Source organism: Nocardia sp. NPDC058114 (genome assembly GCF_042884695.1).
Classification (GTDB): Bacteria; Actinomycetota; Actinomycetes; order Mycobacteriales; family Mycobacteriaceae; genus Nocardia.
Window position 1 is genome coordinate 172333 of the sequence record NZ_JBHVTK010000010.1, and the last position, 57523, is coordinate 229855.

The 57523-nt window shown below is 66.1% G+C and carries 53 protein-coding genes (1 of these 53 cut by a window edge); 26 read left to right on the forward strand and 27 right to left on the reverse strand.

Annotated elements, in window-relative coordinates; genetic code table 11:
- Positions 1 to 128: 128 nt before the first annotated feature.
- On the forward strand, positions 129 to 842 hold the full coding sequence (locus ACFVVI_RS29570; protein WP_378636506.1) for an MBL fold metallo-hydrolase: 714 nt from the start codon (positions 129 to 131) through the stop codon (positions 840 to 842).
- 61 nt (positions 843 to 903) lie between these two features.
- Here ACFVVI_RS29570 and ACFVVI_RS29575 read toward each other — a convergent pair whose 3' ends face one another.
- Both ACFVVI_RS29575 and gcvT read right to left on the reverse strand, forming a co-directional pair.
- Positions 904 to 2001, reverse strand: a complete 1098-nt coding sequence (locus ACFVVI_RS29575) for a branched-chain amino acid aminotransferase (protein WP_378992497.1) — start codon at positions 1999 to 2001, stop codon at positions 904 to 906.
- 55 nt (positions 2002 to 2056) lie between these two features.
- Positions 2057 to 3157 carry a glycine cleavage system aminomethyltransferase GcvT gene (gene gcvT, locus ACFVVI_RS29580; protein WP_378992496.1) on the reverse strand — a complete coding sequence of 367 codons (1101 nt, stop codon included), beginning with the start codon at positions 3155 to 3157 and terminating at the stop codon, positions 2057 to 2059.
- 257 nt (positions 3158 to 3414) lie between these two features.
- Between gcvT and ACFVVI_RS29585 the strand changes: the two genes are divergently transcribed.
- Together ACFVVI_RS29585 and ACFVVI_RS29590 are read left to right on the forward strand one after the other, a co-directional pair.
- Positions 3415 to 5016, forward strand: coding sequence for a phosphatase PAP2 family protein (locus ACFVVI_RS29585; protein ID WP_387447646.1), 1602 nt, complete (start codon positions 3415 to 3417; stop codon positions 5014 to 5016).
- Positions 5017 to 5099: 83 nt separating this feature from the next.
- Positions 5100 to 5756, forward strand: coding sequence for a nucleotidyltransferase domain-containing protein (locus ACFVVI_RS29590; protein ID WP_387447647.1), 657 nt, complete (start codon positions 5100 to 5102; stop codon positions 5754 to 5756).
- Between the two features lie 72 nt (positions 5757 to 5828).
- On the opposite strand, the gene ACFVVI_RS29595 is transcribed toward ACFVVI_RS29590, so the two are convergent.
- Positions 5829 to 6863: a hypothetical protein gene (locus ACFVVI_RS29595; protein ID WP_387447648.1), complete on the reverse strand. Its 1035-nt coding sequence runs from the start codon at positions 6861 to 6863 to the stop codon at positions 5829 to 5831.
- 114 nt (positions 6864 to 6977) lie between these two features.
- On the opposite strand from ACFVVI_RS29595, the gene ACFVVI_RS29600 reads away from it, so the two are divergent.
- Positions 6978 to 7226: a hypothetical protein gene (locus ACFVVI_RS29600; protein WP_378992491.1), complete on the forward strand. Its 249-nt coding sequence runs from the start codon at positions 6978 to 6980 to the stop codon at positions 7224 to 7226.
- A 54-nt stretch (positions 7227 to 7280) separates the two neighbouring features.
- On the opposite strand, the gene ACFVVI_RS29605 is transcribed toward ACFVVI_RS29600, so the two are convergent.
- Positions 7281 to 8387, reverse strand: a complete 1107-nt coding sequence (locus tag ACFVVI_RS29605; RefSeq protein WP_387447649.1) for a hypothetical protein — start codon at positions 8385 to 8387, stop codon at positions 7281 to 7283.
- A gap of 108 nt (positions 8388 to 8495) precedes the next feature.
- Entirely contained in the window at positions 8496 to 9011 is a 516-nt protein-coding gene (gene msrA, locus ACFVVI_RS29610; RefSeq protein ID WP_387447650.1) for a peptide-methionine (S)-S-oxide reductase MsrA, read from the reverse strand.
- A gap of 172 nt (positions 9012 to 9183) precedes the next feature.
- Between msrA and ACFVVI_RS29615 the strand changes: the two genes are divergently transcribed.
- The 4 genes from ACFVVI_RS29615 (at position 9184) to ACFVVI_RS29630 (ending at position 13877) form a co-directional block, all read left to right on the forward strand.
- Positions 9184 to 9648, forward strand: coding sequence for a carboxypeptidase-like regulatory domain-containing protein (locus tag ACFVVI_RS29615; RefSeq protein WP_387447651.1), 465 nt, complete (start codon positions 9184 to 9186; stop codon positions 9646 to 9648).
- A 114-nt stretch (positions 9649 to 9762) separates the two neighbouring features.
- Positions 9763 to 11718, forward strand: coding sequence for a GMC family oxidoreductase (locus ACFVVI_RS29620; RefSeq protein ID WP_387447652.1), 1956 nt, complete (start codon positions 9763 to 9765; stop codon positions 11716 to 11718).
- A 95-nt stretch (positions 11719 to 11813) separates the two neighbouring features.
- A complete protein-coding gene (locus ACFVVI_RS29625; protein WP_378992484.1) occupies positions 11814 to 12281 on the forward strand; it encodes a MarR family winged helix-turn-helix transcriptional regulator in 468 nt (155 codons plus the stop codon).
- A gap of 132 nt (positions 12282 to 12413) precedes the next feature.
- The gene (locus tag ACFVVI_RS29630) at positions 12414 to 13877 is read left to right on the forward strand and encodes an MFS transporter (protein ID WP_387447653.1); all 1464 of its coding nucleotides are present in this window, start codon (positions 12414 to 12416) and stop codon (positions 13875 to 13877) included.
- A 9-nt stretch (positions 13878 to 13886) separates the two neighbouring features.
- On the opposite strand, the gene ACFVVI_RS29635 is transcribed toward ACFVVI_RS29630, so the two are convergent.
- The 6 genes from ACFVVI_RS29635 to ACFVVI_RS29660 all read right to left on the reverse strand — a co-directional run bounded on the left by ACFVVI_RS29635 (position 13887) and on the right by ACFVVI_RS29660 (position 21072).
- Positions 13887 to 14261 (reverse strand): DUF742 domain-containing protein, encoded by a 375-nt coding sequence (locus ACFVVI_RS29635; RefSeq protein WP_379312956.1) that lies wholly within the window; start codon positions 14259 to 14261, stop codon positions 13887 to 13889.
- A complete protein-coding gene (locus ACFVVI_RS29640) occupies positions 14258 to 16237 on the reverse strand; it encodes a nitrate- and nitrite sensing domain-containing protein (RefSeq protein ID WP_378992477.1) in 1980 nt (659 codons plus the stop codon). Before ACFVVI_RS29640 ends, ACFVVI_RS29635 begins: the two co-directional genes overlap by 4 nt.
- Before the next feature lie 188 nt (positions 16238 to 16425).
- The gene (locus ACFVVI_RS29645; protein WP_387447654.1) at positions 16426 to 17730 is read right to left on the reverse strand and encodes an AAA domain-containing protein; all 1305 of its coding nucleotides are present in this window, start codon (positions 17728 to 17730) and stop codon (positions 16426 to 16428) included.
- Entirely contained in the window at positions 17727 to 19208 is a 1482-nt protein-coding gene (locus tag ACFVVI_RS29650) for a hypothetical protein (protein ID WP_387447655.1), read from the reverse strand. The genes ACFVVI_RS29645 and ACFVVI_RS29650 overlap by 4 nt, the downstream gene beginning before the upstream one ends.
- Entirely contained in the window at positions 19205 to 20290 is a 1086-nt protein-coding gene (locus ACFVVI_RS29655) for a hypothetical protein (RefSeq protein ID WP_387447656.1), read from the reverse strand. Before ACFVVI_RS29655 ends, ACFVVI_RS29650 begins: the two co-directional genes overlap by 4 nt.
- A complete protein-coding gene (locus tag ACFVVI_RS29660) occupies positions 20287 to 21072 on the reverse strand; it encodes a hypothetical protein (protein WP_387447657.1) in 786 nt (261 codons plus the stop codon). Before ACFVVI_RS29660 ends, ACFVVI_RS29655 begins: the two co-directional genes overlap by 4 nt.
- Before the next feature lie 137 nt (positions 21073 to 21209).
- On the opposite strand from ACFVVI_RS29660, the gene ACFVVI_RS29665 reads away from it, so the two are divergent.
- Positions 21210 to 22718: a leucyl aminopeptidase gene (locus tag ACFVVI_RS29665; RefSeq protein ID WP_387447658.1), complete on the forward strand. Its 1509-nt coding sequence runs from the start codon at positions 21210 to 21212 to the stop codon at positions 22716 to 22718.
- On the opposite strand, the gene ACFVVI_RS29670 is transcribed toward ACFVVI_RS29665, so the two are convergent.
- Positions 22719 to 23069: an oxidoreductase gene (locus tag ACFVVI_RS29670; RefSeq protein WP_378992467.1), complete on the reverse strand. Its 351-nt coding sequence runs from the start codon at positions 23067 to 23069 to the stop codon at positions 22719 to 22721.
- 232 nt (positions 23070 to 23301) lie between these two features.
- Between ACFVVI_RS29670 and sucB the strand changes: the two genes are divergently transcribed.
- The 6 genes from sucB to ACFVVI_RS29700 are packed head-to-tail and all read left to right on the forward strand — an operon-like array spanning position 23302 to position 28629.
- Complete coding sequence (gene sucB, locus ACFVVI_RS29675; RefSeq protein ID WP_387447659.1) at positions 23302 to 25053, forward strand: 2-oxoglutarate dehydrogenase, E2 component, dihydrolipoamide succinyltransferase; 1752 nt, start codon at positions 23302 to 23304, stop codon at positions 25051 to 25053.
- Between the two features lie 11 nt (positions 25054 to 25064).
- On the forward strand, positions 25065 to 25958 hold the full coding sequence (locus ACFVVI_RS29680; RefSeq protein ID WP_378992464.1) for a TIGR01777 family oxidoreductase: 894 nt from the start codon (positions 25065 to 25067) through the stop codon (positions 25956 to 25958).
- Positions 25959 to 25962: 4 nt separating this feature from the next.
- Entirely contained in the window at positions 25963 to 26466 is a 504-nt protein-coding gene (locus tag ACFVVI_RS29685) for a GNAT family N-acetyltransferase (protein ID WP_378992463.1), read from the forward strand.
- A 44-nt stretch (positions 26467 to 26510) separates the two neighbouring features.
- A complete protein-coding gene (gene lipB, locus ACFVVI_RS29690) occupies positions 26511 to 27260 on the forward strand; it encodes a lipoyl(octanoyl) transferase LipB (RefSeq protein ID WP_378992462.1) in 750 nt (249 codons plus the stop codon).
- Positions 27257 to 28279 carry a lipoyl synthase gene (gene lipA / locus ACFVVI_RS29695; protein WP_358127197.1) on the forward strand — a complete coding sequence of 341 codons (1023 nt, stop codon included), beginning with the start codon at positions 27257 to 27259 and terminating at the stop codon, positions 28277 to 28279. The genes lipB and lipA overlap by 4 nt, the downstream gene beginning before the upstream one ends.
- Before the next feature lie 38 nt (positions 28280 to 28317).
- A complete protein-coding gene (locus ACFVVI_RS29700; protein ID WP_378897864.1) occupies positions 28318 to 28629 on the forward strand; it encodes a pyrimidine/purine nucleoside phosphorylase in 312 nt (103 codons plus the stop codon).
- A 47-nt stretch (positions 28630 to 28676) separates the two neighbouring features.
- On the opposite strand, the gene ACFVVI_RS29705 is transcribed toward ACFVVI_RS29700, so the two are convergent.
- The 3 genes from ACFVVI_RS29705 to ACFVVI_RS29715 all read right to left on the reverse strand — a co-directional run bounded on the left by ACFVVI_RS29705 (position 28677) and on the right by ACFVVI_RS29715 (position 30466).
- Positions 28677 to 29210, reverse strand: coding sequence for a hypothetical protein (locus ACFVVI_RS29705; RefSeq protein ID WP_378992460.1), 534 nt, complete (start codon positions 29208 to 29210; stop codon positions 28677 to 28679).
- 80 nt (positions 29211 to 29290) lie between these two features.
- Positions 29291 to 30031, reverse strand: coding sequence for a glucose 1-dehydrogenase (locus ACFVVI_RS29710; protein WP_358117638.1), 741 nt, complete (start codon positions 30029 to 30031; stop codon positions 29291 to 29293).
- A 33-nt stretch (positions 30032 to 30064) separates the two neighbouring features.
- Positions 30065 to 30466, reverse strand: a complete 402-nt coding sequence (locus tag ACFVVI_RS29715) for a DUF5360 family protein (protein WP_387447660.1) — start codon at positions 30464 to 30466, stop codon at positions 30065 to 30067.
- Between the two features lie 72 nt (positions 30467 to 30538).
- Between ACFVVI_RS29715 and ACFVVI_RS29720 the strand changes: the two genes are divergently transcribed.
- Positions 30539 to 31126, forward strand: coding sequence for a TetR/AcrR family transcriptional regulator (locus ACFVVI_RS29720; protein WP_387447661.1), 588 nt, complete (start codon positions 30539 to 30541; stop codon positions 31124 to 31126).
- Positions 31127 to 31136: 10 nt separating this feature from the next.
- Here ACFVVI_RS29720 and ACFVVI_RS29725 read toward each other — a convergent pair whose 3' ends face one another.
- On the reverse strand, positions 31137 to 31763 hold the full coding sequence (locus ACFVVI_RS29725) for a hypothetical protein (RefSeq protein ID WP_379315913.1): 627 nt from the start codon (positions 31761 to 31763) through the stop codon (positions 31137 to 31139).
- A gap of 475 nt (positions 31764 to 32238) precedes the next feature.
- On the opposite strand from ACFVVI_RS29725, the gene ACFVVI_RS29730 reads away from it, so the two are divergent.
- The 4 genes from ACFVVI_RS29730 to ACFVVI_RS29745 all read left to right on the forward strand — a co-directional run bounded on the left by ACFVVI_RS29730 (position 32239) and on the right by ACFVVI_RS29745 (position 37748).
- On the forward strand, positions 32239 to 33657 hold the full coding sequence (locus tag ACFVVI_RS29730; protein WP_378992456.1) for a WGR domain-containing protein: 1419 nt from the start codon (positions 32239 to 32241) through the stop codon (positions 33655 to 33657).
- A gap of 245 nt (positions 33658 to 33902) precedes the next feature.
- On the forward strand, positions 33903 to 34118 hold the full coding sequence (locus ACFVVI_RS29735; protein ID WP_387447662.1) for a hypothetical protein: 216 nt from the start codon (positions 33903 to 33905) through the stop codon (positions 34116 to 34118).
- Positions 34115 to 35623, forward strand: coding sequence for a hypothetical protein (locus tag ACFVVI_RS29740; protein ID WP_387447663.1), 1509 nt, complete (start codon positions 34115 to 34117; stop codon positions 35621 to 35623). The genes ACFVVI_RS29735 and ACFVVI_RS29740 overlap by 4 nt, the downstream gene beginning before the upstream one ends.
- 166 nt (positions 35624 to 35789) lie before the next feature.
- Positions 35790 to 37748, forward strand: a complete 1959-nt coding sequence (locus tag ACFVVI_RS29745; RefSeq protein WP_387447664.1) for a UvrD-helicase domain-containing protein — start codon at positions 35790 to 35792, stop codon at positions 37746 to 37748.
- A gap of 58 nt (positions 37749 to 37806) precedes the next feature.
- Here ACFVVI_RS29745 and ACFVVI_RS29750 read toward each other — a convergent pair whose 3' ends face one another.
- The 4 genes from ACFVVI_RS29750 to ACFVVI_RS29765 all read right to left on the reverse strand — a co-directional run bounded on the left by ACFVVI_RS29750 (position 37807) and on the right by ACFVVI_RS29765 (position 41007).
- On the reverse strand, positions 37807 to 38088 hold the full coding sequence (locus tag ACFVVI_RS29750; RefSeq protein WP_387447665.1) for an ATP-grasp domain-containing protein: 282 nt from the start codon (positions 38086 to 38088) through the stop codon (positions 37807 to 37809).
- Between the two features lie 202 nt (positions 38089 to 38290).
- Positions 38291 to 38506 (reverse strand): hypothetical protein, encoded by a 216-nt coding sequence (locus tag ACFVVI_RS29755; RefSeq protein ID WP_387447666.1) that lies wholly within the window; start codon positions 38504 to 38506, stop codon positions 38291 to 38293.
- Between the two features lie 131 nt (positions 38507 to 38637).
- Positions 38638 to 40227: a DUF2075 domain-containing protein gene (locus ACFVVI_RS29760; RefSeq protein WP_387447667.1), complete on the reverse strand. Its 1590-nt coding sequence runs from the start codon at positions 40225 to 40227 to the stop codon at positions 38638 to 38640.
- 483 nt (positions 40228 to 40710) lie between these two features.
- Entirely contained in the window at positions 40711 to 41007 is a 297-nt protein-coding gene (locus ACFVVI_RS29765) for a YqcI/YcgG family protein (protein WP_387447690.1), read from the reverse strand.
- Between the two features lie 521 nt (positions 41008 to 41528).
- On the opposite strand from ACFVVI_RS29765, the gene ACFVVI_RS29770 reads away from it, so the two are divergent.
- A complete protein-coding gene (locus ACFVVI_RS29770) occupies positions 41529 to 41711 on the forward strand; it encodes a hypothetical protein (protein WP_387447668.1) in 183 nt (60 codons plus the stop codon).
- 1169 nt (positions 41712 to 42880) lie between these two features.
- On the opposite strand, the gene ACFVVI_RS29775 is transcribed toward ACFVVI_RS29770, so the two are convergent.
- Positions 42881 to 47440 (reverse strand): RHS repeat-associated core domain-containing protein, encoded by a 4560-nt coding sequence (locus tag ACFVVI_RS29775; protein WP_387447669.1) that lies wholly within the window; start codon positions 47438 to 47440, stop codon positions 42881 to 42883.
- Positions 47440 to 47865 (reverse strand): type VII secretion target, encoded by a 426-nt coding sequence (locus tag ACFVVI_RS29780; RefSeq protein WP_387447670.1) that lies wholly within the window; start codon positions 47863 to 47865, stop codon positions 47440 to 47442. Before ACFVVI_RS29780 ends, ACFVVI_RS29775 begins: the two co-directional genes overlap by 1 nt.
- Before the next feature lie 356 nt (positions 47866 to 48221).
- Here ACFVVI_RS29780 and ACFVVI_RS29785 point away from each other — a divergent pair, with 356 nt between their 5' ends.
- The gene (locus ACFVVI_RS29785; RefSeq protein WP_387447671.1) at positions 48222 to 48752 is read left to right on the forward strand and encodes a DUF3558 domain-containing protein; all 531 of its coding nucleotides are present in this window, start codon (positions 48222 to 48224) and stop codon (positions 48750 to 48752) included.
- A gap of 25 nt (positions 48753 to 48777) precedes the next feature.
- A complete protein-coding gene (locus ACFVVI_RS29790) occupies positions 48778 to 49158 on the forward strand; it encodes a hypothetical protein (RefSeq protein WP_387447672.1) in 381 nt (126 codons plus the stop codon).
- Positions 49159 to 49196: 38 nt separating this feature from the next.
- Here the strand turns inward: ACFVVI_RS29790 and argS are convergent, their stop codons facing one another.
- On the reverse strand, positions 49197 to 50963 hold the full coding sequence (gene argS, locus ACFVVI_RS29795; protein WP_387447673.1) for an arginine--tRNA ligase: 1767 nt from the start codon (positions 50961 to 50963) through the stop codon (positions 49197 to 49199).
- Between the two features lie 173 nt (positions 50964 to 51136).
- On the reverse strand, positions 51137 to 51448 hold the full coding sequence (locus ACFVVI_RS29800) for a hypothetical protein (protein WP_387447674.1): 312 nt from the start codon (positions 51446 to 51448) through the stop codon (positions 51137 to 51139).
- A gap of 425 nt (positions 51449 to 51873) precedes the next feature.
- Here ACFVVI_RS29800 and ACFVVI_RS29805 point away from each other — a divergent pair, with 425 nt between their 5' ends.
- Positions 51874 to 52581, forward strand: a complete 708-nt coding sequence (locus ACFVVI_RS29805; protein WP_301905715.1) for a phosphoribosylanthranilate isomerase — start codon at positions 51874 to 51876, stop codon at positions 52579 to 52581.
- Here the strand turns inward: ACFVVI_RS29805 and ACFVVI_RS29810 are convergent.
- Positions 52526 to 53365 (reverse strand): EamA family transporter, encoded by an 840-nt coding sequence (locus tag ACFVVI_RS29810; RefSeq protein WP_379313726.1) that lies wholly within the window; start codon positions 53363 to 53365, stop codon positions 52526 to 52528. The genes ACFVVI_RS29805 and ACFVVI_RS29810 overlap by 56 nt on opposite strands.
- Positions 53366 to 53406: 41 nt before the next feature.
- Complete coding sequence (locus ACFVVI_RS29815) at positions 53407 to 54741, reverse strand: hypothetical protein (protein ID WP_387447675.1); 1335 nt, start codon at positions 54739 to 54741, stop codon at positions 53407 to 53409.
- Between the two features lie 186 nt (positions 54742 to 54927).
- On the opposite strand from ACFVVI_RS29815, the gene ACFVVI_RS29820 reads away from it, so the two are divergent.
- The gene (locus ACFVVI_RS29820) at positions 54928 to 56025 is read left to right on the forward strand and encodes a WD40/YVTN/BNR-like repeat-containing protein (RefSeq protein ID WP_387447676.1); all 1098 of its coding nucleotides are present in this window, start codon (positions 54928 to 54930) and stop codon (positions 56023 to 56025) included.
- Between the two features lie 4 nt (positions 56026 to 56029).
- Positions 56030 to 56302: a MoaD/ThiS family protein gene (locus ACFVVI_RS29825; protein WP_378636379.1), complete on the forward strand. Its 273-nt coding sequence runs from the start codon at positions 56030 to 56032 to the stop codon at positions 56300 to 56302.
- A 31-nt stretch (positions 56303 to 56333) separates the two neighbouring features.
- On the opposite strand, the gene ACFVVI_RS29830 is transcribed toward ACFVVI_RS29825, so the two are convergent.
- A protein-coding gene (locus ACFVVI_RS29830; RefSeq protein ID WP_387447677.1) for a DoxX family protein crosses the window boundary here: on the reverse strand, positions 56334 to 57523 show its 3' portion. The gene runs 187 nt beyond the window's last position; only the last 1190 of its 1377 coding nucleotides appear in the window; the start codon falls outside the window, past its right edge; its stop codon occupies positions 56334 to 56336.

Below are 57523 nucleotides of genomic sequence, written 5' to 3' on the forward strand. Positions count from 1 at the left end.
CGCTCAGTTACCGCAAACTCGTACTGGTCACAAGTCCAGGATATCGGCGATTGTGTGCTCCCACAGACCGTCCGGTCAACGGTACTCGGGTGCGTCGCCAGCACACCGGTGGCAATACAGTGGAGCGCATGTCATCCGAGCGCCTCTACTTCCGCCAGCTGCTGTCCGGCCGGGATTACGCCGTCGGCGATCCGATCGCCACGCAGATGCGCAATTTCGCGTATCTGATCGGCGACCGGGAGACCGGCGAGACCCTCCTGGTCGATCCCGCCTACCAAGCGGCCGACCTGGTCGACGTCGCGGAGGCCGACGGCATGCGCGTATCCGGCGTGCTCGCCACCCACCATCATCCCGACCACGTCGGCGGCACCATGCTCGGTTTCACCCTCGGCGGCGTGGCCGAACTGCTCGAGAAGACCAGCGTCCCGGTCCATGTCAACAAGCTCGAACTGGACTGGGTCGCCCAGACGACCGGCATCGCCCCCAGCGAACTGACCGGCCACGACCACGGCGACAAGGTGAAGGTCGGCGCCTTCGAGATCGAGTTACTCCACACGCCCGGTCACACCCCGGGCAGCCAGTGCTTCCTGTTCGACGGCCGCCTCATCTCCGGCGACACCCTGTTCATCGACGGCTGCGGCCGCACCGACTTCCCCGGCGGCGACACCGACGAGATGTTCCGCAGCCTGCGCCAACTCGCCGCTCTCGACGGCAACCCGGTCGTCTACCCCGGCCACTGGTACTCCGAAGCCCCCAGCGCCGCGCTGTCCTCCGTCCGCGAGTCCAACTACGTCCTGCGTCCGAAGTCCCTCGGCGAGTGGCAGGCGTTGATGCCGGGCTGAACGAACAGCAGGAGAGCGGGCCCCTACGCCAGGGACCCGCTCTCGAATACTGTTGTGACGCTTACAGAGTCCGCATCCACCCGTGGGTGTCGGCGAAGGTTCCGCGCTGGATTCCGGTCAGCGTGTCGCGCAGCGCCATCGTCACCTCACCGGGTTCACCACCGCCGATGGCGAACTCACCCTCACCGGACTTCACCCAGCCGACCGGCGTGATCACCGCCGCCGTTCCGCAGGCGAACACCTCACTGATCTCCCCGGATTCGGCGCCCTTGCGCCATTCCTCCACCGAGATCTTGCGCTCCTCCACCGGGTAGCCGGAGTCGGCGGCCAGGGTGAGCAGCGAGTCGCGGGTGATACCGGGCAGCAGCGAACCCGACAGCTCGGGGGTCACCAGCCGCGCCTCCGAGCCGGTGCCGAACACGAAGAACAGGTTGTTGGTGCCCATCTCCTCGACGTAGCGACGCTCGCAGGCGTCCAGCCAGACCACCTGGTCACAGCCCTCGTCGGTGGCCTGCGCCTGCGCGAGCAGCGACGAGGCGTAGTTGCCCGCCACCTTCGCCTCACCGGTGCCGCCGGGAGCCGCGCGCACGTACTCGGTCGACAGCCACACCCGCACCGGCTTCACACCGCGCGGGAAGTAGGCCCCGGCAGGCGAGGCCAGCAGCAGGTATTTGTAGGCCGACGCGGGCTTCACGCCCAGGCCCGCCTCGGTGGAGAACATGAACGGCCGCAGGTACAGCGAGTCCTCGCCACCGGCCGCGGGCACCCAGTCGGCGTCGACGTCGAGGAGCTGGCGCACGGACTCGATGAACAGTTCCTCGGGCAGTTCCGCCATCGCCATGCGCGCGGCCGAGCGGCGGAACCGCGCGGCGTTGGCATCGATGCGGAAGGTCGCGATCTCGCCGCCGGGCTGGCGGTAGGCCTTGAGCCCTTCGAAGATCGCCTGGCCGTAGTGGAACACCATGGTCGCCGGGTCCATCGAGAGCGGGCCGTACGGTTCGACGCGCGCGTTGCCCCACCGGCCGTCGGCGTAGTCGATCGACACCATGTGATCGGTGAAGAATCGTCCGAAACCGGGGGCCGCCAGTACCTCGTCCCGCCGCTGCGCCGGGGTGGGCGCGGGATGCGGGATACGGGTGAACTGTGCGGCGACTGTCATGGTGGGAATCCTATCCGGGCCGATTCGGTGCTGTCTCGCCCCCACTACGGGGGAGTTACTTGGTCTTGGTGTCGACGAAGGGCGGCTTGACGACCGCGGCGCGCAGCTTGCGCCCGCGCACGTCGACCTCCACCTCGTCGCCGGGTTCGAGCTTCGCGTCGGTGTCGAGCAGCGCCAGCGCGATGCCGACCTTCAGCGACGGTGAGAACGTCCCCGAGGTGGTCTCGCCGACCGGCTCACCGTCGCGGAGCACGGTCTGGCCCTGGCGCAGCACGCCGCGATCCAGTGCCTTCAGTCCCATCAGCGTACGGCGCGGGCCGTCGGCCTTCTCCTGCTCGAGCGCGGCCTTGCCCCAGAATTCCGGCTTCTTCCAGCCCACGGCCCAGCCGGTGCGGGCCTGGTTCGGGGTGATGTCGAGGGACAGTTCGTGTCCGTGCAGCGGGTAGCCCATCTCGGTGCGCAGAGTGTCGCGCGCGCCGAGTCCGGCCGCCTGGCCGCCCTCGGCCTCGACCTGCGCGATCAGAGCACGGAACAGCGGCTCCGCGTCGGCCCACGTCGGCAGCAGCTCGTAGCCGTGCTCGCCGGTGTAGCCGGTCCGGCACACGCGCACCGGGCGGCCCTGCCACTCGGCGTCGGCGTAGGCCATGTACTCCATCTCGGTGGGCAGGCCGAGTGCGGTGAGCACCTCGGTGGCCTTGGGCCCCTGCACCGCGAACACCGCGTAGTCGCGATGCTGGTCGGTGACGGTGATGCCCTCGGGAGCGACCTTGCGCAACTCGGCCACCACCGCCGCGGTGTTGGCCGCGTTCGGCACCAGGAACACCTCGTCGTCGCTGACGTAGTAGGCGATCAGGTCGTCGATCACGCCGCCGTCCTCGGCACAGCACAGGGTGTACTGCGCCTTACCCGGCTGGATCCGGCCCAGGTCGTTGGTCAGCGCCGAGTTCACGAAAGCCGCAGCTCCCCGACCTGCGACCGTCGCCTTACCGAGGTGGCTCACGTCGAAGAGCCCGACCGTGGTGCGCACCGCCGTGTGCTCGCCGACCGTACCCGCGTACTGCACGGGCATCTCCCACCCACCGAACGGCGCGAAGGTGGCGCCGAGTTCGACATGAACAGCGTGGATGGGGCCCTCGAGCAGCGCGGTGTCGGTCATGGGCAGAGTTTATCGGGCGGCGCGCCTACCGCTTCCTGCCCCCGTAATTGCGGGGATCCGACCGGTTTCGCGCGTCGCCCGCCGGTGCGAGGATCGCGGGCATGAACCTCCGTCGGAGCGGCGTCTCCGGCTCGACCGGACCGATCGACCTCGGCTGCCTCAGCCAGGCGAACAGCGCGTCTCGCCACCGAGGGGTGCACGGGTGACGCTGTCCGCGTCGAAAGATCGTGACGCCCAACGGCGGTAGTGTTCTGGGTGTGAGTGAGTTGCCCCGAGCACGCTTCGGCCATGTCGCCCGGATGGACGACACGATGAGCCGGGCGGTGTCCCGTATTCCGGAATCGTCGGTCGATCGCGGCATGCTGCGGTTGACCCGGTCTGCCAACACCGGCGGTCTATGGCTGGCCGTGGCGGCGGCGCTCGCGGTGAAGCCGGGTCCCCCGCGACGGGCGGCGTTGCGCGGCGTCATCGCGCTGGGTGGCAGCAGCTTCGTCGTCAACCTCGTGCTCAAGACGCTGATCCCGCGGCGGCGGCCGCCGGCCGAACTGATGCCGCTGGGCCGCAGGCTGGTCGCCGCGCCGGTGTCGTCGTCCTTCCCGTCCGGCCACAGCGCCAATGCCGCCGCCTTCGCCACGGCCGTCGCCCTGGAGAGCCCGCGCGCCGCGCTCGCCGTCGCGCCGGTGGCCGCCGCCGTCGCCTACTCGCGCATCCATACCGGCGCGCACTGGCCGTCCGACGTGCTGGTCGGCGCCGGCGTCGGCACCGCTGTCGCGCTCACCACCCGCCGCTGGTGGCCGATTCGCGAATCCGACGAGGCCGACGCGCACGTCGTGCACGACGCGCCGATCCTCGCCGACGGCAAAGGTCTGCTGCTGCTGGTGAATCCCCGCTCCGGCGACTCCTCCTACGACCCCACGGCGGACATCGCCGAGGCCCTGCCCGCCGCGACCCTGGTACGCACCGAACCCGGCCGTGACGCCGTCGAGGTGTTGCAGGAAGCGGTCGACACCGCTCTCGCGACCGACAGCGACACCGCGGATCGCGCGGCGAGCGACCGCACCTCGGTCCTCGCGGTCGGCGCCGCGGGCGGAGACGGAACCATCGCCGCGGCGGCAGCCGTCGCGGTCCGCAACAACCTGCCCCTGGTCGTCATCCCCGCCGGCACCCTGAACCACTTCGCCCGCGACCTCGGCGTCTACGACCTGCGCGAGGTGGCCGATGCCACCGGCACCGGCGAAGCCGTCGAAGTCGACATCGCCGCAGTCGAACTCGACACCACCGACGGCCCCTACACCCACCATTGGATCAACACCGCGAGCATCGGCGCCTACCCCGAGCTGGTCCGCCTGCGCGAGAAGTGGGAAGACCGCTGGGGCAAGTGGCCCGCCTTCGCCGCCGCCCTCGTGGTCACGCTGCGCCGCGCGGAACCGATCCACATCCGGCTCGACGACCGCTGGCACGACATGTGGTTCCTGTTCATCGGCAACGGCCCCTACCACCCGCACGGCGCTGTGCCCGCTTTCCGCTCCCGCCTGGACGAGGGCCTGCTCGACGTCCGCTGGCTCCGCGCCGATGTGCGGTTCTCCCGGACCCGCGCCGTCATCGCCCTGATGCTCGCCGCCATCGGGCACAGCCGCGTCTACGGCGAACGTCAGATGCACGAACTCACCGTCACCTCGAGAACCCCCGTCGCCGTCGCCGCGGATGGCGAAGTAGTGGGTATCGCAACCACTTTCCGTTTCTCGGTGGCGGGCCGGATCCCGGCCTACCGCCGTAACGAGGACAACCCCCGCTGGGAAAACCGCCCACGACCCCACCACCGCCGCCCCCTGGCCTGGCTCACCGACCGCCGACGCTGACTTCCTCACAAACCCGTCTCGTCTCGATCACCATCGCCCACAACAGCCTTGCGCCCCCGGCCGTGGGTACCGAGGATGGGTAGATGAGCTCGCCGGACGGGGGACGTCCGATCACCGCAACCGAAGCCGCCCGCCGCTGGGACCCGTGGACCCCGAGCGTGGTCGCCGCCCGCCTCGCCAGCTGCCCGGCCCCCTGGGCCGTCGCGGGCGGCTGGGCCCTCGACCTCTTCGCGGGCGCGATCTCCCGCGCCCACGACGACATCGAAATCACCGTTCCCCGAATGGATTTCCCCCAGATCGCCGCCGCCTTTCCCGAATACGAATGGGACGTCGTCGGCAGCGGCGAGCTCTGGCCCTATGCCCTGGCCGCGTCCAACCCCGAACTCCATCAAACCTGGCTGCGCGACCCCTTCACCGGCGCCTTCCATCTCGATGTCTTCCGTGAACCGCACGACGGCGACACCTGGATCTGCCGCCGCGACCCCACGATCACTCTCTCCTACACCGAACTCATCCGCACCACGGCCAACGGCATCCCCTATCTCGTTCCCGAGGTCGTGCTGCTGTTCAAGGCGAAAGCCAACCGCCCCAAAGACCACGCCGATTTCCTCCGCGTCCTGCCCCTTCTCCCCGAGTACCGGCTCACCCGGCTGAATTCCTGGCTGACCCAGCTCTACCCGGATCACCCATGGCTGACCGAGATCTACGCGCCCGCCGTCGTCCCCACCACTGCGGAATAGCGACAAACAGGCAGCGCGGAACCAACCGCGACCGGGCGATACCGCCGATCCGAAATCGAACGGTCGCCGAATTCATTCGGCCATCCGGCACCATTCTCGTCGATAGTCGGCCCAATCCTGCGGCGTGGCAGCGAAATCCACGTACAAGGCCACACCGAAGTTCGCGCGGCCGACGTCGGTGTCGGTCAGGCCGAGACGAATCCCCCGTACCGCGGCGGCAACGGTCTCGGCAGTACCGTGATGGCCCGGGTCGTCGGCCCAGAAGGCGGGTGCTCCCATCAACAGATCGACTCCGTCCGGTGTCACCTCGGCGGCGAGTTCGGTCTGCTGCGCCACATACCCGCTGTAGAGAGCTCGGGTAGGCATCGCCGTGTCATAGGACATCACCGCCACCTGATCGGAGCGACGGGCGACCTCGGCAAAATAGGCTTGGCTCCACCATTTTCCGTGATCGGCGACAGCCGAACCCACCGAATGCAATCCGGGCAGCGGATCGATCACCGGCGCCGAGACCGACAGCTGGACGTGCGCCCCCGACGTCACGACCCGAGTCGCGTCGAGCAGCGCGAGAAATCCCGGCGACCCGGACCGAACGGGTTCGAGGTCGTAATGCACTCCGTCGAGCCCGTAGGCCAGCACTCGCCGCGCCGATGCCACCACCCGCTCGCGCGAGGCCGCCGATTCCACATCCAGGCCGTCGAATTCGGGCTGCACGATGTCGCCGAGCCACGACTGCACCCGAATTCCCGGTAATCGCGCGTGCACCGCGTCGACGAACCATTGCGCCCGCGGTGCGAGATCGTCGCGCAGACTCCCGTCGTGTTCCAACGGTCCCGTATGGACGTACAGATCCCGAACTCCGGTACCTGCCAGCAACTTCCCGAGTCCGTCGATATCGGCGTCGGTCTTGCGTCCGTCCACCCAGGCATGACCGAGCCAGACTGCGTCTCTGCCTCGCGTCCGCGCCTGTTCGGACTGTTCGCCGATGTTGTGCACCAGCAGGGCGGCTACCACCCCCGCCACCGGCAGCGTCACCACAAGAACCAGCGCGAGCGCGATCACCGCACCCCGCGCCCACCACGACAGCGCCCGCCATTTCCCCCGCATCACTCCCCCTTGTCCGAGTCCCCCGATGCTACCGGCAGGTACCGACAAGCAAATTTACGACAAATCACCCACCCGTGAAACACTGTGCGCCGCTGAATAATTGAATGGAGCACCATGAAATACGCCGTCACCCTCGGTTCCGCCGTCATCGCCGCCTTCGCGTTCGCGATCGCCACGCCGGCCGTCGCAACAGCGCAGCCCTCGAACTGCCACGCCTCCTACACCCCGTGCCTGCCCATCGTCAGCGATGTGGACTGCGAAGGCGGTAGCGGCAACGGCCCCGTCTACACCGGCCGCGTCACGGTGATCGGCCCCGACGACTACGGCCTCGACCGCGACGGAGACGGCATCGGCTGCGAGTGAACAGCACGAGGGGCGTGCGATGAACGACATCGCACGCCCCTCGGGATCAACTTCTCAGCGGTTGCCTTCAGGACCCCAGCCCTGGTCATTGGGCTTGCCCAGATCGGGACCATCCGGATGCCCGGGACCGCCGTAGCCCGGTCCGCCCGTGCCCGGACCACCGGTGCCAGGACCGCCGTAACCCGGTCCGCCTGTACCCGGTCCGCCTGTACCCGGTCCGCCTGTACCCGGACCACCGGTGCCGGGACCGCCGTAACCCGGTCCGCCCGTGCCCGGACCACCGATGAAAGGACCGCCGTAACCGGGACCGCCCGCAGGCCCGCCGTAACCCGGTCCACCTTCGGGACCGCCGTAGCCGGGACCGCCGTAACCCTGTCCGCCTTCCGGACCGCCGTACCCCGGCTGCCCGCCGAATCCCCCTGCGGGCCCGCCGTATTGCTGCGGGTATCCCGGCTCCGGGGTCTTCGCCGCGCCGGCGACCGGCCCACCGGTGACAAGCCGGTAGGCGTAGGTCGAGGCGATGATCGTCAACGGGATCGTGACGAGCAGGCCGAGGCCGCACAGCAGCGCACCGACGATGTTGATACCGAACAGCGCCAGCGCCAGCAGCAGCAGCGTTCCCGCGTTGCTCGAGATCGCCGAGAAACTCGACTTGATCGCGGTGACACCGTCCTGGTCACGGTCGATCACGAACTGCATCGTCCACCAGGTGAAGAACGCGACGACCAGGCCCGGCAACACACACAGCAGCAGGCCGATGCCGGTCGCCAGACCGACCAGCAGGCCGGCGATGATCACCGCACCCACATTGGTGAACTGGAAGAACGACCCGAATCCGGGCTTGTTGCCATCGGTTTCGTGCAGCGAGCCACGCACGAATGCCGCCGAGATCAGATATCCGATCACCGTGCTCACGATGGTGCCGAGGATCTGCCAGAGCCCGAACCCGAAACTGACACCGCCGTCATAATCGGTGTCGCCGGAGTTTCCGAGCCCGAACAGGAAGCTGATCACCGCCTGGATCAGGAATGCGACGACCACCATCCCGATCCACACGAGCGCGTTGTCTTTGAATTTCGTCCACCCGTACCCGATGGCGTCACCGACACTGAGCGTCGGTCCCGCCGGAGGATAACCGGGTTGCTGCTGTCCATATGTCATCCGAATCGCTTCCCCTCATCGTTCGAGACGGTCGCTGCCGCTCATATGAGTACTCCGATCCGACGTCACGGTCACGCCGACACAGCCGATCATGACATATGGAAAACGCTACTTGCCGGTGTTCTCGCGCTTCGGGAGTTTCCAGCCGGGACGAGGAAAATGGCAGGTGTAGCCGTCGGGGTAGCGAATCAGGTAGTCCTGGTGCTCGGGCTCGGCGTCCCAGAACGTGCTCGCCGGGGTGACCTCGGTGACGACCTTGCCCGGCCACAGGCCCGAGGCGTCGACATCGGCGATGGTATCGACGGCGACGCGGCGCTGATCGTCGTCGAGATAGAAGATCGCGGAACGGTAACTGTCGCCGAGATCGTTGCCCTGGCGATCCTTGGTGGTCGGATCGTGGATCTGGAACAGGAACTCGAGCAACGCGCGGTAGTCGGTCCGCGCCGGGTCGTATTCGATCTCGACGGCCTCGGCGTGGCCCGGGTGATTGCGGTAGGTGGGATTGTCGTTGGTGCCGCCGGTGTAGCCGACCCTGGTGGCCAGTACGCCGGGCTGCCGGCGGATCAGATCCTGCATGCCCCAGAAGCATCCACCGGCCAGAATCGCCTTACGAGTGTCGCTCACACATCCTCCTTCATGAGGGCTCAACGGTCGCACAAAACGGCCACAACCGCCTCTATGGAACACCGGTTTCAGCGCCGGAATTCCCGTCAGTATTGTTGCCGCCCGAGCGTTACCTCAGCAATGTCCACGTGCACTTTCAGGTCAGGCCAGGAAGTAGGAGGAAGACGGCGCGATGCCACGATTTGTCATTTCCCAGTGTTTGGCGATCGGATTGGCGGCAACAGCTCTGATGGGGACGGCGGCGACCGCCACGGGGGCTCACCCCGGCGCCGACGACTCGATCGCGCAGGACGCGGCGCCCTGCGAGGAACTACGACAGGCACGGCAGAACGGCCAGGGAGTCCGCGGGACGAGCCCGGCGGCCGCGGGCCAGATCGACGCGGTGCTGATCACCGCGAAGAACCGCACGCCGATCGCGGGCGGCAAGATCGTCCTCACCGGCATCGACGCCTGTGGCGACAATATTCACCGGCACATGTCCACCGGGGCCAACGGGCAGGTGAGTTTCCGCGGACTACAGCCCGGGCGCTACCGGCTCACCGCCTACCGCAACGATTCGGCGACGCAGTCGGTCACCCGCGCCGATGTCGACCTGTCGACTCCGTCGCTCAAAACGATCCAGTTCACCGCCGACTGATCGAGGAGGCCGGGCCGGGCGCTGTCACCGCCCGGCCCGAAACCTGTTGACCCCCAGCGCGGTCGCGTGTCCCGTGATAGAAATCACCCCAGAGTGAAAAGGGGTGGTTTCCGCATGGAACCGACAGCCGAACAGCGGGCCGCGCTGGGCATGATCTGCGATACATTTCTCCCTGGCGACGGGCGCGGACTACCCGCCGCGACCGATATCGGCGCGGTCGACACGATCTTCCGTATCCTCGGGCGCAATCCTCGCGAGGCCGAACAGAAGCAGCTGGCAACGCTGTTGGGACTGTGGGATTCTCGCCTCTTCGGCCTGTTCACCGGCCGCGGCCCGCGCCGGTTCTCCACGCTCTCGCAGGAGCAGCGCGAGGCAGCCCTGCTGCGCCTGGCCGACTCCGGCCTCGCCCCCGCCCGGGCGATCTTCCAGGCGCTCAAGCAGGCTTCCCTGCTCGCCTACAACGTGAGTCCCGGGCCCACCGGAACGAATCCGCTGTGGGCGGAGATCGGCTATCCGGCGCCGGCCGGTCGGCTCGAGACCGCCCCGAAGCCGCCGCTGTCACCGCTGCGATTCACCGAATCCACCGCGCTCGAATGCGATGTGGTGGTGGTCGGCTCCGGCGCCGGTGGCGGTGCCGCCGCGGCGGTGCTGGCCGAAGCAGGCCTCGACGTGATCGTGCTCGAACGCGGAAACTATTACGACGACCAGGATTTCGGTGACGGCGAACTCGACGCGCTGACCAGCCTGTACGCGCCGGGACCCGCCGCCTCGGTGGAAGGCCAGATCACCCTCGTCGCGGGGACCTGCCTCGGCGGCGGCACCGTGGTCAACTGGAGCACCTCGCTGCCGACGCCCGACACCGTCCGTGCCGAATGGGCCGAGACCGGCGTGCCGCAGTTCGCCGAGGACGAGTTCGGTGATGCGCTGGCCGCTGTACAGAAACGGATCAGCGTCACCGACAGCAAGTCACCGCTCTCGGCGCGCGACGGCATTCTCGAGCGCGGTGCGCGCGCGCTCGGCTGGGAGGTGGACACCCTGCCGCGCAATGTCAGCGATGCCTGTGACGCCGGAATCGAGTGTGGGCGTTGTGGCTATGGCTGTCGCCTCGGCGCCAAGCAGTCGGCGACCAAGACCTGGCTCGCCGATGCGGCCGAGCACGGTGCGCGCCTGGTGGTCGACGCCGACGTCCGCGCGATCACCGTGACAGCGGGTCGGGCCGAATCGGTTTCGGCGGTCACCGCCTCCGGCGTCGAGATCACGGTGCGCGCCAAGGCGGTTGTGGTCGCCGCGGGCGCGATCCAGACACCGGCGCTGCTGCGACGATCCGGTCTGCGCAACAAGAACATCGGCCGGTATCTGCGCCTGCACCCGGCCGCGGCGGTCTTCGGCGTCTTCGACGACGACGTCCGCCCGTGGGAAGGGGCGTTGCAGGCCCGCATCAGCAGGCACCACGCGAACCTCGACGGCAACGGCTACGGCGTGATCTACGAGACCGGCCCGGTCCATCCCGGTCTGGCCACCGGTTTCATGAGCTGGCGTGGCGCGGCGCAACATCGGGCCACCATGCTCGATTTCGCGCGCACGAACTCCATCGGCATCATCACCCGTGACCGCGACCCCGGCACCGTCTCGATCGACAAGTCCGGCGAACCGGTGGTGAAATACCAGCTGTCCGACTACGACGCGGCGCACTTGCACACCGGCATCGTCGGCGCCGCCTCCATCCTGGAAGCCGCAGGCGCGCAACGGATCTTCTCCGGTCATCAGGCAGGCATCTCCTTCGAACCGGGCACCCGCGGTTCGCTCGCCGAATTCGACGCCGCGGCGAAGAAGGCGGGCTACGGCCCCGGCCGCTGCTCGATGGGCGCGCTGCACATCATGGGCTCGGCCAGGATGGGCGGTACGCCGGAACTCTCGGCGACCGACCCGGACGGTGCCACCTGGGATGTGCCGAACATCGTGGTGGCCGACGGGTCGAGCTTCCCCACCGCCCCCGGTGTGAACCCGATGGTCACCATCGAGGCGATCGGCTACATGAACGCGAAACGGCTCGCGGCCCGGCTGGGCTAGTGGTGTCGATGTGCAGTGGACACGTAGTGTGGTCGGTACACATATGGTGATCCACCGCGCGGCCGGGCCGGCGCGAATTCGCGGAAAGGGCTGAGATGGACAAGGCGACGCAGTTGGTCGAGTTCGAGACCATGCTCCTGGGTCGCCACAGCCTGAGATCGCGCCGGGGGCCCGACGCCATGGACCGCAGCGCCTATATCTTGCTGAGCAGGCTGCGGATGGGTGGGTTGATGTCCATCGGCCAGCTCAGTGACGCACTGGGCTTGGATGCCTCGACTCTCAACCGGCAGACCGCCGCCATGATGCGGACCGGCGCGATCGAGCGGATGCCGGATCCCGAGGGCGGGATGGCGCGGAAGTTTCGGGTTACCTCCAAGGGTGAGCGCCGCTTGAATGCCGAACGAGCCCTGATCGTCGACGCCCTGGATTCGATCCTCGAGGACTGGCCGGCCGAGGATATCGCCGCCTTCGTCGGCTACCTGAGACGATTCAACACCGATATCGAACGCCGGTCAGGGGAGTACTGGCCACGGCCGATCACGGCCCTGCCCGCGGATCACTAGCGCAACTGCGACCTACATCACGACTTCTCGATCGAGTTCGCGCGCTCAATGATGTGTACTATACACATTTGATGCAGTATGCATATCTTGTGCTCTGTACATAATTTGCCTGTTTGTCGATAGGAGCGGTACGTGGGTATCTCGGAAAAGACGGCACGACCCGGGGTGGTCGTCGGCGTCCTCGCCTTCGGCGGCACCGTCGCCGCGATTACGCAGACGGCGGTGGTGCCGATCATCGGCCAACTTCCGCAACTGCTCCATACCAGCGCCGCCAACGCCTCGTGGGTGATCACGGTGACGCTGCTCGTCGGCGCGGTGTTCACCCCGGTCGCAGGCAAGCTCGGTGACCTCTACGGAAAACACCGCATGCTGCTGGTCTCCGGTGGATTTCTGATCGTGGGCGCCGCGATCGCCGCCATGTCCTCCTCGCTGGTACCCATGCTGATCGGACGCGGAATCCAGGGCATGGGGGTCGGTTTGATTCCGTTGGGAATCAGCCTGATGCGCGATGTGCTTCCCGCGGAGCGGCTGGGTTCCTCGATCGCGCTCATGAGCGCGTCGCTCGGGGTCGGTGGCGCGTTGGGTCTGCCGGTGTCGGCCGCGGTCGCGCAGTATGCGAGCTGGCGGGTCCTGTTCTGGGCCGCGGCCGCGCTGAGCGTCCTGATCGTGGTGCTCATCGCAACCCTCGTTCCGGCCGAGGCCACGCGCGGTGACGCGGGTGGACGGTTCGATTTCGTCGGCGCGGCGGGACTCGGCGCGGGACTGGTATTCCTGCTCCTGCCGGTGTCGAAGGGTGCCGGGTGGGGCTGGACCAGTGCCACCACGCTCGGGCTGTTCGCCGCCTCGGCGGTGACCCTGGCCGCGTGGGGATGGTGGGAATTGCGGACTTCCGACCCGCTCGTCGATCTGCGCACCACGGCCCGGCCGCAGGTGCTGCTGACCAACGCCGCCTCCGTCCTGGTCGGCTTCGCCATGTACGGCCAGGCACTGATCGTGCCGCAGTTGATGCAGTTGCCCGCGGCCACCGGTCACGGCATGGGACAAACCATGCTCGGCATGGGTCTGTGGATGGCGCCGGGTGGCTTGATGATGATGTTGTTGTCACCGGCGGGCGCGAAACTGTCGGCCGCACGCGGACCCAAGGTCACCCTCGCGGTCGGGGCGCTGATCATCGCGGTCGGCTATGGCTCCTCGGCCGTGCTGATGGGTTCGACCTGGGGTCTGATGACGATGGTCTGCATCACCAATATCGGTGTCGGCCTTGCCTACGGCGCCATGCCCGCCCTGATCATGGGCGCGGTGCCGCTGTCGGAAACCGCCTCCGCCAACAGCATCAATACGCTGATGCGCTCGCTCGGTACGTCGGTGTCGGCCGCCGTTGTCGGTGTGGTGCTGGCCAATATGACGACCGACTTCGCCGGGCACGCCGTGCCGTCGGAGGCGGGGTTCCATGTCGGCCTGCTGATCGGCGCCGCTGTCGCGCTCGTGGCGGCCGGGACAGCGATGACCATTCCGCGCCGACCGGCCGAGCCCGCCGATCTCGATTCCGAACTCGCGACACTGTCGACGCGGCCGGTATCGGTGGCGAAAGCCTGACGAGCCGGCCTAGGACCGTTTGATCCCGGCGAGCACCGCCCGTAGGACGTCCAGGTCCGGGGCGGTGCTCATCTGGTTTCGTGGCGCCCTGGCATGGAGCCTGCCCTCGTCGATCAGGTCGCCGATGAGCAGCTTCGTCGAGGTCAGGGGCAGGTGCAGGTGGGCGGAGACCTCCGCGACCGACAGTGGCGTGCGGCACAACTCGACGATCGCGTCGTATTCGGGAGCGAGCAGACGTGAGCGGGCGCCCGAGCGCGCATCGACGAGCAAGGTGGTGAGCTCGAGGTCGGGGCGCTGCGCCTTGGCGCGCCCGCCGGTGACGGCGTAGAGGCGCACCAACGGACCAGCCTCGTCCTCGTACCAGTGTTCGCGCTCGTCGCTCATGGTCGCGGCGAGACAGCGGGGAACTGGCCGGAGATCGCCGACTCGGGATCGGACGCCTCGGCCAGCGCCGACGGGATCAGCACCACGACCCGCACGCCCCCGTAGACCGACTCCGACAGCCGCACCGAGATGCCGTGCCTGCCCGCCAGCGTGGCCACGACGAACAGTCCGAGCCGCGAGGTTCCGGCCAGCATGCCCACGCTGAACGCGGGCGGGTCGGCCAGCATCGCGTTACGTTCGGCCACATCGCTTTCCGACATGCCCAGACCCTGGTCGACGATCTCCACCGCGACCCCACGACCGACCACGATCCCCGACACCGCCACCTGGGTCTCGGGTGGGGAGAAGGCGGTCGCGTTGTCCATCAGCTCGGCGAGCAGGTGGATCACGTCCGCGACGGCGTGCCCCGAGACACGCACATCCGGCATCTGCTTGGCCGCGATCCTGGTGTAGTCCAGGCTTTCCGCGATCGCGCCGCGCACCAACTCGAACAGCGGGACCGGTTTGCGCCACCGACGGCCCGGCTGTTCGCCGCCGAGGATGATGAGGTTCTCGGCGTTACGCCGGGCACGGGTGGCCAGATGGTCGAGCTGGAACAGCAGATCGAGCTGATCGGCGTTGCTCTCGTCGCGCTCGGCGCGGTCGAGCAGTGCGAGCTGGCGGTGCACCACCACCTGGCTGCGGTGCGCGATGTCGAGGAAGACCGTGCTGATCCCCGCCTTCGTCTGCGCCTCGGCGACGGCGGCCGACATCGCGGCCACGTGGGCGCGGTTGAACGCCGCGGCCACCTGGCCGAGCTCGTCGGTACCGAAGTCCAGGCTCGAACCCTCCGCCGCGGTCTCGACGGTCTCCCCCGTCGCGACCCGGCGCATCACCTCCGGCAGCCGCTCGTCGGCGAGTTCGAGGGTGTCGTGGCGCAATCGGTGCATCCGCGCGATGAACCGATTCGCCATCACCAGCGCGACGAGGAAGGCGGCCACCGCGGCGAGCGCGATCAGCGCACCGCCGAGCAGCGCGCTGCCGGTGTCGCGTTCGCCCTGCTCTCTGGCGATGACGTGGGCGTCCCCGCTCTGGTCTTCCCACAGTTTCTGCAAGGCCAGGCCCACGTGTTTCGACGCGTCCTGCCAGTCGGCCAGACCGATCGGGAGCCCGGCCTCCCCGTCGCGTACGGATATCGGTCCGCGCAACAGGATGGCGTCCTGCATCGCGATGACCTGCTGCCACTGCGGGCCTGCGGTGATCTCCGAGAGCTGCGCCAGGCGGCGGCCTTTCAGCACCGTCGCGGAATAGGCTGCCTCGCCGCGGAATTCGCCGATCCGACGGCCGAAGTCGACCAGCTGGGCAGCGCTCATCTCGCCGGTGGTCACTGCGACGGAACCGAGCGAGTCGGCTTGTGACAGCGCTTCGGCCGCACGCAATTGTTCTACGGCGTAGCCCAATTCGATGCCGACCTTCGCCTCGGGCGCGACCCGGGCCGCCAGCATCGACGCGGCGATGATCGTGCCGATCACCCCGGTGTAGAACCCGAAAACCTCATCGGGGGAAATCCGCAGGAATTCCACGCCGGTGCGCACGGTCGGCACCATGGAGAACAGCTTGTTGTATCCCTCGATGTCCTCGCGCGAACCCTCGGGATTCAGCGCGCGAGCCGCGTCGCCTTTCGCGATCACCGCCGCGAGCGCCTCGTCGGAACGCTGTTTGGCAGTGGCCAGCGCGGGCGCCGACGACACGTCACCGGCCAGCCGCAACAGCGACAGCCTGCGCTCTTCCTGGAATGCCGACACCATGAGAATCGCGGGCCCGGTGGTACTGCTCGCCAATTCGGCCCAGTCGGTGGAATCCCTGGCCGAATTCACCAGATAGACAGCTCCGCCACCACCGACCACCAACAGCATGACACTGGAGATGAGCACCATCGACAACAACCGGATACGCACACTGACCCGGCCACGAACACCGGTACGCCTGATCTTCAAATCTGAAATCTTTCCGCTCCCCGGAGCGCCCGGGCGCCCCGCTGCGTACCGGTGCCGCCAATGGGCCACCCACCACGCGTGTCTCGCCGTGAGACTAACCGACGGCCCGACCGTGTGCGCGAAGTCGCGAATTGTCGAAAAACACGGTGTATCAGGCTAACTCACAGCATCTGAACGCCAGGTGCGGTTTACAGCGCCGCCGCTCGCACCCGATGGCTCGACAGATGACTCAGCACCGCTTGATTCGCCTCCCAGCCGTCGGGGAACTTCACCGGCACCCCGAGGTGGACCGGGTCGGCGGAGGGGTGGGCGTCGAGGAGTTCGGGGATGCCCGCGCGGCCCACGAGGATACAGGCGTGGCGGTGCCGGGACGCCAGCACACACAGCCGGCCCGCCTCCAGGTGGAAGGCGCTGGCGTCGCGGCGGCCCGAGAGCGGGTGCAGCACCAGGGTGACGTCGTATTCGCGACCCTGGAGCCGGTTGGCGGTATCGACAGTGACGGGTTCGGCACAGGTACCGCGCAGAGCGGTGCGGATGGCGTCGGCCTGGTCGCGGTGCGCGGTGCCGATCGCGACCCGCTCGGTGGTCACCGGGCGGCTGCCGGATTCGGAGTGGGCAGTAGCGCCGCGTTCGATCAGCCGGGCCGCGATCGCGGCGAGTGCGGCGACGGCGTCACGGTCGGTGCGCAGGGTGTGCCGGGCAGGCAATTCGTACCAGCCCCATCCGGATTCGGCCGCCTCCTCCAGCACCGCGTCGACCGGCCCACCCAGACCGCGGGTCGTGAAGTCCAGGCGCCGGTCCCCGAGTCCGGTGCCGGACTGGAATTCGGTGAAGGGGTAGAACGCCTTCGACACCACCGGTGCGGCGGTGGCGGGCAGCCGCCAGGACACCGGCAGCCGGTGGGTGGGAATGTGATCGTTGTTGGCCAGCATCACGCTGACCGCGCTCATCGTCGGATCCCAGGTGAGACCGGCCCAGCGCGCGGTTTCGACGGTCGCGAACGGGTCGAGCTGTCCCGGGTCGCCGACGAACAGCCCGCGATCGAACCGATTCGCGATGCGCAACAACATGTCCGAGCGCATCTGGTACGCCTCGTCGATGATCGCGTGCGACCAGCTGCCCTCGGTGATGGTGGCCCACTTGGCCGCGGTGCCGATGACGATGGTGCGGTCGGCGAGGTCGCCGGGTTGCTTGGCGACCCGGACATTGCCGTGCCGATCCACCCGATCGCTCACGACGTAGGCCGCGCTGGACAGCCGCCCGATCCGCAGTGCGGGGTCGGCGGCGGCCAACCGGTCGATGAGGTCGTCGACCTGCTCGTTGGTCTGGGCGACGATCATCCGCTGGTCGCCGTCCTCGGCGAGCTGGCGAGCCGCGCGCACGACCAGCGTGGACTTGCCCGCGCCCGGTGGGGAGTCGACGACGATCGCGCGATGGCTCTCGTCGCGCAGGTCGGTGAGAATTCCGGCGACGGCCTCGTCCGGTGTGGTCACTGGAGTTCGTCCCCTTCCACGTCGGTCGGCGGGGTCCATTCCGGCGGCGGGCCCCCGTGGGTCCACGGCGTCTCCTCGCGCGCGGGCAGGTTCAGCATCCCGTTGAACGGTGCCGGTTTGAAGCGGGCGAAACCGAGGTCATCGCCTTCCTCCGGAACACTGCCCGGCTCAGCGACGAGTTTGCGCCCCATTCCGCCGGACAGTTCGAGAACGATCGTGTCACCGTCGATCTCGACGACGAGCCCCGACTGTTTCGGCCGCTCGACACAGGTCAGCTCTTCCCCGGCCACGGCGATGAACGGGTCGGCGGTCCGAATATGGATGTGCGGGCGCAGTTTCGGACGCGATCCTGAACGATCGAGGCGCTCCGGCTCACTGTGGGTGACGGTGCCGCGGAAAGCCGCTCCGCTGACACGGTGCTCGAGCATGCGCAGCGGATCATCGAAAGCGCACTGCCCCTGCAAGGCTTCCAGCGCCCGTTCCCGCTCCAGCAGTCTGCGCACCGCGGGAACGGCGGAATCGCGGCGGGCCTGCGGAATACCCTCCGCGACATCGGCGGCGAAGCGGGAGAACGCACCGCGATCATCGGTCCACCGGTTCTCGACGCTGGCGCCTTCGGGCAGTGCGCTCAGCAGCTCGATCGAACGCCACATCAGCTGCCAGGTGGGTTCGAGCTGGCCACGCAGCGAGCGCTCGAGCCGTTCGGCCGCGACAGATCTGGCGGAGTCGTCGAGTGCGGCGTTGTAGGCGGCGATCAGCGGCGCGAGTTCCTCGTTGTCGAATCCGGGATCGGTGGCCGGACCCGCGGGCGGCGACAGCAGCGGGTCCTCGGCCAGGGCAGCGGCTTCCGCGCCGGTCGACCCGGGCGGCGGATCGATCCAGCCGAGCAGGGCCGCGAGATTGCCGTCTTCGAGGCTGGATTGGCCCGACGCCCAATGCGACGACAGCGCCGTCGTCATCGCGGGCAACACCGCCGAACCGGGATGTTCGGCGCGATCACCGAACCAGGTGAGCCAGCGTCCGAGCAGCGGAATCGACTCCGGCACCGGGTTGTCCCCGTCGATCCGGTGAAATCGCACCGAACGCCCCAGCAGTTTCAGGAAATTCACGCCGCCGGGGTTCGGTGTCCACATCTGGGGCGCGTCGAGACACCGCGTGTAGGTTTCACCCGCCTTGCTGGTGAGCTCCTCGGTTTCGACGAGAAACGTCGAAAGATAGGGCAGCACAACATCAGCCAGTTGCTCGATGAACCGCAACCGCAGCACGCGGTCGCGCGGCTGCGGCACCGTCAGCACGTTCTGGTCGCCGGCCGAGGTGCCGATCATGATCGCCACCGGCGCCGCCGCCTCCCCCGCCAACCGCAACGGCACCGCGACCAGCGGCCGCTCGGCGAGGTGGATGTGGCGCACCGCCGCGGTCGCCTGCGCGCGGCCTGCCCGCACAGCCTCGGCCTTGGCCAGGGCCGCCAGGACGCTCATCCGGCGATCTCCCACCGCAGCCGATGGGCGGTCCGCAGCATGGCGGTGATGTCAGCGTGCTCGGGGCCGGGTTCCAGCGTCCCGTCGGCCAGGCCGAGGACCGTGTGGATGTTCTCGATGCCACCGACCACATCGCACACCCCGCGGCCCAGCGCGTCCACCGAACCGCAGGTGCGGGCCTCGTCGCGGCAGGCGAACGCGAGCTCGCAGCTCGACATGCACTCGGGCGCGTAGCGGGCCGGGATGGCGGCGATCGTCTTCTCGAGGTGCTCCCCCGGCGCGAAGGTGGCCTCGGGTGGCAGCAGGTCGAGCAGGTCGGGAATCGCGGTGAGCCTGGTCAATTGGCGCGAGACCGTGGCGAGTTGCTTGCGCAGATCGACGAGTTCGGCGGTCGGCCGATTCGAGAAGTCCTTCGCGCAGACCAGAATCACATTGTGCGACACGATCTCCGGTGACTCACCGATCTCGGCCATCAGCTCACGCAAGGCGATCACGTACACCGCGGACTGCCGCGCGGCGGCTGCCACCTGCGCCGGATCGGCCTGCCCGTCGATCACCGGGAAAGCCTTGACCTCCACCACATGGAACTTGCCGTCCAACTGCACGGCCACCACATCGGGTTCCAGATAGGCCGTCGCACCGGCGATATCAAGCCGCAGCATGGGGTGGTCGAAGAGGGTGCCGTCGCCCGCCGCGATCGCGCTCTTCAGCAATTGCCTGGTGCGTTGGTACCGCACCGCGTTGCCGGTGTTCTCCCCCACCGAATTCAGGTCGTGGTAGGCGACTTCGGGAATCGTGAGTCCGAGTTTGTCACGCAACAGGGCGAGCAGTTCCGCGCAACCGTTCGCCTTCACCATCGCCTCGAAAGCGTTGCCGCGCGTAATGGCGAACTGGGACTGACCGAATTGTGGCGGGAACCCCAGCGATTGGGCGATCACAGTCTTGTCCACCGCGGCCGCGTCGAGCAGGGCGCGGCGGGCACATCCGGGATTGGCCGTCAGCGCGGCGATGGTGCGGGCATTGTGTCTGGTCGCGGGGGCTTCGCCGCGCAACTCGTCCAACTGTGCTGCGAGAGTGCTCATTTCACCTCGATTCGTCGCCGATCGGCTACGCCGAGCCGAACACCGAATAGTTGTGCGGCCGGATCCGCCAGCTGATCCGCCGCCCGACACGCGGCCGAATTGCGCTGCCTCGCGTCCTCGTCCTCGTGCACCGCGAGCTCACGCCGCGCGGCCTCGATCACCTTCGCCGGGTCGAGCGAATCCGGGGCGGTGGAGATGCCAGGAATCGACACGGCGAGCCGCCACAGTACGCGCAAACCCGACGTTTCCCCCGCAGGCTGCGCCGAAAGATGTTCGGCCAAGCGAATAGCCGACACCAGCAGCCCGACCCGGGGACTCAACGGGCCGACCATCCGCCGTTCCAGCGGCCACGAACTCACCGCCATCAGACCGCGCGCGGGGGCCAGCAGATCGGTGGTGAGGGCCGCGCACAGGTAGTACGGGCGGGCATACGGCGCCGACCGGAAGGAACGCTCCTCGTCACGGCGCAGGCTGGTCAGCCGGGCGGGCAGCAGCTCGCCGGAGAAGAACGCGTCATGGGTGGCGAGCACCAATTTCGGCGACGACGGCACCGACAGCAAGGTCAACGCGCGATGCACATGTTCGCGCACCGGCACCCCCGGCGCCTCCGACGCCTCTTCCGGCATCGAACCGAGAACCGCCGCGTCCCAGGCCAACTCGGCCCGGCGCAGTTCGGCGCGCAATTGCCGCGCCCCGGCCCGATCCCCACCGGCGGCCGCCCGTCGCACCTCGGCCCGCAAACCGGAGATGCGCACCTCCAGCTCCTCGGCCGAGTCCGTCACGAGTCGGAGCGTATCCACAGCTACCAGTATTGTCCAGTAATTCCCAGTATTTCTGGGACAGCCGAACCGACGTGCCGCACACCCGCACACCCGGACTCGTGATGCGAGCACCGATAGCGACCGAATAACCTGGGGCAATGACAGCTGTTGCAGATCGTTCACTCGGACCGGAATTGGCGCGCACCGAATCCATCGCCGCGGACACCGACGTGCTGGTGATCGGGTTGACGTCCTCGGAGAACGGACCGGCCATCGTGCCCGCCGACCTGTTCGGCGACGTGCTCACCGCCGAGGTTCGCGCGGAACTGCTGGACGCTCTCGGCTCGGTCGGCGCCAAGGGCAAGCCCGAGGAACTCACCCGGGTGCCCGCGCCCGCCGCACTGGCCGACGTCACCAGTGTGCTCGCCGTCGGACTCGGCGCGGCCGACAAGGTCGACGCCGAACAGGTGCGCCGTAGCGCCGGTGTGGCCGGGCGCGCGCTCAGCGGCACCGAACTCGTCGCCACCACCCTGTCCGGCATCGATCTCGGCGCGGCGGCCGAAGGGTTCTACCTCGGCGCGTACACCTTCTCGTCGTTCAAGTCCAAGAGCGCGCCCAAGCCGGACGAGCGCCCGGTGGTCCGGCTCGAATTGCTGGTGCCCGGACCGGAATTCGGCACGCTCGAGCTACTGCGCGCACAGCTGGTCGCCGAAGCGATCGCCACCGCACGCGATTTCGTCAACACCCCGCCGAGCGCGCTCTACCCCGCCGAGTTCGCCGAGCGGGCCCGGATCCTCGCCGTCGGGGCCGGCCTCGAGGTCGAGGTGCTCGACGAGAACGCGCTCGCCGCGGCAGGCTACGGCGGCATCATCGGCGTCGGCCAGGGTTCCTCGCGTCCGCCGCGCCTGATCCGGATCACCTACGCGGGCGGCCCGAAGAAGATCGCGCTCGTCGGCAAGGGCATCACCTTCGACACCGGCGGCATCTCGATCAAGCCCGCCGCCAACATGGAGAACATGACCTCCGACATGGCGGGCGCCGCGGCGGTCATCGCCACCGTGCTGCTGGCCGCGCGGCTCGGCCTGCCGGTCACCGTCACCGCGACCGTCCCGATGGCGGAGAACATGCCCTCGGCTACCGCGCAGCGCCCCGGCGACGTGCTCACCCAGTACGGCGGCACCACCGTCGAGGTCATCAACACCGACGCCGAGGGCCGTCTCATCCTGGCCGACGCGATCGTGCGCGCGGTCGAGGACGAGCCCGACTACCTGATCGACGTCGCCACCCTCACCGGTGCGCAGATGGTCGCACTCGGCACGCGCACCCCGGGCGTGATGGGCACCGACGAGTTCCGCGACCGCGTCGCCGCGATCTCACGCTCGGTCGGCGAGAACGGCTGGGCGATGCCGCTTCCCGCGGAGCTGCGCGCCGACCTCAACTCCAAGGTCGCCGACCTGGCCAATGTCGCGCCGCACCGCTGGGGCGGAATGCTCTCGGCCGCACTGTTCCTCAAGGACTTCGTGCCCGAGGGCGTGCAGTGGGCCCACCTGGACGTCGCGGGTCCGGCCTACAACACGGGCGGCCCGTTCGGCTACATCGGCAAGGGCGGAACCGGCGTCCCGGTGCGCACGCTCATCACTGTGATCGAGGAGATCGGCGCGGAGTAGTCACTCCCCCAACTCGGCTTCGCGAGCCCGCCGCTCCTCGATGCGGCGGCGGGCATCGAAGTCGCGCATGCGTTGCGGGTAGCCGGTGCGGTTCACGTCGTAGACGGGGATCTTCAACGCGCCGGCCAACCGCCGCGCGCCCTTCTCGCCGACGATGCGACGGGTCCACTCACCGTCCGCGGCCACCAGCACTGCTGTGACATCGGTCACAGTCGTTTTGGGTTCGACGAAAGCTTCGACGCCGCGCCGCGTCCGCGCCCAGTCCGCCAAGGCGCTCACTTCCGACGCGGTCTCGCGAGCGCCTGACCTGCTCGCACCGCGCCCACCACGGAAACGATCCAGCAAACCCATCCGGCTCGACCTCCTACATTCCGGCGGAATTCTGCTCACCGCCGTACATTCCATGGTGCCAGCTTCGCCCGGATCGCCGCCCTGCGCTACACCCGCGACAGACGAGTGCAAGGATGGTTGCCGGAACAAGAACCAACGTTTCCCGGGTGCTCCGCCGAGACCGGCGGGGTGGACGAAAGCCGCGACCCGCGACGGATGTCCGCCGGGTACACACTCAGAGGAGTCAGAGGACATGGCCTTCTCCGTCCAGATGCCAGCCCTTGGTGAGAGCGTCACCGAGGGCACGGTGACCAGGTGGCTGAAGCAGGAAGGAGACACGGTCGAGGTCGACGAACCGCTGCTCGAAGTCTCCACCGACAAGGTCGACACCGAGATCCCGTCGCCGACCGCGGGCGTGCTCTCCAAGATCGTCGCCCAGGAAGACGACATCGTCGAGGTCGGCGGTGAACTCGGCGTGATCAGCGATGCCGGCGAGACCCCCGCCACCGCTCCTGAGCCTGCTGCCGCACCCGCCGCGCCTGAGCCGGCCCCCGAACCCGCGCCCGCCGCGCAGGCACCTGCCGCCGAGGCCCCCGCCCCGGCCGCCGCGCCTGCCGCGTCCGCTGCTTCCGGCACGCCCGTGAAGATGCCCGAACTGGGCGAGTCGGTCACCGAAGGCACTGTGACCCGCTGGCTCAAGGCCGTGGGTGACACCGTCGCCGTCGACGAGCCGCTGCTCGAGGTGTCCACCGACAAGGTCGACACCGAGATCCCGTCGCCGGTCGCGGGCACGCTGCTCGAGATCACGGCGCAGGAAGACGACGTCATCGATGTGGGTGGTCAGCTGGGTGTGATCGGTAGCGGCCAGCCCGCGGCCGCCGCGCCCGCACCGGCTCCCGCCCCGGCACCTGAGCCCGCCCCGGCGGCTGAGCCTGCCCCGGCACCCGCGCCTGCGCCCGCCGCCGCGGCCCCGGCACCCGCGCCGAAGCCCGCTCCGGCACCGGCTCCCAAGCCCGCTCCGGCACCCGCGCCTGCCGCGTCCGCTCCTGCCCCGGCGTCGTCCAACGGCAGCACCCCGTACGTGACCCCGCTGGTCCGCAAGCTGGCCGACGAGAACAACGTCGACCTGTCGACCCTCACCGGTTCCGGTGTCGGCGGCCGCATCCGCAAGCAGGACGTGCTCGCCGCCGCCGAGGCCAAGAAGGCGCCCGCCGCCGCTCCGGCCGCTGCCGCCGCACCCGCGCCCGCGGCCAAGCAGTCCGCCGCCCCGAAGCTGGCCGCCCTCGTCGGCACCACGCAGAAGGCCAGCCGGATCCGCCAGATCACCGCGACCAAGACGCTCGAATCGCTGCAGAGCACCGCGCAGCTGACCCAGGTCCACGAGGCCGACGTCACCAAGATCGCGCATCTGCGTCAGCTCGCCAAGGCCTCGTTCAAGGCGCGCGAGGGCGTCAACCTGACGTACCTGCCGTTCTTCGCGAAGGCCGTCGTCGAGGCGCTCGGTGTGCACCCGAACGTGAACGCGTCCTACAACGCGGACACCAAGGAGATCACCTACCACGCGTCGGTGCACCTGGGGATCGCGGTCGACACCGAGCAGGGTCTGCTCTCGCCGGTCATCCACAACGCCAGCGACCTGTCGCTGGCCGGCTTGGCCCGCGCGATCGCCGACATCGCCAACCGCGCGCGCACCGGCGGGCTCAAGCCTGACGAGCTGTCCGGTGGCACCTTCACGATCACCAACATCGGCAGCGAGGGCGCGCTCTTCGACACCCCGATCCTGCTCCCGCCGCAGGCGGGCATGCTGGGCACCGGCGCGATCGTGAAGCGCCCGGTGGTGGTGACCGACGAGGCCGGTGGCGAGTCCATCGGCGTGCGCTCGATGGTGTACCTGCCGCTCACCTACGATCACCGTCTCATCGACGGTGCCGACGCGGGCCGGTTCGTCTCCACCATCAAGCACCGGCTGGAAGATTCGGCGTTCGAGGCCGATCTCGGCCTGTAGTCGAGGAATTCATGAAGGTGGTCATCGCCGGTTCGTCCGGCCTGATCGGGACGGCGCTCGTCGCGGCACTGCGCCGCGACGGGCACCAGGTCTCCCGCCTGGTGCGGCGCACTCCCGCCGCACCGGACGAATTCGCGTGGGATCCCGCGCGCGCCCAGCTCGACGAGCGGGCGTTGCGTGGGGCCGACGCGGTCGTGAACCTGTGCGGTGCCGGCATCGCCGACCGTCGCTGGGACGGCGGCTACAAGCAGTTGCTGCGTGACAGCCGCATCACTCCCACCGATGTCCTGGCCACCGCGGTGGCCGCCACCGGTGTGCCGACGCTGGTCAACGCCAGCGGCTCGCACTACTACGGCGGCGGGACCGGTGACGCGATCGTCGACGAGACGTCGCCCGCCGGTACGGATTTCCTGGCCACCCTGTGCCGGGACTGGGAAGCCGCCACCGAACCGGCCGCCGAAGCGGGCGCGCGCATCGTGCTGCTGCGCAGTGCCGTGGTGCTGGCCCGCAACGGCGGCATGCTCGGCAAGTTGCACCCGCTGTACTGGGCCGGTCTGGGCGGACGCCTCGGCAGCGGCCGCCAGTACCTCCCGTGGATCTCCCTCGACGACGAGGTCGGCGCGATCGTCTTCGCGCTCACTCACCCCGAGCTCTCCGGCCCGATCAATGTCGCAGGCCCCGCCCCCGTCACCAACGCGGAATTCAACCGCGCCTTCGGCCGCGCACTACGCCGGCCGACCCCGTTCATCGTCCCCGGTTTCGCCCTGCAAGCCCTGGTCGGCGAGCTGGCCGACTCGATCCTGCACGGCCCACGCGCCATCCCCGCGGTGCTGGAAGAGGCCGGGTACACCTACCAGCACCCGACCATCGGCGCCGCGCTGGCCGCCGCTGTCGGCAGAGGGTGAGCCGATGCTGATCCGCGACGCCGACAAGGCCGACCTCCCCGCCGTCCTCGCCATCCACAACACCAACATCGCCGAGTCGACCGCGATCTGGGACACCGACGAAGTGGACCTGGACGACCGCCTCACCTGGTTCGCCACCCGTACCGATGCCGCCATGCCGATCCTGATCGCCGAAATCGACGGCGAGGTGGCCGGCTACGCCTCCTACGGCCAATGGCGTCCCAAGTCCGGCTACCGCTTCACCGTCGAGAACTCGGTCTACGTCGACAGCGGTTTCCAGCGCCGTGGCGTAGCCACCACCCTGCTCACCGAATTGATCGCGCGCGCCATCGATTCCGGTCGCGTGCACGCCATGATCGCCGCCATCGAGTCCACCAACAGCGCGTCGATAGTCCTGCACGAACGCTTCGGTTTCCACACCGTCGGTGAACTCCCCGAGGTCGGCCACAAATTCGGCCGCTGGATGGACCTGACTCTGATGCAGCGCAACTTCCCGGTCGAACCCTGAGACCCTCTTTGGCCGCACCGGACCCCCGGCGTAACGTCAGAACGGTGAACGACACGCGCCCCACCGCGTCCGCTCGATTCGATACGACCCCGATCGTGGTCGAGGATCTCGGACTCATCGACTATCACGCCGCCTGGGAACTGCAACGGCAGACCGCCGATCAGCGCGCCGCAGGCGAAGGTTCCGACCGGCTGTTCGTGCTCGAGCACCCGTCGGTCTACACCGCGGGCCGCCGCACCGAGACCGAGGATCTGCCGATCGACGGCAGCCCGGTGGTGCAGGTCGACCGCGGCGGCAAGATCACCTGGCACGGGCCCGGCCAGCTGGTCGGCTATCCGATCATCCGCCTCGCCGAGCCCGTCGATGTCGTCCACTACGTCCGGCGCCTGGAAGAGGCCCTGATCCAGGTCGTGTCCGGGCTCGGCATCACCTGCGGCCGCATCGACGGCCGCTCCGGGGTGTGGCTGCCCGCCACCGAGCTGCTCGCCGAGCGCAAGATCGCCGCGATCGGGGTGCGCGTGCAGCGCGGTGTCGCCCTGCACGGCATCTCCCTGAACTGCAATTCCGCCCTCGACGGCTTCCAGGCGATAGTGCCCTGCGGCATCAAGGACGCCGGCGTCACCACGCTGACCCGCGAACTCGGCCGCGAAGTCACCGTCGCCGAGCTCAAGCCCCTCGTGTCCGCCGCGATTGTTGCCGCGCTCGACGGTGAAATTCCCGTTCAGCCCCATGACATTGATCGCACCACCGCCCCGGCGAACGCACAGGCCCCGAGCGTAGAGTCGGTCCGGTGACTTCCGTCGACGCCTCTGCCCCCGCCGGACGCAAGCTGCTGCGCATCGAAGCGCGCAACGCGGAGACACCGATCGAGCGCAAACCCAAGTGGATTCGCACCCGCGCCACCATGGGCCCCGAATACACCGAGCTCAAGAGCCTGGTGAAGTCCGAGGGCCTGCACACCGTCTGCGAAGAAGCGGGCTGCCCCAACATCTTCGAATGCTGGGAAGACCGCGAGGCCACCTTCCTCATCGGCGGCGAGCAGTGCACCCGCCGCTGCGATTTCTGCCAGATCGACACCGGCAAGCCCGCCGCCCTCGACCGCGACGAGCCCCGCCGCGTCGCCGAGAGCGTCCAGTCGATGGGCCTGCGCTACTCCACCATCACCGGCGTCGCCCGCGATGACCTCGACGACGGCGGCGCCTGGCTCTACGCCGAGACCGTACGCGCCATCAAGGCGAGCAACCCGGCTACCGGCGTCGAACTCCTCATCCCCGACTTCAACGCCGACCCGGCCCAGCTCGCCGAGGTCTTCTCCTCGCGCCCCGAGGTCCTCGCGCACAACCTGGAAACGGTGCCGCGCATCTTCAAGCGCATCCGCCCCGCCTTCCGCTACGAGCGCTCCCTCGCCGTGATCACCGCCGCCCGCGAGGCGGGTCTGGTCACCAAGTCCAACCTCATCCTCGGCATGGGCGAAACCCCCGAAGAGGTCACCGAGGCGATGCGCGACCTGCACGAAGCGGGCTGCGACATCCTCACCATCACCCAGTACCTGCGTCCGAGCCCCCGCCACCACCCGGTCGACCGCTGGGTGAAGCCGGAGGAATTCGTCGAGCATTCCAAGGTCGCCGAAGAACTCGGCTTCGCCGGTGTGATGGCGGGCCCGCTGGTGCGCTCCTCGTACCGGGCAGGCCGTCTCTACGCCCAGGCGATGGCCCACCACGGCCGCGAGATCCCCGAAGCGATGGCCCACCTCGCCAAGGAAGGCACCGCTTCTCAGGAAGCCAGCTCGGTCCTGGCCCGCTTCGGCAGCTGACCTAGACTAAGGGTCCCCTCACCCCCTCGGAAGGACCCATGTCGAAGTTCGAGAACGTCTCCGTCAGCAAGAAGGCCAACGTCTACTTCGACGGCAAGTGCGTCAGCTACAGCCTCGAGTTGCCCGATGGCGCCTCGGTGTCGGTCGGCGTGATCCAGCCGTCGTCGCTCACCTTCTCCACCAATGCTCCGGAGATCATGGAGCTGGTCGCGGGCGAGGCCAACGTGACCTTGGCCGGTACGACCGAGGCCATCACCTACCGTGCGGGCGAGTCGTTCAAGGTCCCCGGCGACAGCTCGTTCGACATCGAGGTCGTCGACACCCTGCACTACGTCTGCTACTACGGCTGACGAACCGGAGCCGGGGCGACCAGATCGGTCGCCCCGGTTCGCCGGATCTACTTCACCAGGAACTCGTCCTTGTACAGCCGGTTGGGTCGCGGGGCCGTGGCCTCGCTCAATTCCACCTGAAAGTCACTCTCGCGCTTGGTCCTCGGTCGGTAGCTGCCACCGAAGGTGACCATCACCGACCCACCGACACCGGTCGTCCCGCGAGCCGACGTCGTTTCCCGGCCGGCGTTGAACACCGTCGCCACATCGCGGCCGTCGTTGCCGACCGCGATCTTGCCGTCATGGAAGAACTGCACGAACGTCCCGTTGTCCGCGCCGACGGTGGCAGCCACCGTGTGACCCTTCTCCGGGTCGAGCTCGAACTCCGCGTCACACTGCTGGCGCCGATCCACGGGGCCGGGCTCACCGAGGGTGCGCCCGATGCCGAGCAGCACGGTCTCGCCGAGGGCGTTGTGCCGCACGCGAGCTTCTTCGGTCCACAAATGGGTGGTCGACCAGACCTTCACGCGCCCGTCATCGAAAAGCGACACCCGGTCGTCGGTGCCGTTGCTGATCAGATATTTCGCACTGTTGGGGGCCATACCTTCCATCTTCCTCGCTTTCGCGCGCCGAAATCACCCGTTCGGGCGAGTAGATCGCCCGTAACGCTCTGCGCGCCAGGTCAGAAGCTTTTGTGCGGTACGCCGACGGTGAGACCGCCGTCCACTACGAACTCCGCGCCGGTCGAATACGAGGACTCGTCGGAGGCCAGATACGCCACCAGCGCCGACACCTCATCCGGCTCGGCCGCCCGCGCGAGCGGAATCTGCAGGAAGTCCGCCGGGATCCCCTCGGTCATCGGCGTGGAAATCAGGCCCGGATGCACCGAATTCACCCGAATTCCCTGCGGCGCGAGCTCCAGCGCCGCCGACTTGGTGAGCCCACGCACCGCGAACTTCGTCGCCGTGTACCCGTGCAGACCAGGACTCCCCCGCATCCCCTCGACCGAGGAGATGTTGACGATCGACCCGCCACCGGCTTCCTTCATCGCCGGAACGGCCGCCTGCATCCCGAGAAACGTCCCGGTCAGATTGATATCGATGATCCGCTGCCACTCGTCCAACGCGAAGTCCACCAGCAGGTTCCCATTGACGATCCCCGCATTGTTCACCAGCACATGCAGCCCACCGAACTCCTCGACCGCGGCCGCCACGATCCCCGCCCACTGCTCCGGCTCACGAACATCGAGATGCCGATAGGCCACCGCGTCCCCGAGTTCCTTTGCCACCGTGGCGCCTTCGTCATCGAGCACATCGCCGATCACCACCGAGGCCCCCTCGGCGACGAACCGCCGAGCATGCGCCGCCCCCATCCCGCGCGCACCACCACTGATCACCGCAACCTTGCCGGCCAACCGTCCCATATCCGCATTCTCCTTCGTAGAAACCGAACCTCCTCACACCGTAGGAGGACAGCCCACCCGACGGACAGTATTGCTAGAACGCGTTCCAATTTCGCTTCCTGCGCGGACGATCCCGGCGAGCGCCACGACCGGAAACAGAAACAGCCAGAGGTTGGGAATCCACCACATCAGGCTGTACTCGCCCCGAATCACGTAGAAGTTCAGCGCCATCAGCCCTGCGGCGGAGGTCAGCGACAACGACACGATGATCAGCGGGATCGAGTATGCCGAGCGCCTGCCGAGCGCGAGCCCGGCCAGCCCCAACCCGATCGCCGCGGCATCGAGTCCGAGAAACGACCAGTTCCACTGCTGGAGAAACTCATCCGACCCGACACTGATCAGCCCCAGCGCGGTGACGACCCAGTAGGCGAGGAAGCCCAGGTCGGTCACCAACATCACTCGCTTCACCACTCGCAGTTTTTGCATAACCACGGTTACATAATACCGGGTATGTAAACTCTCGTGTCAATGCCGAAAATCGTCGATCACGAAGAGCGTCGCCGCGCGATCAGCGCTGCGGCGTGCCAGGTCATCGCCACCAAAGGCTTGGCGCACACCACCGTCCGCGACATCGCGGCCGAGGCCGGATGCACCACCGGCATGGTCGTGCACTACTTCGCGGACAAACGCGCTGTGCTGCGAGCGGCGCTCGGCGCGGCATCCACCGCTGTCGCAGACCGTGTGACCCGCATGGCCCCCGAGTCCGCCGATCTGTACGAGCTACTGAGCCAGTGCCTGCCGATGGACCGAACCCGTCGCGTCGAATGGCAGGTGTGGATCGCCTTCTGGGACTGGGCCACCCACGACCCCGAGCTCGCCGGCGAACAACGCGCGCGTTACCGAGCCTGGCGCGAGGCACTCGAACTGGTCCTGACCTCCGTCGGCTACCGACCGGGCCCCGACCTCGGCAACGCGGCCGAATCCCTCACGATCCTCATCGACGGTATCGGTATCCAGGCAGTCTTCGACCCTGAACGATTCCCCCCGAAACGTCAGCTGGAACTCCTGCGAAACCAGGCCGAACCGATTCTGGCCGAGCTCGCGACGAAATCCTGAATTCGCGCGATCAGCAGGCGATGTTGGTCGCGCCCGACGACTCGAACGAAATGTGCACGTGGTCATAGTGGTTCTGCGTCGGGCTGCCGCGATCCTCCATGTAGGACCAGCCGTTGCCGTCGTTGTATCGCTGCTGCCAGATCACGTAGGTGACACCGAAGCGCGCCTTGTTGGCCAGCACGAAGTCGGCGATGGTGTTGCCGAGGGCAAGGTTGCCCGTCATCACATCGAGTGCTTGCCCCGCGCCATGGTCACCGTCATAGCGACCGTGCGCACCACCGATGTCGGAGACCCCGAACATCTTCTGCAGCAGGTTACCGACCTGCGCCACATGCGGCAGAGTCCCGTTGAACTCCGTCCCGCACAACACCTTCACCTTCAGCGCCGACAACGCCGCCATCTCGTCATCCGCCCGAACGATCGGCCCCGGCTGCGGCGCATCGTGCGTCGGCGCGGCGGCGATCGGGTCGAGCTCGATGGCCGACGTCGACAGCGGTTCGACCGAAGCCACCGCCTCGACCTGCGCACCCGGCCGCATCACCATCATCAACATGCCGGGAACAGTCGCCGCGAGACTGCATACGGCCAGCGGCAGCCGACTCTTGGGAGCCGACGGTTTGCGATGCGAAGCAGTCACGTTGTCTATCACCAGTCATTGTCGAGAGCAGGTCACCGTAAGATTACGAAATGGTCGCGGAAAAGTCACGCCCAGATACGCACCAACAGTTGGACCAGCATCTATCACCCAGCGCGATCCCGCAATCCTTTCGCCGCGTGTCGTTACAAAGACGGCCTGTCGCGATGATCGGCGCAGTGGTTTCCCACCTCTCCGGGACCAACCCGTCAAGGATCGGCATCGCGAGGCCCTCCGCGATCCCGCGTCTGCGTGGAAACCCGTCGATCCCACCATCTGGGAGCCGGATTCTGTAGTCGGGTCGAACTGCCGACGCGCGCTATCAGCTTGTTCGCCGGGCAGCGGTCCAGCGCACTCGGACTGCATCCGTCCACCCCACCGGCTGCCGGACATACCACCTCTGACGAGCACCGCACCGAATGTCGGTGCCCCTTGCTACTTTTCGTGCATTCGATCTCCACGAGCTCAGCGAGGACGCATGACCGCCGAAACCACCTATCTCGAACTGTCCGACGACGCGGGCTCCTCGCACAAGTTCTACGAGGTAGTCGTCACCGGAACGAACGTCAACATCCGCTACGGACGCATCGGCGAGCAAGGTCAGTCCAAAGCGAGCTCCTTCGCCACCGAGGACAAGGCGAAGTCGGCCGCGCAGAAAAAGATCGGTGAGAAGGTTCGCAAGGGCTACGCCCCCGCCGTCATGGGCGCGCGCGAACGCCGCACCGTCACCCGCCGCAGCATCACCAGCCAGCGCTCCACCGCCAAGTCGGCCCCCGTGCTGTGGCGTTTCGATTCCGGCGCCGCCGCCTTCGGCATCTTCGTCGACGAGCAGCGCTGCTGGGTCGGCAACGAGGACGGCGAGGTCTTCACCCTCTCCCCCGCCGGCGTCGTCACCAACAGCTACAGACTGCCCGACGCGGTCAAATGCATCGTCGCCGACGACTTCTGGATCTACGCGGGTTGCGACGACGGCCGCGTCTACGACCTGTCCGGCAAGGTCCCCCGCGCCGCCTACGACGTCTCCGCCGACGACGTCTACTGGCTCGACATCCACGACGGCATCCTCGCCGCCTCCGACTCCGCGGGCGGCCTGACCGTCATCGACCACGAAGAGGAATCCCTCTGGTCCGCGCGCAGCAAGGGCAACTCCGGCTGGATGGTCCGCGTCGACCCCACCGGCGTCTACCACGGCCACAGCGCCGGCGTCACCAAGTACCACCTGGAAACCGGTCGCTCCCAGTGGAATTCGTCCACCCGTGGCGCGGTCCTGTTCGGCTGGCAGGAATCCGACACCGTCTACGCGGGCACCTCCCACAACCAGGTCGAGGAAATCACCAAGCAGGGCACCGCCACCCGCACCTACCAGTGCGACGCCGCCGTCTTCTCCTGCGCCGCCTCCCCCGACGGCCGCTATGTCTTCGCGGGCGACTCCCACTCCTCGGTCTACTGCTTCGACGCCACCGGCACCCGCCTGTGGAAACTCGCCACCGGCTGCGGCTCCGCCTACTCCATGCAGTACCACGACGAAAAGCTCTACCTGGTCACCACCTCCGGCGCCCTGTCCTGCCTAGACGTCAGCGAATCCGCCATCCGCGACGCCGACCAGGGCGTCCTCCCCACCACCCGCTCGGTGAAAGCCCCCGAATTCTCGGCCGTAGCCCCCAGCACCACCCTCGAACTCACCACCGACGTCGGCACGGGCGTCATCGTCGAATGCCTCCAACACGGCGACTCCCTCCGCGTCCACGTCATCTCCCCCGGCTACGACCCCGGCTGGAACGTCCAATTCCCCCGCGACATCCGCCTAGCCGGCGCCCGCTACGTCGTCGACGCCGTCTCCGAATCCGCCCGCGGCGGCTTCTACCGAGTCCGCGGCGACATCCGCCGCCTGGGCTGAGTCCCCCGCCGAGGAATCAAGTCCACCACCGCAATGGTGAGGCCGTACTGACCTGTCACCCCTCGCGATTCGCTCTCGTCCGCGTCAGGCATCGGAAAACCCTGGGGTGGGCCAGAATTCCGTCGGCGTAACCCGTCGGCGGTGGCCGTCGCCGACGCGGGGTCACCGTCGAGAACACACCACGTACCGGCAGTATCGTCTCCGGCAGTACGAACTTCCGGACATCGCATCGAAGGAGGCCGTCCGTGTCGGATGCCCTGCGCCAACTCACCGCAACACTCGGGACCCCACCGCCACCCGACTTCGCCACCCTCGCCCCCGACGAACTGGCACTCCTCGACACCTACGTCCGCGCCGCCCTCGATCACCGCAAGGCAGCCCTCGACGACGCCCTCGACTCCGGCATGCGCCTCATCCCCCGCCTGGCCCGCCCCGCCGTGAAGAAGGTGCTCGGACTATGACCGCGACCCACCACACCACCGTCGAACTCACCAAACTGGCCCGCGTCCTCAACCGCGACCCCGCCGACCTGGCCTTCCTCGCCACCCTCCCACCCGCGGCCCTCCGCGAATTCCGCGACCAGATCACCGATCTCACCGCCCGCCGCGAAGCCCGGCGCATGCAGCGAGTCGGCGCCGCCGCCAAGCTCGTCCCGGCCCCCATCGCCGCCAAGATCACCGAAGCCGCCTTCGGCCCGGTACTTGCCGCCGCGATCGCCGGCTCCGTCGACCCAGCCCGCGCCGTAGCCATCGCCAGCGCCCTCTCCCCCGGTTTCCTGGCCGACGGCACCCTCACCCTCGACCCCCGCCGAGCAGTCGAACTGATCGCCCAGGTCCCCGGCCCGATGGCCGCGGCCGTCGCCAGCGAATTGATCAGCCGCGGCGACTATCTGACGATGGGCAACCTCGCAGGCTCGGTCCCCGACACGGTCCTGCGCGCAGCCCTCCCCCACGCCTCCGACCTCGACATCCTCCAGGTCGGCTACTACCTCGAGGAAACCACCGCAGCCGACCGCCTCCTCACCATCGTCACCGACCGAGTCCCCAGTGTCATCCGCGCAACCCACGACGCCGACGAATGGCCCAAAGCGATCACCCTGCTAGCCCTCCTCGGCCCTACCGAACGCTCCAAACTGGCCAACGTCGTAGCCGCCCAAGACGACGAAGTCATCGACGGCCTACTCGCCGCAGTGGAAGAAGTAGACGCCTGGGACACCCTCCTCCCCGTAGCCGCAGGCATGGCTCCCCAACCCCTACAACGCCTGGCCCAACGCCCAGCGATGCAAAACCCAACCCTCCTCACCAAAATCGCCGACCTAGCCCTGACCCACAACCTCTGGCTCTCCCTACTCCCCCTGGCCACTCACCTCACCCCGGCCCAACTCCACCCCGTCGCGGCCCGGGTGTCCGCCGAACCCGACGACGTCCTCACCGAACTGATCGAGCAGGCCCACAACGGATCTCAATGGGAGCACCTGATCCCCGTCGCCCTCTCCCTCGACAACACCGCCCGCACCCGCCTGGCCGCCCTCCCTGTCATGCACCGCCCCGACACCCTCACCGCGGCCGTCCGCGCTACCGCCACCCACAACCTCTGGCCCGAAGCCCTCCCCCTCCTCTCCACCCTCCCCACCGCGACGCACGACACCCTCGCCACCGCCATCACCACCCTCACCGACGACGAATTCCGCGCCGCCGTCCACGCCGGCACCACCACCACCTCCCCGACCACCCTCCTGGACCTCGTTCTCCGCCAGCCCGCCCCCGATCGAACCCGCTCGTTCACCCTCATCGAGACGATCCCCGACCTCGAATCCCTGATAGCCACCCTCACCGCCGCCGATATACCAACGTGGGAAGCCCTGTCCCACATCCGAACCGAGCTCTCCGCCGACCTGCGCACCTCGCTGGCAGAACAAGCGGCCCTATGCGGACTCCGCACAATCAGCACCCAACTCGCAATCTGAAACACCGCCTGCAGGCGATGGACCCGGGGTGATCTCGTCGGGATCGCCATCTTCGTCATGTCCAGCGCGCATCACGCCACTCGAATCCCCGCGATCCAGTCTGAGTATCAACTATGTTGGCAGACAAGGCATTACACACTGTGTCGCGGACCGAATCGGGGGAATCATGTCCGACATCAGCAGGCAACGCCGTGCCGACTGGGCTGCCGAGCAGCTCGCCGCGCATCCACAGCTCACCGCCTCACAACGCCGCTTCCTCTCGGTCATCTTGATCGAACAGGGCTGGCATCTGCTGCTAGATCCGGCGACACCCCGCCCGGACCGGTCGGCGGCTGTCGCGATCGGCCCAACCGGCGTGTTTGTCCTGGTCTTCGCCGATAACGCGCCGACCGCCCGGATTCTGCGTGAGATCCGCCGGGCCGCCGAGGAGCTCTTCGCCAGCCTGCTGGTCGAACGCGGTCAGTTCGTCCCGCACACCCTCGAGGTGGTACTGCTCCTGCCGCATCGAATCACCACCGAGGCCCACGATTCTTTCATCACCGCAGACGAATCCACGCTCCGCGACACCGTGCTGGCACGCGACCGGCTGCTGACCCGCCACCGGACCGGCTCCATTGCCGCCACCGTCGCGGCACGGATAGGTACGGGCACTTGGATCTGCACCGATGACGCGCCGACACCGGATCCGGTATCCAGCGAAGGCCTCTTCGATCGCGCGAACCTAGACGAGGACTCCCGGTCGAACTCCCTGACGCGCCAGTTTCGCGACTGGGTCACCTTCCTCGACCCCGACCAGCTCGCACTTGTGCACGCAAAGTTCACCGGCCCGGCCCGCTTCAGTGGCCCCGCCGGAACCGGCAAATCCGTGGTAGCACTGCACCGGATGGCGCATTTCGCCAAGCGCAACCCGGGACGCCTACTGTTCACAACCTTCGTGCGCACCCTGCCCACCTACCACCAGTCCAGCTTCGCCCGGATCGCCCCGATTGTCGCCGACCGGGCGACCTTCCTCGGTCTGCACGCATGGACCACCGCCTTCCTCAATTCCCGCGAAGTCGTCTTCAACCTGGGGGTAGAGGCGGCCGAAGACGCGATGGCGCGCGCGTGGATCGGTGTCCGCCACAAACTCGACGGCTACGAGGCCACCAACCACAACTACTGGGCCGACGAGATCAAGCGAGTCATCAAGGGACGCGGCCTCACCTCGCTGGACGAATACCAGGCCATCGCGCGATCCGGACGCGACGGAGTCCGCCTCGACGGCCGCCAGCGGGCCTACATCTGGGAAAATCTGTATCTCCCCTACCAGTCACGACTACAGAAACGTCATGTACACGACTTCAACGACATCATCGCGCTGGCGATCGATGAGATCCGGCTGCGGCCGCTCGATGACAGCGAACGCTTCTCGATGGTCGTCGTCGACGAGGTGCAGGACTGCACCCTGATGGAATTGCGATTGGTCCATCAGATCGCCGGCGGCACCGACTCAGACCAACTGCTCCTCGTCGGCGACGGCCAGCAACAGGTCTACCCCGGTGGCTGGCGGTTGTCCGACGCCGGGATTCCCTTGGCGGGTGGCCGCGGCCGCGTGCTGCGAACGAACTACCGAAACCGCGCCGCCGTACTGGATCTTGCCAAGAAGTTCCAAGCGGGCAACACAGTCGACGACCTCGACGGCGGCCGCGGATTCATCCTGCGCGAAAGCAATGGGACCCTGCCCGACGGCCACACCGTGGAACTGCATCTACGCCGTGGCGAACTCGACACGGCCTTCCTACATGCTGTCGAAGAGTGCGGCGTCCCCCCAGGCGACATCGCCGTCATCGTCGACACCCACAAAGATGCCAAGCACCTGCGCGATGTCCTGCAGGCGGCAGAAATACCGACGATGCCTCTCGACGACTACGACGGCACACAACTGAAGGAGATCAAGGTCGGCACCGTCCACCGCGCCAAAGGCATGGACTTCGCGGCCGTCTTCCACATCACCACCGAACCAGCGACATTCGCGACCGTCCGGGGCGCCACCCGCGATCACGCGGAGCTGGCCGCGCGGCAGAAACTGGTCGCGATCACCCGCGCCCGTGACTACGCCTGGCTCGCCTACATCACCGACCACTGAGCACCGCCGTTTGTCAGCGCTATCAGGCCACAGAGATCACCCGCTCCAGCACACGCGATCACTTCGCTAGTATCAGTGGCCCGATCAACTCCATCGGATCCACCCCGGCAGGCAGGTCGCTGACCTGCCCATCCCCCACTTCAATCACACGCCAAGTCCCATCCACACGACGTGCGAAGGCCTCGAATTCGCGCACCACGATCCCACCTGCCAAAGAGTCACCTTGCAACTCCACAAACCGCTCCACCACCCGACGCAGTACCGCACCATCGCTCAGGTCGGGCACGAAACACGCAGTGTTCCACTCGTACTTGCGCGACTTCACATAATCCTTGATCATCCCCGGACCTCCTCGCAACGGAGCGACAAGCTCACCCAGGTCCGGTAGCCCCTCCCCCACTGCCCGCCACACCGTCCGCGGCGTCAACTCCGCGAAAACCTCGTACCACCCGGGCAACTCATGGGCCTTCGCATAAGCATCGGGCGAGACAACGAGCCCGCAACCCCGCTCCGACAACGCCAGATCCAGCTGCCGATACCGATCAACCGGAATCATCCACCCGCGATACCACACCACCCCCCGACGACTTCGGCACCCGTCGAACCGCAGCAGCCAGATCACCCGCCGACAACGCGTCATGATCGAGCAGCACAACCGCCGCACCCGCGGCCCGCGCGAGGTCGGCTTGCTCGGCAAAGTGATCGTCGACCCGCCGCGGATTGAGCGGATCGCAACAGAACAACAGTGTCGCAGCCACTGTCGCGAGATTAGTCCCAGGTCACGCACGCACCGATACTCCGCCGTCACGCGATGCATGTCACGATCCGCGTTCGAGGACCGATGAGTGGGTTGATACGCGCGCGCCGCATGCTCGACGAGCGCACCCAGCTACACCTGTGAACTCGGCATCAGCCCGGTGAGAAACAGCTGGGTTTCCTCATCCGTGGAGTAGATGACGACCCCCCGCATAGCGCGCGTGAGCAAGACCTTGTAGACATTGCGAATCAGCTTGTCGAAATCATCGTCGAAGAGCTTCTTCGCCCGCAAAGGCTTGTCCAGGTTGGCATCCCGCACGCTGACGAAGCGCCCGCCACGAACCACGAGATCGGGGCCGATGATGACGCCGGCCCAGTCATATTCGAAACCTTGTGCGGTGTAAACGCAGCCCACCTGCCCGAAACCGGCGGGGTCGGTCGCCCAGTAAGCGCTCGGCGGTACTCCGTTCAGCGCCCGTTCTGCCCTGGAATTCCACGGCATCGACCACGAACCGATCCGCACATCGTCGACGAGGGAACCGTCATCATTCGGCTCACTCCACGACCAGCAGTACCCCGCGGTGATACGCGCGGACTCCCCCGCGTCGTTCTTCGCCCGAAGGAAGTTCTGCATCTCCCGCGGTGACTGCGCGACCCGAACCTCGAAATTCGGCTCCTCGCTCCACAGGGTCGGACCGCCGACTCGCAGGCCGACCAAACGGCGTACCCACTCGTCGTACACGTCGCTGCCACCGCACCGGAACTGCCCATCCAACGGGACGATGTGCACCGGATAGCCCGCGCGGGTGGCGTGCGTGCGGATCTCATCTACAGTACCGACCTCGTCCGGTCGCACAACCTGGTGTTCGTCCAGCAGAAACACCGACACGTTGGCTGCGGCGATGAGTTCATCGATCTGTGGCCGGTCCGTCCGCTTCGCCTTCTTGGTGAAGCGATTCGTCGACACAGCACGGACACGATGCGCTTCATCGCAGATCAGAACCTGGAGCTGATTCGGCCGGTAGTCCGCAAAAGTCCGGTAGTACTGGAACAAGTTCTTCAGGGCGGTAGAACCTTTGGCCGGGTACTTGCGAAGGGACTTCGTGAACGCGCTCGACCCGGTCGCGTGCTGAACCCGATAACCCTTACGATCCAGCTCGGCGAGCAACTTGACCGCGATCAGACTCTTGCCACTGCCCGGACCACCTGTCACGATCACAACGCTCTTCGGATGCTGCTCGTGGGCCAGCCGCACCTGCTCGAGCACCCGCTGGTACGCGAGCTCCTGGTTGTCGAGCAGCGAGTGCTCGGTGGCCTGACGCAGTTCCACGGCGGTCAGCGTCAACAGGTTCGGACGCGCCAGAATCTTGCTGTCCAACAATCGTTCAGCGGGCGCGCCGTCGGAGGCCGGCGCGAGTCGCTCCGCCAAGAACTGCTGAAACGCGTCACGCCGCTCACCCGTGAACAGCCGACCGAACTGGTCGGGTTGCCGTGCCCGCAGCGTGCTGACCGAATTCTCGGTTGCATTGTGCAAGTACGCGGCGCCGTAAACTGCCTGCGGTCGATCGTGCAGCACCTCGACATTTTGCGTGAGGTACTTGCAGTACCCACGCACCTGATCGATCGGATGAAGCTCTTCGTCGCGAACGCCGCTCGCCCGAACAATGCGATCGCTGTTGAAGGCCAATTCGGCCCTGTCCCATTGCTTGAGCTCGACAACCACGTAGGTGTCGGCCCCGGTCCGCGGATTGACTCCCGCGAGAACCACATCCGCCCGGTAGGACGACGTCGGCAGTTTGAATTCGACCAACATCTCGATCTCGCTCAGGCCGACTTCGTGCAGATCTCTGGCGATCTCCGGAAGACTCGCCTCCCACGACCGAGTCCGGGAGTTCCGCTGCCCCAGCGTCCACCGCTGACCTTCCAGGATCTCGTCGACGAGCACTGCCTCCAGAGACCAGTTCATCACCTCTGCCGCGGTCGTCCGCAGAACTCTGTCCACCATCGCCAATCCCCCTGGCAGCACGAAACCTCGTGCAGCAGGGGCATATCCGCGCAGCGGAAGCCCGTCGGGCCGCAACCTAACGGCCAAGATCGTATCGCACCCGCTCAGACTGCCTTAACCCCGATGTGGCGCAACCCCGGTCGAGTCAGCGACAAGGCACGAGGCACCCACGGATATCTCGACCGCTCACACTGGACCTGGTCAGGGCTGCCGAGCACCCGCCAGCTCACGTTCCACTGCTGCGGCGCGAGCGGAGAACGGGCACCGCCAATCAGCAGGTTTGGGGCGGGCGGAGTAGCGGCGAGCTTCCGACAACGTCTCGTACTCCATCAAATTGGGGTTGATGTCACCTTGCAGCATGATGTCCTGCTTGCGGATCTTGTCCGCCAATCGGTCCCACATGCCGTCGGCCTTGATCCGTGCGAATTGTTCGTGGGAGTTGAACGCCAGCATCGGGAACGGAGGACGGCGGCCGAACCGCCGATGCGTCTCGTGCAGGGGATCTGATCACCGTGAAGTGGTCCGACGTGACCTCATGGGATTCTGAGAAGCTGGCCACAGCGGCCAGAGCGATTGCATGCCCTGAACCGATGACGTCAGGTGGGAGAGCAGCGTGGATCTCGCCCGCCGGGACGAGGATCGTTCGATGACCCGCAAGAATAGTTCGGCCTCTCGCACGGCTCGCGCTACCGGCATCTCCTACACCGCCGCCCTGTACGCAGGCCGCGCCGACGAATCGCGAACTGAAACACTCCCTATAGCTGGGTGGGGGCCGAACGGGGAAACGCTCGTTCCAATCGCGACGGTTCGCACCGACACCACCTACCGATTGCGGTACACCACCCACCGAGAAGAGAGCCCCTACGTCGGTTCTGCGACCGGACGCCAGCTTCTCGCGCAGCCACGGCTGCATTCCAGCCTGCACGGTGAGGGTCTCTTGCTGACGTCCGCCCCTGGTCGACTTCGGCACCCGACGCACCAAGTACGGAGTCAAGCTGACCATCGGTCCCGTCTGGTTCATGCTCGACCCCACCATGTCGTGCATCATCGTCTGCGAAGGCTGCCCATATCGCGCCTTCGAGATCGGGCTCGAAGGCGCCCTCGATGTCGCGCGGGAACATAACGATCAACATGTCGAGTTCCCGGGCGATTGGGGCTACGAGCGGACTCCCGGTGGCAAGTGGCGACGCACGCGATCCTGACAGATGGGACGCTGGTCGCGGCACAGCCACCGCAGACCTGCATAATCGAACGCATGTGCGAATCGATTCGGCTCTATCTGCGCGTCGGGCAGTGGACAGAACCGGCTCCCCGCTTCTGTCCTTCCGGGCATCGACTAGGCCCGGGTAGGTCACTCGTCGCAGTGTCACCGTGCCTGCGAATCGGAGGCCATCATCGGACGCACACGTGCCTCGCCTGCAATGCGACCGTCTATTGCCCGCCGCTGCACATCGACTGCGAGCATTAGCCCAATTTTGCGGGCTGTCGCACCGCCTCACCTACTCGGCGTCCACACGCCGGTCGCTCTCGATATCGGATGCAAGTGCCGACCTCAGCCGAGCGAGTACCTCAACACCACGCTGAGCAAGGCGCACCCGGCTAGGGCGACGGCCGATGAACGCCTCGGTTCAGCGAGCCGGGTACGGCAGTTGTTGCGCGAGGGTTCCACAGCTGAACAAGTTGCACCCAGGTCGATCCTCACTGGGAGAGGTGCACCGTAGGCGAGAATGGGAGTGCCAACAAGTTGCGTGACGATCGTATGGAATCCGCGGTGCGCAGCGAGGTGTTGGCGCTGTCGATCGTTTGCAATATGGGCGTGCGACTTCCAGGAATGTAGTCCCACGAGGTGTAGATCGAGGCGTGCTCTCTACGAGCACGTTAGCTCGATCCCAGGTGCGGTCGCGCCGCTCGGTCACCGATCGGCCATCTGCAGCTTGCAGTCTATTTTGTACGTCACAGCACTATCGCCCCGAGCCTCCCGGCCGATGCCGCACCGGGCCTTCCTTCCGTGTCGAGACTCTTGAACGGAACGAGATCTGATCAATGCCATCGCTGCACATGACTGCGGACACGATGGCCTCGACCGACAGACCCGAAAAGCTTAGAAATCAGCCCGCTATTTTTGGCCGATGCGTTCAACAACCGCCTGCCTGGGCACCACCCCTTTCGCCCATGCGTTTATGAGAGAAAGTTCTACAATCGGGAGATCGAACGCAACCCTCAGAACAGAAGTCAAATTGAAAGACCTTTCCCGAAGTTCGGGATATGTTTCCATCAACCATTCAGCTACATCAACGACCGAGTGTCCTTCCGAATGACGCTTTACTGCATCCTTCGCGAATCTATCAATATATTCACTCACAACGACGCCCTATCTCCTATATGTGACAGAAACACTACTATACCCGCCTCCCAGCTCTGGAACGGCCTGATCAATACGCGCTCTAGTAAATCCATATCGGGCAGCTTGCTGGGCTGTCCAGGTTTCTCGAGCGGCCTGATTCAACGTCGCGCCATTCTCTAGCGCACTGTTGAATTTGGCCAGGTTGTCACCGTATACCCAGTTCCCCTGGACTTGTTGGACACGATCGCCGAAGTGATTCATCACCTCGTCAAACATTTGCCGACCCCGAAGCGGAGAGCCTAGTTCAGGATGATTTTCAACCATAAGTGTCAGCGTTCCGTTTTCGTCAAGGAGCGCATGGAGGCCACTACCGCTTTCATCGTGTGATATGTAATAACTGTTGTCGGTGCCAATTCTCTCAACACCACACGGCGTTAGGCCCAGAGGGTCCGACCAAACGATTGGATTGTGCGGGTACGTCGCAGGGTTTAGAGCGGGTGCCAACCCCAACGGGTCTTGCGTGAGGAAACGACCGGTTTCAGGATCGTAGTACCGGTGACGGTTGTAGTGGAGGCCAGTTTCGGGGTCGTGTTGTTGGCCTTGGTATCGATGGGGTGTTTCTTGGCCCGTCCAACTGGTTTGGCCCCAGAGTGTGGAGTTCGCCACTGAGATGACTTCGCCGGTAGCTGGGTCGGCGAGGTGGGTGGGGCTGCCTTGTAGGTTTGTGACGATTGCCCAGAATTGGTCGTCGACCGATTGGGTGAGCGGGACGTGAGTTGTGGGGTGGTTGGTCCAGGTGTGGGTACGGGTGCCGGAGTCGCTGGTCGTGGATTGTTCGGTGAGATGAACGCCGTCCCAGGCGAATTCGGTGTGGGTGTTGCTCGGGTGGTGATGTTTGCTGATTCGGCGGCCGAAGGCGTCGTATGAGTAGGACCAGGTGTCGTTTTCGGGGGTGGTGACTTCGACGAGTTGATCGAAGGCGTTGTAACGGTAGTGCCAGATGGCGGGCTTACGGGAGATCCGGGTCTTCTCTTTGCGGATCAGACGTCCGGCGGTGTCGTAGTGGTAGCGGGTGCGGCCGGCGCGGACGAGGAGGTTGTTGCGGTACTCGAAGCGCGGGTTGGCGGAGGGTGCGTTCCTGAGGCTGATCGGATCGGATGGCGCTGGTGATGCTGGCACCTCGACGGTGGCGAGGTTCGACAGAGCGTCGTAGGTGTACCGCTCGGTCACACCGACGCCAGGCGTGGTGATGTGGGTAATGCGGCCGATCACGTCCAGCGTGTAGTCACGACGTCGGTTCGATGTGGGTGTCGTGGCGGTGTGGCTGTTGACATATCCGTCTGGACGCCAGGTGTAGTCGTCACGCTCGAGCAGCTGGGTGGGCGAACTGGTGCGCGGATCGAGCTGGACGAGTTCGCGGCTCAGGGTGTAGCCCTTGGGGTCGTACGTGTTGTGTTGGCCGATTCCGGCACTGTGCCAACTATTTTGACGTCCGAGCTGGTCGTGAGTGAAGTCGAATCGATGCCCGTTAGTAGTGAGGGCCGCGACCTGTCCAGTCGGAGTGCGTTCATAGCTGGTCGATGCGCCACTCGGTGTCGTGTACCCGGCACGGCGACCGTGACGGTCGTAGTCGTAGGTGGTGGCGCGCCCGTCGACGTGCTCGGTCAATCTTCGCCCGGCAGGCGAGTGAGCAAAGGCAATCGAGTGGATCGCGTTGTCGCGCATTCCATTTCGAGCCGTCGCGAGCAGACCGGTCAGGGTATAGGTGTTGCTGATCCATTCACCGGTGTCGGTGCTGACGCCGGTGAATCGCCCGAGGACATCGTAGGTGAGGCGGCGTTGCACACCGGTCGGTGTGGTGATCGTGGTGGGCCGGTTGAGAAGGTCGTACTCGGTTTGGGTGACCGATCCGTTGTAGTCGGTTTCGGTGCAGACGTTGCCGGTGAGGTCGTATTCGTAGGTCCAGGTGTCGCCGAGCGAATTGGTGACCGAGGTCAGTCGTCGCTCGGTGTCGTGGGTGTAGGCGGTGACGGTGCCGTCAGGCGCTTCGCGGGTGTTGACCAAGTCGAAGGTGCCGTAGGAGTAGCGGGTGAGCGCACCGATCTGATTGGAGTGGGTGAGCAGGTTCGCTTCGCCATCGTAGGTCCACGACTGTGTTGTGCCGTCGGTATCGGTGTGGGAGAGCAGTTTGCCCTCAGCCGAGTATCGGTGCGTGCTGACACCGCCGAGGGGGTTGATGATGGTGGCGGGCCGGCCGAACATGTCGCGTTCGACAACGGTGACCGCGTTGTTGGGTTCGGTGATCCGGATCGGCAGCCCGGCGGCGTCGATGTCGATATGGGTGATAGCGCCGGTCGAGGTCGTGATCGACGCGGGAGCACCGCACGAATTGTGGGTGTATGTGGTGGTGATGGCGTCGGCATCGGTGATGCTGCTGAGGTTGCCGTCGTCGTCGTAGGAGCGGGTGATCGTTGTGCCGTCGACATCGGTAATCATGGCCGGGCGACGCGGGGCGGCGTAACTGATCGAAATGGTTTGCTGGTCCGGTCGTCGGAGCAGGACCAGGTCGCCATCGGGGTTGTAGAGATAGGTGGTGGTGTTGGCGTAGGCGTCGATGTGGCGGATCGGTTGGCGGTACTCGTTGTAGTCGGTGATCGATGTCGCGCCGCGCGGGTGAATCAGGTTCCGTAGACACAGGTCTTCGTCGAACTCGAAAGTGGTGGTGGCCCCCAAGGAGTTCGTGTGGTGGGTACGGAACCGCTGGAATTCGGGGAGGTCTTCGTAGGCGAAGGTCGCGGATAGGATCCCGTCGGTGCCGACCTGTTTCACGACCCGCCCGGATCGATCGTAGGTGTTGTGCATTTCGGTACCACGAGAGTCGCGCCATGACAGCATCCGTGCGTCGCTGTCATACCGGTAGTGAGTGGCGGCGCCCACGCCGTTGGTGACCGCGGTGAGATTGCCGGCTGTATAGCCGAATTCACGGATCTTGGTTGTCACCGGACTACCGTCCGGCTCGGATCCAACGACCGCGAGAGCAGTCACGCGAGCATCCTCGGTGGTGACTTCTACTCGGTAGCCACCGGAATGGGTGATATGGGTGGGCGTGCCCTCATCGTTGTAGTGGAATCGTATGTGGTTGTGGTGGCGGTCGAATATTTCCGTGATCGCGAAGTTGCCCAACTGGGTGTCGATCCCAGAGAGCACGGGGTTCGGGTTGAAGCGCCACGTCAGTGCACGATCGGGGTCATGCACGGCGTATCCACCGTTTTCGGCCCGGGTGATAGTCGCTCGAATTCCCTGATGTACCGGGCGAACCGGTACATCAGGGGCGGTGTGAGGAAATTGCCAGAGTTCGCCATCTGGACCGATGAACTTGACCCCGACCTGGTCGACCACGACGCGCATGTCCAAGGTCGCAGCCCACGAAGGTCCGAACCACCGGCCTGATCGGTACGAAGATCGGTGCCGACGGGTTAGCACCAACGCCAGTACGCCGGGGAGTTCGACATCGGTTTCAGGGAGTAGGAACTCACCGGTCGCCACGTCTACAGGATCACCGCAGTCGGTGGTTTGCTTCGCGGTCTTGTTCAGGTCGGGCTTGCCGGAATCAGCCTGGTCAGGAAGCTTGGTATCCGGCTTGGTCGTATCGGTCAGCGTGGTTGCAGGCTTCGCTTCTGGGGTATCGGGAGTCTTCGACGGTGTGTCCGGTGTACTCGACGGATTCGTCGGTGTGTCAGGCTGTTTCGTAGTCGCCGGTGTTGTCGAGGTGTCAGTGTTCTTCGCGGCCGCAGGGCTCGTGGTGGTGGTGTCAGCGTTCTTCGAGTTCTTGGACGGGGTCTTCTTGAACGCCTTCGCGATATCACCGAACACCGACTTCAACTGCTTGAGCAACGGCTTCAGCTTCGACATCGTCTTGGCCAACTTCGAGAACAACTTCGAAATCGTCGCCACAGTCTTCGCGATATACGCAGTCGCCTGGACCGCGACCAACGGAGTCGCCAAACCGACCGAGAACACCAACTCCGCCGCCCACACCGCAAGACGACCAACAGTCTGGGCTACCAAGTCACGCACGGTCTCGCGAACCGCGGCCACAATCCCACCCGCCATCCGGATCGCCGAAGCTGCCGCGGTCGCGGCGGTGTTAGCCGCAGTGAGCAGGTTCGTGGTGTTCGACGCCGCCGATTTGTAGGCGGTGGCGGTTTGACCGGTCCAATCCGCGACATCGGCTGTAACCGCAGCGTTCTGGGCGGTCGCTACCTCGCTGATCCGGGCGGCAACGTTGTCCCAGGTTTTAGCATAAGCCTCGATCTGGGCAGGATCACCCGCGATCCAATCCAGGGCATCCTGCAATGGTTGGCAGTGCTCGATCAGCCAACCCACGCCGTAACCAGCCAAGGTGCCGAGCGGGTCCACGACCAGCGAAACCGCTTCAGCGCCGAGACCGACGACACCCAGACCTACCTCGATCCAGGAACCGCCCGAGATCGCGTCGGACAGGTCGGTGACCGAGCTGACCAGGCTGATACCGGTGGACCAGTCGGTGGTGTCTTCCTTCGCCGCGATCAGGGGATTGGCGGCCATTACAGACCGGACTGCTGAGTCTTGAGCGCAGTGGCGTTGGTGGTGTCACGGGTCGTGAACGCATCAGCAACAGCAGTCAGGTTCGAACTGGTGTCACCGAAAGCATCGATCGCGGCCTGGATCGCGTCGATGCCATCAGTCTCTACCGAATCGACGAACAACGGACCGAGGAAGGCACACAGTTTCCCGAACGCATCCGACGGCGCAGAGACCGCTTGGGCTGCCTCGAGCGCTTCGGTCAACCCCGAACCAGCCGAGGTGACATTGGTGGCATGGGTTTTGATCTTGTCCGGGGAGATGCTGAGTTCCCCGCCTGCACTGGTCATATTTAGTGCCCCGCCCCTCGTGTGATGCCACCCCAGGACGGCGGGCGCACCCAGCCCGCGACCTGCGATGTCGAACCTGATCGAACAGGTCACAACCACCGGAAATACCAGTACGTCAGACCTGCGGCACGCAGTGCCAATCGCCGAGCGTAGCGGATACGACAGGGTTGGTATGTGCGGTGAAATCGATGGAACCAGAAGGGGCTTCGGTGCGTCTAAGGGTGTGAGGGGAGTGCCACCTTGCTGTCACGATCAGGTCGCACGGTGGAGCCTAGCCAGGCTGTGGGATCTCAGCGGATGGAGACTCGCCAGGGTGAATTGATGCGGTGGTGTCGTAGGCTGTGCGGAACAACGGGCTGGCGAGTACGGGGCGGCCGTGGGTTGGTGCGGGCCCGGCCGGACGGCTCGGTGATCGGGGAAGACGGAGGATGCTCGTGCGGCAACGGTCTGCAGTGGTGGCCACGGTGTTGTGTGGGGTGCTTGCGGCGGCGGGGTGTTCCACCACAGAGAGCGGGAATGCGCAACCGAGCACGACCACCGACCAGGCGGCGGCTACAGCGGCACTGTGGGACCCGTGCGGTCAGATCCCGGATGGCACTCTCATCGGACTCGGGATGAAACCGTCCTCGAAGGAGTCTGGAATCTTCGGCGTAGAAGAACCGGGATGGAAAATCTGCCGATGGACAGAGGATGTGGTCCCGGCGAATTTCAGCATGGCCGTGTACTCAACCGTGCACGCCCTGGACGAGATTCGGACGAAGCCTGGCAACGTCGACTTCAAAGATGTGACTGTTGCCGGGCGTAGCGCAGTCCAGTACCGAGACTCGGTCCGCGCTGCCGACGAGTTCTGCCTTCTCGCGTTCCCGACCACCAGCGGCTTTGTTCAACTCGATGTCATCAACCGAAGCGCTCGCGCGAAACAGACTCCCCCGTGCGACAGAGCGAAATCCGTCGCCGAGGTGCTCGCCCCACTTTTTCCGAAGTAGTTTCAAGGTTACGGGGGTCTTTGAGATGGCACCATCGGATGAGAAGTCGCGCTGGCAGTTCCTGAAGGACGAAGCCTCAGCTGGTCGATTGTATTTGGACCCGACCGTGGCGACGAGCTGCCGGGACGCGAGCAACAAGCAAATCGACCTTTTCAACCAGCTACGTGACTCACTCACGACGCTGTCCGTCGTGAGTGGCCTCGGTCGGTTCACTGCCGCCGACGAACTTGCGAAGATGCTCGGCATGAAAGCGATTGGCGGAGAACGTGATTTCGACACCGCCTTCAAAGAGCACATCGAGGTGCTCACGTTGATCCGCGACACCATCGAGATCTCCGTGAAAAAGTACGAGGACCAGCAAATAGCCCAAGCGCAGGCAACGAACGCGTTGGGCAACGGCTACTGATCCACGTCTGCCACTGGCCAGTCCTCCCGACAGGCAGGTCACATCCGCTGCGGTGCCGCGATTCCCAACTGCCTCAATCCGAGTTTTACGGTGCGGGCAGTCAACTGGCACAACGCGATTCGGTTCGACCGGATTGGTTCGTCGGACGCGAGGACCGGGCACGAGTCGTAGAAGCTGGTGTAGGCGCGGGCCAGTTCGTAAAGATAGCCCGCCAGCCGGTGTGGCTCCAACGTGTCGGCGACCTCAGCGAGGACAGTCACGTAGCCGTCGAGGCACAAAGCGAGCTCCCGCTCGGCCGGTTCCATCGGACCGGCGATGTCCACGATCGCCGAGGTTGCGGCATCAGCTTTGCGCAGGATCGAGCAGACCCGGGCGTGGGCATACTGCAGGTAGACACCGGTATTGCCGTTGAGCGTGGTCATGCGGTCCGGGTCGAAGGTGTAGTCCTTGACCCTCGATGTCGACAGATCCGCATACTTCACCGCACCGATTCCCGCCTGCTCGGCGATCGCATCGAGCTCGGAGGACGACAGGTCCGGGTTCTTCTCGGCGACCACCACACGCGCACGCCCGACAGCTTCGTCGAGCAGATCCATCAACCGAACCGTCCCGCCCGCACGGGTTTTGAACGGTTTGCCGTCCGGCCCGAGGATGGTGCCGTAAGCGACATGAGCAACTTCGATCGCCTCGGTGAGCCAGCCTGCCCGCCGTGCCGCTTCGAATACCAGCTGGAAATGCAGAGCCTGCCGCGAGTCGGTGACATACAGCAGCCGGTCGGCGTGCAGTGAGGCGATGCGGTACCGGATGGTGGCCAGGTCGGTGCTGTCGTAGCCGTAGCCACCGTCGCGTTTGCGGACCATCAGGACCGCCGGCTGATCATCGGGGCCTTTGACCTGTTCGGACAGCACGACGACCGCACCGTCACTCTCGACCGCGACGCCCTTGTCCAGCAGCTCGGAGACGGTATCGGCGAGCTTGTCGTTGTAGAACGACTCACCGAAGTAGTCGTCCGGGGTGAGCAGCACACCGAGCCGGTCGTAGATCGCGCCGAACGCCTTCTCGGACTCCGCGACGATCTCCCGCCAACGGGACACCGTGTCAGGGTCACCGGCTTGCAGGGCAACCACACGAGTCCTGGCCCGGTACGCAAAGCCTGAATCCGAGTCGAATTGTTTCCTGGCCGCCTTGTACAGACTGTCGAGCGCCGACACAGAGCTGGAGTCTTTATCGAGTTCCTCTGTATGCCAGGGACATTCGGGGTGCTCGTCGATGTATTGGATGAGCATGCCGAACTGTGTACCCCAGTCGCCCAGGTGGTTCGCACGGATGACATCGGCGCCGAGGAACCCGAAGACCCGGGCCAGGCTGTCACCGATGATGGTGGTCCGTAGGTGCCCGACGTGCATTTCCTTCGCCACGTTCGGCGCCGAGTAGTCGATGACGACCCGTTGCCCGTCTTCGGTGGTGGGGACTCCGAGCCGGTCATCGGCCAGGCGCGCTGCGACGGATTGCCACACCGCTGTATCGGCCAGGGTGATGTTCAAGAACCCTGGGCCTGACACTTGTACATCAGCGATCACACCATCGGCGAGATCGATCTGAGTGACGAGCTCAGCGCCGAGCTTCGTCGGCGGGACACCGACCCGCTTCGCCAACGGCAGCGCGGCGTTGGATTGGAAATCCGCACGATCGGAACGTCGCACTACCGGGTCCGCATCCGCCGCTTCCGGACGGACTCGGACGATCGCCTCCGACACAGCGGCAGCGACACGTCCGAGCAGCGGCACAACACCGGCAGAGCTCACCTTGGGTTCCTTTCGAGTGGATGGTGAACTCATTGTCCCAAGCACATCAAGCGGAATATCGGCCGCGACTCAGCAGATCGCGCCTCCCTTCGCTGAGCGTGGACGGGCAGCAGGCTCGGTAGCAAGCACAAGTCACCCACCGACGTACGCTGACCTGCGAAGTCCAACGCATTTCAGAAGGGTGTGCTGATGACCGTCACTGCTGGCCGGTTCGCTGTCGGACTGATTGCCGCGGCCACATTGGCGTTGGCAGGATGTGACGGCAACCCGCCGACGACAACACCTACGGGGTCGGTGTCGCCGACGACGGCGTCCGCGCCTTTGTCCGAGGGGCCCGCTGCGTCGACGTCGTCGACCCGCCTCCCAGAAGCCACCACCCCGGCCACTTCGGCTGAGTTGACGCCGCACGCCTCACCAGCACCACCCGCATCCTCACCCGCGATCCAACAATCAGAGCCGACCTTCTTGTATTGCGAGAACGGCACCGCGATATACAGCGATCAGTCGTACGTAGTCGGGGACCCACGCTGTCCACAGCCCACCGCTAACGAAGACCCGCACGGTCGCGACTACCAGTGTGATGCGCAAGGAACCAACTGCACCTACCCCGATGGCTCTCCGGTCCCGGGTTATCGGCGGTGCGGCACACAGTGTGGTGAAGCACCGACTTCTGGTGAGGTTCAACGCAAGTGGATGGAATGCATCGCTGTGAAATCGGTGGAGCAATGTCGAGCGGAGCAGTGAGGAGTCGTCGATAAAGTCGCTGCGCCCGTTCCAGAGCCCATACATCTGGGACGAGGAAGAACAGCCAACAGACCTGCGCCCCGCCGTGTATCTGCGAGACCGCATCTACTGTGACCAGACCCTCCGTACCTCACCCATGAAGCGCCTTGATACTAGGGTTGACCATATGGAAAAACGCGTCCAGGTGAAGATCTGTGGTATCAGGTCCGAACTCGACCTCGCTGCGGCATTGAGTGCTCGGCCCGATGCCGTGGGGTTCATCTCTGGCATCACGCACTTCAGCGAGGACGCGCTCACGCCGGAGCAGGCCGCCGCCCTGTCCGCGCAGGTATCGAGCCGAGTTGGCGCACGCTCGGTGAAGCGTGTGCTGGTCACCCACCTCGAAGACGCTGACGCGATTTTGCAGCTTGCGCAGACGGTCGATGTCGAGGCTATCCAGGTGCACGGCTTGGTGAATCGAGCCAACTTGCGAAAGGTGTACGAGCACAGGGGCAATCGCGAGATCCTGCGGGCGGTTCATGTCACCGACGAGGGTGTGTTCTCCGCCGTCGAGGATGTCGCCAAGTATTGCGACGTTATCCTTCTGGACTCGCGCACGCCCAGCCGTCTCGGGGGAACCGGGCAGACACACGATTGGAACATCAGCAAGAAGATCGTCGAAGCGATGGCCGGGCGCAAGGATGTGGCATTGGCCGGTGGGCTCACCCCGGACAACGTCGGTAGGGCGATCGACCTCGTGCAGCCCTATGGAGTGGACGTCAACACCGGCGTCGACGACGCCGGCGGCAACAAGTCCAAGGCGGCATGTGCTGAATTCGTCAAAGCCGCGACCCGGGAGCTCGCCTCGACTTGTCATCCAGCACAACAGCACTGAGCACCAGCGCCCCGCCGATCACCGCACCCACTGTGATCGGCGTGTTCGTGAAGATCGCACTCACCACGGCCGCGAAAACGGCTTCGTTGAGTCCGATGATGCTCGCAGTTGTCGCGTCCAGACCTCGTAGGCCCAACCAATAGAGGCAGAAACCCGGTCCGAGCAGTAGTGCCCCGACCAGGACGAGCGATCCGGCGGTCCGGGCGTCCGGTGGATCGGTCAGGATCAGTCCGCCGCCGAGCACACTGGCCACCACCAACTGCCATCCCGCCGACGCGATCGTCGGTCGCTGTGCCGACTCCCGGGCGATGAGGCTGACCAGCAGTGCGACACACACCGCGCTACCGACTGCGAGGACACAACCCAACAGCGCTCTGTCCATACCGATTTCAGCCGAGCTGCCCGGTACCGCCACTGCCACCGCGGCACCGACCAGCACGAACTCGACGCCGACGAGCACCGTCGGTCGGCGCCGCCCGCGCACTATCTCGGCGGCGAGCAACAGCAACGGCGCGATCAGGTGCAACGCCACCACCACGGGCAACGGTCCGCATTTCAACGCTGCGACGAACAGCAGCAAGTTGGCTGCCTCGAGCGCGCCCAATCGCACATAGAGGCCGGGCGATTCCAGCAGTGTTCGAATCGGACCTTGGCGGCGTGCACCCGCGACGAGGAGCAAGGTCACTCCGCCCCCGGCAGCGACCAGCGCCGAGGAGGCGAGGGAACCCTCGAGCGCCGCCAGCGCAGCGCTCGACATGCCCCACACGAAGGTCGCCGCGAGCATGATCCACGGCGACGATCGTGTGAGCGATGACCGGACTGCGGTCAAAAAATGTAGGTCACGATAGGCAGCACCACAGCAGTGAACCCGCCGAAGACGCCCGCCGCAATAGCCCGCTGGGAGAAGTTGGGGAATCGGCTGGTCAGCCAGGCGAGTGTGCCGAACGCGAGCACGAAGGTGCCCCACACGATCAAGCCACCCGCGGCAGCACGCTCAGGGAGCGGGGCCTCCTCGGCCAGGCCCGCCTTCAACAGGGCTCCGAGCCCTACGATCGTCAGTCCGGCGGCCGATGCCAGCACGAACATCGCGAAGCCCACATGGCTGTTCATCACCAGGCGGCGTGACCCCCATTCGGTCACCACCCGGCCATCGCTGTGGTGCGCGCCGTCGACCTGGCAGATCAGGTCGAAAACCCTGCCGGGGTTGACGGTTTCGGCAACCGCGGTTCGCGCGTGCACCATGGCCTCGACGGCCAGGGTCGTCGAGTATGCGGTGATGAACCCCTCGCTCGATGTCCGGAATCCGCCGCGACTCGGCAGTTGCTGAGTCATCACCTGCAAATCGAACAACGCGGTCAACGCCGCCCGGACAGCCGGATGAAAGATCAGTGTGCCATCGGCGACCAGCACGGCACCGACTGCCGCATGCAGCCCGAGGTGGGTCCAGATGTGGGCGACATCGCCGCGCAGGAAATGCTCGTCCCCGTTGCAGTTGGCACCGCTGGCGAGCCCGTCGAGCATCCGTTCGATCGCCAGCTCGGATGCCCGCCGCGCCCGCCTGCCGCCCACCGACGCGTACTCGGGACGGGCCAGCACCGTGGCGATGTGTGCCGCCGAGTACAGCGGTTCGGCGCGGACGTCGTCGGACAGCATCGTCAGCGCCAGAAAGGTCACGCCACGCAGCGTCGCCCGCGCCACTTCCACGTCGTCGGCCGCGTACGGGGCGAGTGCGTGCATCGCGGCAGTCGTCGCGGTCAGGGACACGGGGCCGACAGATCCGGACATCCGATACCCGCCCGATTCGGCATCTTGTTCCTGGATCAACGTCCTGATGCACTCGCGGACGTCGGAATCGTCGTCGGCCACCCCGAGGCAGTGCATCGCCCGCAGTTGCCACGCGATATCGATCGGACCCGTGAACTCCCCCGCACCCGCGGTGGGCGGCACGATCATCTGCCGACGTACCAGATGCAGCACCTCGGCTGCCCGCGGAACGGGAATGCCTGCCGCGGTCAGCGCGCACACCACCTCCGCGGTGTTCTGCGGATTCGGCGGCACATCATGGACCCAGCCCCAGCCTGCCCCGCCCGCGCCATCAGAGAATTGGTAACGCTCGAACCACTCGACCGCCAGTCTCATGCGTTCATCGAGATTGGACATGTCCCCACCTAACCGATCTGTGTCGAACCCATTCCAGCCCAGGTTCTTTCACCTACTAGATGCTCCCAGATGCCCATTGAGTTCACGAGCACCGTGGCGAACGACCTATGAACCCGCAGGTCCTGTCGGTGGGGCGGCGTAGTGTCACGCATATCGGCGTTGCGGGTGACCAACCGGAGGTTCGCGATGGACGTGCTGCTCGGGATCGGAACACGTAAGGGTTTGTTCTTGGCTCGTAGCCGGGATGGGCGGGCCAGTTGGACGGTGTCGCCGCCGCAGTTCCCGGTGGCTGATGTGAAGGCGTTGGCGATTGATACCCGGCGGGGGACGCCACGGGTGCTTGCCGGGGTGTTGAACAGTCATTTCGGGCCCACATTGGTGGTCAGTGATGATCTCGGGGAGACGTGGAGCGAGCCGGATGACGCGCCACTGGCATTTCCCGAGGACACCGGGGCTGCGTTGGGCGGCGTGTGGCAGATTGCGCCTGCTACCGAGGCCGAGCCGGATGTGGTGTACGCAGGTGTCGAGCCGTCTGCCTTATTCCGGTCAACTGATCGTGGCCGGACGTTCGATCTGGTCAGAGGGTTGTGGGACCATCCCCATCGGCCGCAGTGGGAACCGGGTGGTGGTGGGTTGGCCTTGCATACTGTGCTGCCACATCCGGTCGATACGCAGCGGATGGCGGTGGCCATGTCCACCGGTGGGGTTTATCAGACTGCCGACGGCGGCGAATCGTGGACGCCGACGAACAAGGGTGTCACCGCGGACTTCATGCCCGGCGAATTGCCGGAATGGGGGCAGTGCGTGCACAAGGTCGCTCTCGACGCCGAGTCGCCGAGCACTATGTATTTGCAGAACCACGGTGGGGTGTTCAGGAGCACCGATGCGGGTGTGAGCTGGCAGTCGATCGACGGTGGGTTACCGCCGTCGAATTTCGGCTTCCCGATCGTCGCGCATCCGCGTAAGCCGGGGGTGATCTACACCTTCCCGCTGGTGGCGGATATGGATCGCTTCCGCTTTCCGCCCGATGCGGTCTGCGCGGTGTATCGCAGTGCGGACGGCGGCGAGACGTGGTCGAAGCTGAACGACGGCCTTCCCACGGTCCCGTTCTGGGCTGCGGTCATGCGCGATGCCATGTGCGCCGACGACGCCGACCCGACCGGCATCTATTTCGGCACTCGCAACGGCGAAGTGTATTGCAGCGCGGACGAAGGCGACCATTGGTGGCTCGTGGCCGACAAGCTGCCCGACGTGCTGTGCGTGCGCGCCGCGGTCATCGGATAGCGCGATGGCTCGCGTCTGCCTGCCCTCCATGCTCCGCACCTATGTCGACGGCGCCAAGGAACTCGATGTCGACGGTGCGACCCTGCAACAGGTCCTCGATGCGCTGCGCGAACGATCACCCGGTTTGGAACGCCGTCTCCGCGATGAACGCGGGGTTTTGCGCCGGTACGTGAACTTCTATATCGACGGTGACGAATGCCGTCTTCTCGACGGCCAGGACACCGCTGTCGGCGCACGTACCGAGGTGATGATCATCCCGTCGGTTGCCGGCGGATGAGACCTATTCCATTGGGGTGCAATGAATCCTGCTACCGGTAATAGGGCGCTGGCTGCACCCAATGGAACCCCCGCGAAACAGCCGGAAACTGTGCCAAACCAACCTGGTCCAGCTGCATTCGTATCGGACGTCCACCGAGGATGCCCTCCAGAATCAGCCGATCCGATTGTGGCTGTACATAACTGAATGTCGCGAGCTTCCATTGGTGCGCCGTGTCTTTCGACAGCGTGAGGGTGTGCTGGTCGGTGTCGATTCGGGCGGGGAAGGAGACCAGTGAATCGTCCAGCCGCTGCACGGTCATGCCCTGGGGGATATCGAAGATGATGCGGCGGAATCGTTCGGTGGCGCTCGGCATTGTGCTGTTGGACGGTGATCGGCGGAAGTCGACCAGTGCGGGCACCTGCTCGCCCGCGATCGAGTACTCGGTGACGTTCCAGATGCCGTAGAGCGGCGACTTGGGCCGTGCGTTGCCGTAGGTGTGCCAGCCGTCGTATGCCTCGACGGTCGTGGCACCGAGCAGCCACACTCCCATCAGCACCTGGGCTGCCAGCAGTATTCGGTTGCCACGCGCAGTGGACAGCAAGGGTGTCGACGTTCGAGCTACGACGGTGCGGCCGAGTAGGGCCCGAACGATCCGGATCACATCAGGTGCGGCCAATACTGTTGCGTACAAGAACAATTGCAGGGCGAACAGCTTCACCGGCACATCGAACGTGAGATTCATCAGGAGCACCTGCAACGCCACAATGACAGCAAGAACAGACCCGATCCCCGCGGTCACCGGCAGGATGAGAAGGAGCGCCGCAACAACTTCCGCCGCACCCAGTGCCATCTCATACGGCTCCGACAGCGACGACTGCGCCCACAGCACCGCCATCGGGCTCATCTGACCGAACGGTTCGACCAATCGCTCGAGATTGAACGACATCTGCGACGGCAGCACCTTGATCATCCCGTACAGCAAAAGGGCGCTCGCCAGGGAGATACGCAACAGCAACCGGAACCACTCATACAGTCGCGTGTAGTTCGGGCGGCGCCGGTCGAAGACCGACCAGGCGGCGGTCACCGGCACGGCAACCAGGAGCAGGGTGAAAACAGCCACCCATTTCGCCGCGGTGTCTCCACTACCGGTGACCGTGTAATCGATGGGTACACCGAAGATCTGGGTGCCGACCCAATCGGTGAGCGGATGCAACGCCGTCCATTCGGCGACCTCGCTCA

What these genes read in the sequence shown, in the direction of transcription:
- ACFVVI_RS29570 (WP_378636506.1), top strand. Translation starts at nt 129, where the DNA reads ATGTCATCCGAGCGCCTCTACTTCCGCCAGCTGCTGTCCGGCCGGGAT.
- ACFVVI_RS29575 (WP_378992497.1), bottom strand. Translation starts at nt 2,001, where the DNA reads ATGACAGTCGCCGCACAGTTCACCCGTATCCCGCATCCCGCGCCCACC.
- gcvT (WP_378992496.1), bottom strand. Translation starts at nt 3,157, where the DNA reads ATGACCGACACCGCGCTGCTCGAGGGCCCCATCCACGCTGTTCATGTC.
- ACFVVI_RS29590 (WP_387447647.1), top strand. Translation starts at nt 5,100, where the DNA reads ATGAGCTCGCCGGACGGGGGACGTCCGATCACCGCAACCGAAGCCGCC.
- ACFVVI_RS29595 (WP_387447648.1), bottom strand. Translation starts at nt 6,863, where the DNA reads ATGCGGGGGAAATGGCGGGCGCTGTCGTGGTGGGCGCGGGGTGCGGTG.
- ACFVVI_RS29600 (WP_378992491.1), top strand. Translation starts at nt 6,978, where the DNA reads ATGAAATACGCCGTCACCCTCGGTTCCGCCGTCATCGCCGCCTTCGCG.
- ACFVVI_RS29605 (WP_387447649.1), bottom strand. Translation starts at nt 8,387, where the DNA reads ATGACATATGGACAGCAGCAACCCGGTTATCCTCCGGCGGGACCGACG.
- ACFVVI_RS29615 (WP_387447651.1), top strand. Translation starts at nt 9,184, where the DNA reads ATGCCACGATTTGTCATTTCCCAGTGTTTGGCGATCGGATTGGCGGCA.
- ACFVVI_RS29620 (WP_387447652.1), top strand. Translation starts at nt 9,763, where the DNA reads ATGGAACCGACAGCCGAACAGCGGGCCGCGCTGGGCATGATCTGCGAT.
- ACFVVI_RS29625 (WP_378992484.1), top strand. Translation starts at nt 11,814, where the DNA reads ATGGACAAGGCGACGCAGTTGGTCGAGTTCGAGACCATGCTCCTGGGT.
- ACFVVI_RS29635 (WP_379312956.1), bottom strand. Translation starts at nt 14,261, where the DNA reads ATGAGCGACGAGCGCGAACACTGGTACGAGGACGAGGCTGGTCCGTTG.
- ACFVVI_RS29650 (WP_387447655.1), bottom strand. Translation starts at nt 19,208, where the DNA reads ATGAGCGTCCTGGCGGCCCTGGCCAAGGCCGAGGCTGTGCGGGCAGGC.
- ACFVVI_RS29655 (WP_387447656.1), bottom strand. Translation starts at nt 20,290, where the DNA reads ATGAGCACTCTCGCAGCACAGTTGGACGAGTTGCGCGGCGAAGCCCCC.
- ACFVVI_RS29665 (WP_387447658.1), top strand. Translation starts at nt 21,210, where the DNA reads ATGACAGCTGTTGCAGATCGTTCACTCGGACCGGAATTGGCGCGCACC.
- ACFVVI_RS29670 (WP_378992467.1), bottom strand. Translation starts at nt 23,069, where the DNA reads ATGGGTTTGCTGGATCGTTTCCGTGGTGGGCGCGGTGCGAGCAGGTCA.
- sucB (WP_387447659.1), top strand. Translation starts at nt 23,302, where the DNA reads ATGGCCTTCTCCGTCCAGATGCCAGCCCTTGGTGAGAGCGTCACCGAG.
- ACFVVI_RS29680 (WP_378992464.1), top strand. Translation starts at nt 25,065, where the DNA reads ATGAAGGTGGTCATCGCCGGTTCGTCCGGCCTGATCGGGACGGCGCTC.
- ACFVVI_RS29685 (WP_378992463.1), top strand. Translation starts at nt 25,963, where the DNA reads ATGCTGATCCGCGACGCCGACAAGGCCGACCTCCCCGCCGTCCTCGCC.
- ACFVVI_RS29700 (WP_378897864.1), top strand. Translation starts at nt 28,318, where the DNA reads ATGTCGAAGTTCGAGAACGTCTCCGTCAGCAAGAAGGCCAACGTCTAC.
- ACFVVI_RS29705 (WP_378992460.1), bottom strand. Translation starts at nt 29,210, where the DNA reads ATGGCCCCCAACAGTGCGAAATATCTGATCAGCAACGGCACCGACGAC.
- ACFVVI_RS29710 (WP_358117638.1), bottom strand. Translation starts at nt 30,031, where the DNA reads ATGGGACGGTTGGCCGGCAAGGTTGCGGTGATCAGTGGTGGTGCGCGC.
- ACFVVI_RS29715 (WP_387447660.1), bottom strand. Translation starts at nt 30,466, where the DNA reads ATGTTGGTGACCGACCTGGGCTTCCTCGCCTACTGGGTCGTCACCGCG.
- ACFVVI_RS29720 (WP_387447661.1), top strand. Translation starts at nt 30,539, where the DNA reads ATGCCGAAAATCGTCGATCACGAAGAGCGTCGCCGCGCGATCAGCGCT.
- ACFVVI_RS29730 (WP_378992456.1), top strand. Translation starts at nt 32,239, where the DNA reads ATGACCGCCGAAACCACCTATCTCGAACTGTCCGACGACGCGGGCTCC.
- ACFVVI_RS29740 (WP_387447663.1), top strand. Translation starts at nt 34,115, where the DNA reads ATGACCGCGACCCACCACACCACCGTCGAACTCACCAAACTGGCCCGC.
- ACFVVI_RS29745 (WP_387447664.1), top strand. Translation starts at nt 35,790, where the DNA reads ATGTCCGACATCAGCAGGCAACGCCGTGCCGACTGGGCTGCCGAGCAG.
- ACFVVI_RS29750 (WP_387447665.1), bottom strand. Translation starts at nt 38,088, where the DNA reads ATGATCAAGGATTATGTGAAGTCGCGCAAGTACGAGTGGAACACTGCG.
- ACFVVI_RS29770 (WP_387447668.1), top strand. Translation starts at nt 41,529, where the DNA reads ATGCTCGACCCCACCATGTCGTGCATCATCGTCTGCGAAGGCTGCCCA.
- ACFVVI_RS29775 (WP_387447669.1), bottom strand. Translation starts at nt 47,440, where the DNA reads ATGGCCGCCAATCCCCTGATCGCGGCGAAGGAAGACACCACCGACTGG.
- ACFVVI_RS29790 (WP_387447672.1), top strand. Translation starts at nt 48,778, where the DNA reads ATGGCACCATCGGATGAGAAGTCGCGCTGGCAGTTCCTGAAGGACGAA.
- ACFVVI_RS29805 (WP_301905715.1), top strand. Translation starts at nt 51,874, where the DNA reads ATGGAAAAACGCGTCCAGGTGAAGATCTGTGGTATCAGGTCCGAACTC.
- ACFVVI_RS29810 (WP_379313726.1), bottom strand. Translation starts at nt 53,365, where the DNA reads ATGCTCGCGGCGACCTTCGTGTGGGGCATGTCGAGCGCTGCGCTGGCG.
- ACFVVI_RS29815 (WP_387447675.1), bottom strand. Translation starts at nt 54,741, where the DNA reads ATGTCCAATCTCGATGAACGCATGAGACTGGCGGTCGAGTGGTTCGAG.
- ACFVVI_RS29820 (WP_387447676.1), top strand. Translation starts at nt 54,928, where the DNA reads ATGGACGTGCTGCTCGGGATCGGAACACGTAAGGGTTTGTTCTTGGCT.
- ACFVVI_RS29825 (WP_378636379.1), top strand. Translation starts at nt 56,030, where the DNA reads ATGGCTCGCGTCTGCCTGCCCTCCATGCTCCGCACCTATGTCGACGGC.